Origin of the sequence: Streptomyces shenzhenensis (genome assembly GCF_003688995.1) — a bacterium.
GTDB classification, from domain to species: Bacteria; Actinomycetota; Actinomycetes; order Streptomycetales; family Streptomycetaceae; genus Streptomyces; species Streptomyces shenzhenensis_A.
In genome coordinates, this window is sequence record NZ_PENI01000037.1 from 1 (window position 1) to 55471 (window position 55471).

Here is a 55471-nt window from a genome sequence, read left to right on the forward strand (position 1 = left end):
GCAGCGCCTGCTCGACCGCGTACTCGTCCAACTCGGAGAGCAGACCGTCCACATCATCCCGGTCGACGGTCAGGTCATCGGCGAAGTGCCGGTCACCCGTGGCATCGGGCACATACTTCACAGTGACAACGATCCTCAAGCTCACGCCGGCTCTCCTACTGCATCGTCTGTTCTGGGCTGCCTCTTGCAGGCAGCATAGGCGCCTGAAGCGGCTGATCCCGGTCGGGGCGTCCGCGCGCTCCGAACGAAATATTACTCGTCAGTACACTCATGTCTTTCCCGCTGAGCAAGCGCTTTGAACTGTGACCTTCGCAACGCAGCGTAACCGGAACCCGACGGCTTCGCAGGAGGGGCGGAGCACGCTCAGTCCCTGAGCGCGCTGAAGCCGCCCTGGTGGTACAGCAGGGGGCGGCCGGCCCCGTCGGCGTCACCGAGTTCGACCTCGGCGAGCACGATGCGGTGATCGCCGGCGGGAACCCGGCCCACGACACGGCAGACGAGCCAGGCGAGCACACCGTCGAGCACCGGCACGCCCTGCGGACCGACGCGCCAGGCGGTGGGCGGGCCGAACCGGTCGGCGCCGCTGCGGGCGAAGGTCGCGGCCAGTTCGTGCTGGTGCTCGCCGAGTATGTGGACGCCGACATGGCCGGTCTCGGCTATCGCCGGCCAACTGGAGGCACCGGTGCCGATACCGAAGGAGAGCAGCGGGGGCTCGGCCGACACGGAGGTGAGGGAGGTGGCGGTGAAGCCGACCGGCCCGAGGGCGCCGCGGGCGGTGATCACCGCGACCCCCGCGGCATGCCGCCGGAAGGCGGAGCGCAGCAGGTCGGGGGAGGCGAACCGGGGAGTGCGGAGGTCGGGCGTGGCCGTCATGGAGTTGTCCTTCTCGGGGAGGTGACGAGCGGGCCGGTGGCTGGTCAACAGCCCGGACAGCGCGCGCTCGCGGTGCGCGCCAGGTCGACGTGCGCGCGCCCGTGGAGAAGGAGTTCCGTGCCCATGCGGTCAGAGTGACGATACGTGGTACGCACAGTCAAGAACGTCCCGGTATCTGGAAGATGTCGCACCGTCACCGGCATCGCCGTCACACCGCCTTCCCCAGCGCCGCGATGACGTCGGCCTTGCGCGGCTGCCCGGCGGCCCGTCGCACCACACGTCCGTCGGCGTCGAGGACCAGCACGGTGGGGGTCCTGAGGATGCCCAGTTCCCGTACGAGGTCCAGGCGGGACTCGGCGTCGATCTCCACATGGGCGACACCGGGCACCAGGCCGGCCACCTCGCCGAGGACGCGCCGGGTCGCCCGGCAGGGTGCGCAGAAGGCGCTGGAGAACTGCACGAGCGTGGCCCGTTCCCCGAGGTCGCCACCCAGGTCGGCGACCCCGAGCCGCTTCCCCTCGTCCCGTCCGCGCATCCGCACTCTCCCGCTCCGCCGCTGGTGCCGCACTCCGTACGGGCTCACCGCCCCGCACAGCACCACTCCGGTCCTCTTCTTCAGTAGCGCGCTCGAGGCCGCGGAGATTCCCGCTTTCCCGCACCTGTGCGCTGCGGAAGCCCAGCAGGGGCGCGAAACGCCGAGGTGACCGCTCCGCCGACGTGACGAGAATCTCGCCGCGTCAGGGCACCAGGGCTGGCTCACCGTTCGTTCTTCGGGCACGATCTGCGAGACGCCGTAAACCTACGGCTGCGTAACTTATCCGCCGGGAACGCCTTTCCCTGGCAGAGCAGGAAGGGTCCGTCCCGCCCATGGCAGAGCTGGTCTACCGTCCCGTCATCGGTTTCGCGAGGACGCTGTTCAAGGTCTGGGACCTCAAGATCGACTGCAAGGGCTCGGAGAACATCCCGCGCTCGGGCGGCGCCGTGCTGGTGAGCAATCACATCAGCTATCTGGACTTCGTCTTCAACGGTCTTGCGGCCCTGCCGCAGAAGCGGCTCGTGCGCTTCATGGCGAAGGAGTCGGTCTTCCGCCACAAGGTCTCCGGTCCGCTGATGCGCGGGATGAAGCACATTCCGGTGGACCGCGGCCAGGGCAACGCGGCCTACGCGCACGCGTTGGACTCCCTCCGGTCCGGCGAGATCGTCGGGGTGTTCCCGGAGGCCACGATCTCGCAGTCCTTCACGCTGAAGAGCTTCAAGTCGGGCGCCGCGCGACTCGCCCAGGAGGCGGGCGTCCCGCTGGTGCCGATGGCCGTGTGGGGCACGCAGCGGCTGTGGACCAAGGGCCATCCGCGCAACTTCAGGCGCAGCCACCTCCCGGTCACCGTCCGGGTAGGCGAGATGATCGAGGCGTCCCGCGACCAGTACGCGGGCGCCATCACCCGCCGGCTGCGCGAGCGGGTCCAGGATCTGCTGGACGCCGCACAGCGCGCCTACCCGGGACACCCGAAGGGCACCGACGACAGCTGGTGGCTGCCGGCCCATCTGGGCGGCACGGCCCCGACGCAGGAGGAGCTGCGCGCCGCCGAGGCCGGCTGACCCCCGCCCGCGACGCCGCACTCACTCCCCCGGCTCTTCGCCCGCCCCTGGAGCGAGCGACGGCGATCTACTGAGGGGCCGGGGCGCCGATGGCGATCCGGGCGCCGGGGCTGAACTTCTCCAGGAGCTCGGCGAGTTCGGCCGCGGCCCGCTCGATCTCGGCGACCGGCATCGGGGCGAGGCCCTCCAGCAGGAAGACGCCGGAGGCCGTCCGCTCGGTGAGCCGGGTGCGCGGGCCCTGGCGCCAGTTCCAGCGGCGGCAGGTCACACCCGCGTCGTCACGCCACACCGCCTCGCCCGCGTCCGGGTGTTCCACGGCCTCTTCACCGCCGGCGACGGTCACGAAGTCCTCGTCGCCCGTGGCGCGCACGAGCCGCATGGCGCCCTCGATGCGGTCGGCGTCCTCGCCGCCCACGGGGATCAGATGGGCGACGCTGACGGCGTTGTAGAGGTCGACGAGCAGATTGATCCGGGGCAGTCCGGACTCGGACAGAGCCCTCCTCGCCAGTGCCTCCGCCGAGTTGCGGGTGCGGGACGGCTTGGCGCCGAACGCCGTGTACACCTCGCGCCAGGCCGCCATGTGCGGGTCCTCGTGCGGGGCGCGTCCGGCCAGGCGGGCGGCAAGCCTGCGGGCCGCGTCGTCGAGCAGGGCCGCACTCGCCTCGGTGCTGGGCCCGCCCACGAGGTCGTGCGCCTCGATCACGACGTGGGTGAAACCGGGCACGAGGGCGCGCACCTCGTCGGACACGGTGAGCGTGAGAGTCATCTGCCTCGCCTCAGAGTGCGGTGGGGAGCGTTTTCCAGAGGTGGGGCCGGTCGGGCGCGGTCTTCAGGGCGCGCAGGACGGCCGGGTGAGGTTCAGCATACAGGACCGGATAGTCCAACTCATTGGACTCCGGATCGGGCGTCCAGGCCAGCTGTTCGCCGTCGAGGGAGAACTGCGCGTCGACGCCGGGCTTGTTGCCGCGCGGGTCCTGCCGGTGCCACGCCCCGCGGAACCGGACGGCCACCAGTCCGTGCACCACGTCGAGCTTCTGGTAGCACAGCGCCGTGGGGATGTCCTCGGCCCGCAGCAGCGCGGCCAGCGCGTGCGCCTTCGCGAAGCAGATGCCGGTGCGCAGCGTGAGGACGTCGGAGGCGCGCCAGGTGACCCGCGGATCGCCGGCGTCCTGGGAGTGCGGAACGGTGTCGCGCACGAACTCGAAGGCGGCTCGCGCATAGGCATACGAGTCCGGGACGTCCGCGGCCAGCCGGGCGGCCGTCTCGCGCACCATCGGATGGTCATGGTCGATGGCCTCGTCCGCGGCCAGATATGCGGACAGGTCGGGCGTGTTCTGGATCAGCTCCATACCCGCAGAGCATAGGAATGCGATCACCCGGCCGTCAATGTTTTTCCAGGTGACCGCATATCTATGCATGCTGATCTAGCGGTGCGCGGGGGCCATCTCCTCCTTGAGCGCCGCCACGAACGCGTCCACGTCCTCCTCGGTGGTGTCGAAGGCGCACATCCAGCGCACGACGCCGGCCGCCTCGTCCCAGAAGTAGAACCGGAACCGCTTCTGCAGCCGCTCGCCCACCTCGTGCGGCAGCCTGGCGAAGACACCGTTGGCCTGCACCGGGTGACAGATCTCCACCCCGTGCACCGCGCGCACGCCCTCGGCCAGCCGCTGCGCCATCTCGTTGGCGTGCCGCGCGTTGCGCAGCCACAGGTCCTTGGCGAACAGTGCCTCCAACTGCACCGAGACGAAACGCATCTTGGAGGCGAGCTGCATGGACATCTTGCGTATGTGCTTCATGTGGCGCACGGCGTCCTGGTTGATGACGACGACCGCCTCGCCGTACACGGCGCCGTTCTTCGTCCCGCCCAGGGAGAGGATGTCGACGCCGACGGCGTTGGTCAGCGCACGCATGGGCACGTCCAGGGAGGCCGCCGCGTTGGCCAGCCGGGAGCCGTCCAGGTGCACCGTCATGCCGTGCGCGTGGGCGTGCTCGCAGATCGCGCGGATCTCGCCGGGGGTGTAGACGGTGCCCAGTTCCGTGCTCTGGGTGATCGAGACGGCCTGCGGCATCGCCCGGTGCTCGTCCTCCCAGCCGTACGCCTGCCGGTCGATCAGCTCCGGCGTGAGCTTGCCGTCCGGCGTGGGCACGGTGAGCAGCTTGAGCCCGGCCATCCGCTCGGGTGCGCCGCCCTCGTCGACGTTGATGTGCGCGCTCTCGGCGCAGATCACCGCGCCCCAGCGGTCGGTGACCGCCTGGAGCGCGACGACGTTCGCGCCGGTGCCGTTGAAGACCGGGAAGGCCTCCGCCGTGGGCCCGAAGTGGCTGCGGACGATCTGCTGGAGGTTCTGGGTGTAGGCGTCCGCGCCGTAGGCGACCTGATGGCCGCCGTTGGCCAGCGCCAGGGCCGCGAGCACCTCGGGGTGCGCCCCCGCGTAGTTGTCACTGGCGAAACCGCGGACCTGCGGGTCGTGATGGCGACGGGCGTCGGTCCTGGGAGGGTTCACGGCTTCTCGGTCAGCCACAGACGGTGTCCGTTCACTTCGGTTGCGGGCTTGGTCCAGATCCCGGTGATGGCCTCGGCCAGGTCATCGACGTCCGTGAAGCCCGCGAACTTCGCGTTGGGGCGTTCGGCGCGCATCGCCGCGTGCACCAACGCCTTCACCACCAGGATGACAGCCGCCGAGGTCGGCCCCTCGGCGCCCCCGGCCTTGCGGAAGTAGTCGGCCATGGCCAGCGTCCAGGCCTCGGCCGCGGCCTTGGCGGCGGCGTACGCCGCGTTGCCCGCGGTGGGCCTGCTGGCGCCCGCGGCACTGATCAGCACGTAGCGGCCGCGCTCGCTGCGCTGGAGCGCCTCGTGGAAGGCGAGCGAGGTGTGCTGCACGGTGCGGATGAGCAGCAGTTCCAGGAAGTCCCAGTCGTCGAGGCTGGTCTTGGTGAAGGTCTCGCTGCCGCGCCAGCCGCCGACGAGGTGCACGAGTCCGTCGACCCGGCCGAAGTCCTTCTCGATGTGGGTGGCCCAGTCGCGGGTGGACTGCAGGTCGAGCAGGTCCACCGTGTCCCCGGTGACGGTGGCGCCGCCGGAGGCGTAGCGGGCCGCGTCGACGGCCTCGGAGAGCCGCTCCGGGTCGTTGTCCGCCCCGACGACCGTCGCCCCCGCCTCGGCGAGCCTGCGCAGCGCGGCCCGGCCGGCGGGTCCGCCCGCGCCCGCCACCGCGATGACCGCACCGCTCAGTTGCCCGTTCCCGTTCCCCATCTTCTCCTCCTGAGCCTGCCGAGCGTCTACGGTGCGGTCGCTCACGCGGCGACCGGCTCGGCGCCGTCCGCGGTGATGCCCCGGGTGGCGGCGATCACGTTCTTCAGTTTCTTGGACAGCGCCTCATAGAACATGCTCAGCGGAAACTCGTCCGGAAGCACGTCATCCACGAGTTTGCGCGGCGGCAGGGTCAGGTCGAGGGCGTCCGGGCCCTTGGCCCACTTGGAGCCCGGGTGCGGGGCCAGGTAGGCGGAGACGAGTTCGTAGCCGGCGAACCAGTGGACGAGCTTGGGGCGGTCGATGCCGTCGCGGTAGAGCTTCTCGATCTCGGCGCACAGCTGGTTGGTGACCTGCGGGGCGCGCTCCCAGTCGATGGAGAGCCTGTTGTCGGTCCAGCGGACGACGTCGTGCCGGTGCAGGTAGGCGAAGAGGAGCTGGCCGCCGAGGCCGTCGTAGTTGCGCACGCGCTCGCCGGTCACCGGGAAGCGGAACATGCGGTCGAAGAGCACCGCGTACTGCACGTCCCGGGCCTGCGGAACGCCGTCGGCCGCGAGCTTCACGGCCTCCTTGAAGGCGGTGAGGTCGCAGCGCAGCTCTTCGAGGCCGTACATCCAGAACGGCTGCCGCTGCTTGATCATGAACGGGTCGAACGGCAGGTCGCCGTGGCTGTGGGTGCGGTCGTGCACCATGTCCCACAGCACGAAGGCCTCCTCGCAGCGCTTCTGGTCGTGCACCAGCGCGGCGATGTCCTCGGGCAGCTCAAGGCCCAGCAGGTCGACGGCCGCGGCGGTCACGCGGCGGAAGCGGGCGGCCTCGCGGTCGCAGAAGATGCCACCCCAGGAGAATCGTTCCGGCGCCTCGCGCACGGCGATGGTCTCGGGGAACAGGACGGCCGAGTTGGTGTCGTAGCCCGCCGTGAAGTCCTCGAAGGTGATGCCGCAGAACAGCGGGTTGTCGTAGCGGGTGCGCTCCAGTTCGGCCAGCCAGTCGGGCCAGACCATGCGCAGCACGACCGCCTCCAGGTTGCGGTCCGGGTTGCCGTTCTGCGTGTACATCGGGAAGACCACCAGGTGCTGGAGGCCGTCGGCACGGTGCGCCGCGGGCTGGAAGGCCAGCAGCGAGTCGAGGAAGTCGGGCACCCGGAAGCCGTCGTCGGCCCAGCGGCGCAGGTCCCGGACGAGCGCCTGGTGATAGGCGGCGTCGTACGGCACCAGTGGGGACAGCTGCTCGACGGCGCGGATGACGCGGCGCACGGCCTCCTCGGCGTCGGCCCGGTCCGGGGCGCCCGCCGCGTCGAAGTCGATCGCCCCGTCCTTGGACTGCCACGGCCGGATCCGCTCCACGGCATCCTTGAGCACGGGCCACGCCGGGTGCTCGATCACCCTGGCCGTCGAAGAAACCTGCTCCCCCGCACCCGCCTGCACAAGAATTTCCGTCATGTCCCATCCTCCACGGGAGAACCTCGCGTAAGGACACCGTATGCATCCAAGGTTTCTCCTAGCAAGGGGAGCCTCGGGAAATTATCCTGTGACACCGCATCGTCACCGCTCTTTTTCCTGCGATAAACCGTGACGACGCTCACTTCCGCTCCGCGCAGCGATTCGACGCACGGCCCGCGCCGCGCCGGGGCAGGACCGGGGCGCGGAGGCGCGGGACAAGGATCCTGCCGGTCAACTCCGTGCCCGGACTCGCCCACGCCAGGGTGACGGCCACCCGGACGTACGGGCCGAGAACCGCCCCGCCCGTCACCCCGATCCCCCGTGTACGCGCGGTTTCAACGGCGGACCCGGCGGTTAGGCTGCGATTCCGCCGCGCGGACAACGACGTCCGTCCGGTCCGCGCGCGTGCCGAGCCGCCGTCGACGGAAGCGAGTCGAACCTTGAACCTCCTTACCATCGGTCACCGCGGAGTCATGGGCGTCGAGCCCGAGAACACCCTCCGTTCCTTCGTCGCCGCCCAGCAGGCCGGCCTCGACGCCATCGAACTCGATCTGCACCTGAGCAAGGACGGTGCCCTCGTCGTCATGCACGACGCGGAGGTGGACCGCACGACCGACGGCACCGGCCCGATCGCCGAGAAGACCCTCGCCGAGCTGCGCACGCTCGACGCGGGCCGCGGCGAGCGCGTCCCGGTGTTCGAGGAGGTCCTGGACGCCGTCAGGACGCCCCTGCAGGCCGAGATCAAGGATGTGGCGGCGGCCCGCGCGCTGGCCGAGGTGATGCTCCGCCGGGACCTGGTCTCCCGGGTGGAGGTCTCCTCGTTCCACAACGAGGCGATCACCGAGATCGCCCGGCTCGTGCCGGGCGTGCGCACCGCGCTGATCGCCGGCCGCTACGGCACGGACGTCGTGGAGCGCGCCGTCGAGGCCCGGGCCGCGACCGTCTGCCTCGAGATCCGGCGGCTGACCCTGGAGGTCGTGGAGCGCGCCCGCAAGGCGGACCTGAGGATCATCGGCTGGGTGGTGAACACGCAGGAGCAGCTGCGGCTGGTGCGGGCCCTGGAGCTGGACGGCGCGACGACCGACTACCCGCAGATCAAGCGGACCGGCCGGTTCACGGCGTGAGGGTCAGCCGAGTTCCTTGACCAGCAGCTCGAACCGCAGGCCGGCGCGGCGCGGGATACCGAAGCGCTCGTCGCCGTACGGGAACGGGGTCATCCGTCCCGTACGGCGGTAGCCGCGGCGCTCGTACCAGGCGATGAGGTCCTCGCGCACGGAGATCACCGTCATGTGCATCTCGGTGACGGCCCAGTTCTCGCGGGCCTGCCGCTCCGCCTCCGCGAGCACCAGCTTGCCGAGACCCGCGCCCTGCTGGGTGGGGCTGACCGCGAACATGCCGAAGTAGGCGTGGCCGCCGCGGTGTTCGAGCTGGCAGCAGGCGACCACCGCGTCCTGCCGCCGCACCGTCAGCAGCCTGCTGTCGGGCGACTTGATCACTTCCAGCACGCCCTCGGGATCGGTGCGCTGCCCGTCCAGGATGTCCGCCTCACTGGTCCACCCGGCCCGGCTGGCGTCGCCGCGGTACGCCGATTCGACCAGCGCGACCAACGTGTCCACGTCGGCGTCGGTGGCGTCACGGAAGGTGAGTCCGGTGGCGGTGGTGTCCATGGGCAGAGCTCTCCGATCTGGGGCGCGGCACGGCACGGATGAGGGTAACCCTGCTACTAGGGTGCGGGCGCATGGTGCATGTACTCAGCAGTCGGACACTTCTGCGGCCCGCCGATCCCGAGCGTTCCCGGGTCTTCTACGGCGAGCAGCTCGGGCTCGCCGTGTACCGCGAGTTCGGCACGGGTCCCGAGCGCGGGACGGTCTACTTCCTCGGCGGCGGCTTCCTGGAGATCTCCGGGCGCTCCGAGACCCCGCCGTCACCGGCGCTGCAGCTGTGGCTCCAGGTCGAGGACGTGGCGGCGGCGCACACGGAGCTGCGCGCGAAGGGCGTGCGGATCGTCCGCCCGCCGGTGCGGGAGCCGTGGGGCCTGATCGAGACGTGGATCGCCGACCCGGACGGCGTCCGGATCGTCCTGGTCCAGGTGCCGGCGGACCATCCCCTGCGGTATCGGCCGGGGGTCCAGAACCCGCTGCCGTGACCGGTTTCAGGCGCGCAGCGCGGCCGTTCGGCCCTCCAGGCGGCTGAGCAACCCGGCCAGCAGCCCGGCCAGTTCGCCCTGGCCCTCGGGGGCGAGGACGGACAGGACGGCCGTCTCGTGGGCGAGCTGCTCGGGCAGGAGGCCGTCGACCAGGGCCCGTCCGGCGTCGGTGAGGCGGACGTGGGCGACGCGGCGGTCACGGGTGTCGCCGCGCCGCTCGGCCAGGCCGCGTCCGGTCAGCTGCTTGAGGCGTTTGGTGACAGCGGCGCCCGAGGAGAAGGTCTCCCGGGCCAGTTCGCTCGGGGTCAGCTCGTGCCCGGTGCGGCGCAGCGCGCCGAGCAGGTCGAACTCGGCGCGGCTGAGGCCGGCCCGGCGCAGCGGCGCGTCCTCGGCCTGCTGGAGCAGGGCGGCGCAGCGGTTGATGCGGCCGATCACCTCCATGGGGCCGGTGTCCAGGTCGGGGTGGACGGCCCGCCACTGCCGGACGACCGCGGCGACGGTGTCGCCGCCCGCCGCGTCCGTCCCGCCCGCCTTGTCGTTGCCGGCCGCGGGTCGTGCGTTGGTCGCCGTCATGGCCGTACGTCCTCCGTTGTCGCTGTGGTCCGGGCCGGTGGCACCGCCCGTGGCTGCTGCGCCGGCCGTTCGGCGCTCGGGCCGGCCCCGGCGTGCAGCTCCTGGTGCCGCACCGTCGCGGCGAGCGTACGGTGTCCGCCCGGTTCGGCGAGCACGACCCGCTCCCGGGGCAGGGCCGTTGCCGCCGCTCGCCGGACGCGGCGTCCACCGTGGCCCGCGGGCCGGCCAGGGCTCCGGCGAGCGCGCCGGGCGGTCGCCAGGTCGCGGGGTGCCGTCCGTGGCTCGGCGAGCAGCCCCGCGGCGCGCTCCCGGGCCCGCTCGCGCAGGGCACCTCTCCTCACCTGTCGCGCGCTGCCGAATGCTCCCCATGTACACCCTTGCGCTTGCGTACGCGCCTCGGGCCCTGGGCATCGCACCCTCGACGGTGCGGCGAGCGCCGGGCGGGGAACGGGAACGGGGAGGCGCGCGTGCACGGACCGGCTTCACCCGGCTGGCTGCTGGTCGCGCTGTGCGCGGTCACCGGCGCCTACTGCCTGCTGCGGATGCGCAGCGTCGTGGTGGAACAGCGGCGCTCCGCGGGCGGCGAGGCGCTCATGGGCTTCGGCATGGCGGCGATGGCCGTGCCCGCCACGGTCTTCACCCCGCCGTCGTGGACCTGGCCGGTGTACGCGGCCCTGTTCGGCGCGGCCGGGCTGCGCGCCCTGTGGGCCGCGCGCACCGGACCGCACCATCTGCACCATGTGGTGGGCACCGCGGCGATGGTCTACATGGCGGCCGTGATGGCCGCCTCCCCCGGCGCCGCCCACCACGCGCACAGCGGCGGCGGAGTCCCCCTGGTGACCGGGGCGCTGCTCCTCTACTTCACCGGCTATGTGCTGCTGTCGGGCGTCCGCCTCGTCCCGGGCGCCGCGGCGGCGGGCGGCGGCGCCGGCTGGGGCGACCGCCCCGAACTGGCGCTGGCCTGCCGGTTGTCGATGGGCATCGGCATGGTGGCGATGCTCCTGACGCTCTGACCGCCGGAGCCCCCGGGCGCGCACCGCCCCGGGCACAAACGTTGCCTGCGTCACACTGCCGCGACGGACCGTACCCCTGAGCGGTCCGCCGCTCATAGGCTGCTGACCATGATGGTCCCCGCGGCACTGCTGCTGCTCGGCGTCCTGACCGCCGTCGTCGCCCCCCGGCTCCTCGCGCGGGCCGACTGGCCGGACCGGGAACCGGTGGTCGCCCTGTGGGCGTGGCAGTGTGTCGTGGCGGCCGTACTGCTGTGCTGCGCCCTGTCGATGACGCTGAGCGCGGCCGCCGCCTGGCAGGCGGTGCGCGGGCATGTCTTCGCCCCGGCGCCGCGCGCGGTCGTCGACGCGTACGCGCTCGGCACGGCCGGCCCCTGGGCGGCGGCGACCGCGGTGGCGCTGGCCTCCGCGGGCCTGTGGAGCGGCGCGATGCTGGTCCGCGAGGTGCTGCGGGCGCGGTCGCGCCGGCGCCGGCGGCGCACCGAACTCCTCGTACGCGCCCCGCTGTTGCCCGGTGAGGAACCGGCGGGCGGCCGGCTCGTCGTGCTGGAGGGCGAGCGGCCCGGCGCCTGGTGGCTGCCCGGCGCGGCACCGCAACTCATCGTCACCACGGCCGCGTTGCGCCGTCTGACGGGGCGGCAGCTGGATGCCGTGCTCGCCCACGAGCAGGGACACGCCCAGGCCAGGCACGACTGGCTGCTGCACTGCTCGGGCGCGCTGGCGGGCGGTTTCCCGCAGGTGCCGGTGTTCGCCGCGTTCCGCGACGAGATGCACCGGCTGGTCGAACTGGCCGCCGACGACATGGCCTCCCGCCGCTTCGGCCGGCTCACCACCGCGCTGGCCCTCGTCGAACTCAACGAGGACCGCGGGGTGTTCGGGCCCGGCCCGGCTCCGCAGGCCCATGTCCCGCAGCGCGTGCACCGGTTGCTGGCGCCGCCGGACCGGCTGCCCGCGATGCGCCGGCTGCGCCTGACGGCCGCGGCGGCGCTGGTGCCGGTGGTCCCGGTGCTGGTGACGCTGGTGCCGGGACTGCGGGCGCTCGGCTGATCCGGTCCACCCATCCGCCCCTGGCATCCGCGAAGATCACCCCATGCACCGAGCATCCACCGTCTCACCGCCCCGTCCGCCGGACCACCGCGCCGCCGGCCGCACCACGCGTGTCGCCCTGGCCCTGGCGGCCTGCTCCGCCCTGCTCCTCGCCCTGGTAGCGGCCGAGTGGCGCCCCCTGGTCGCGCTGGACGGCGACATCGCCCGCAGCACGCACCGCTGGGCGGTCACACAGCACGGCCTCACCCGCACCTTCCGGATCCTGACGGACTGGGTCTGGGACCCGCTGACCATGCGGCTGGTGTGCGCGGCGGCGGCCGGGTGGCTGGTGTGGCGCCGCCGGGCCTGGTGGACGGCGCTGTGGCTGGCGGCGGTCTGCGCGCTGGGCACGGCGCTGCAGCAGTCCCTGAAGGCCGCCGTGGGCCGCCCCCGGCCGGTCTGGCCCGACCCCGTCGACTCCGCGCACTACGCGGCCTTCCCGTCCGGGCACGCCATGACCGCGACGGTGGTCTGCGGGCTCCTGCTGTGGCTGCTGCGCCACCTGGGCGCCGGGCGGGCCCTGTGGCGCACGGCCGTCGCCGTGGCCGCGGTCTGTGTGCTCGGCGCGGGACTGACCCGGGTGTGGCTCGGCGTGCACTGGCCCTCGGACGTACTGGGCGGCTGGCTGCTCGGCGCGCTCGTCGTCACGCTCGCGGCACTGGTGTACACAAGGGGCCTGGCACGGGCCGGCGAGCCGCGCGAGGCGCACCGGTAGGATCACCGCATGCCTGCCGTGCTCTTCGACTTCTCCGGGACCCTCTTCCGCGTCGAGTCCACCGAGTCGTGGCTGCGGGCCGTCCTCGCCGAGGCCGCCGTGTCACTTCCCGAACCGGAACTGACCGCGACGGCGCAGGCACTGGAGACGGCAGGGGCGCTGCCGGGCGGCGCGGACCCGGCGCGGCTGCCCGAGGACCTGGCCGGGGTGTGGGCCGTCCGCGACGAGAGCGCCGAGCTGCACCGGGCGGCCTACACGGGCCTGTCCCGTCGTGTGCCGCTGCCCGACCCCGGCCTGCACGACGCGCTGTACGAGCGGCACATGTCCCCGGCCGCGTGGTCCCCGTACCCGGACACCGCCGAGGTGCTGCGCACGCTCCGGGAGCGCGGTGTCGCGGTAGGCGTGGTCAGCAACATCGGCTGGGACCTACGCCCGGTGTTCCGCGCGCACGGCCTGGACGCGTACGTGGACGCGTACGTCCTGTCGTACGAGCACGGCGTCCAGAAGCCCGATCCGCGGCTGTTCTCCGTGGCCTGCGAGGCGCTCGGCGCCGCGCCGCGGGAGGTGCTGATGGTCGGCGACAGCCGGCCGGCGGACGGTGGCGCGGCGGCGCTGGGCTGCCGGGTGCACTTCGTCGACCATCTGCCGGTCGCCGAGCGGCCGGACGCGCTGCTCCCGGTGCTCGACCTGGTGGGACAGCCCGGCCGGCCGGTTCAGCCCCGGTAGTCCTCCACCTGGGACGACGGGCGCACCCGCGCCTCGTCCGGGTTCTCGCCGAACTCGGACCTGGCCCGGCGCTGCCGCAGCAGGTCCCAGCACTGGTCGAGTTCGCGCTCCAGTTCGCCGAGCCGCCGCCGCTCCGTGGTGCCGTCGGTCTCGCCCGCCGCGAGCGATTCCCGCAGCGTGCGCTCGTCCTCGACCATCTCGGTGATCCTGGCCAGGATCTGCCGGTCCTGTTCCATCTCCACCCGCCTCCTCGGCTCGTCACCCGTGCCCACTGTAGGTACGGGTGGGCCGGTGTGCGACAGAAGTGCGGTGGACCGCGTGGGCACCCGCCGGAGGCACCGGACGGCGTCCGCCGCCCGCCGAGGCGATCCCCCGCGTCGCCCCGGCCGGACGGCAGCCCTGGACAGATCCGCGCATCGGCCGGACCTGCTGCGCTGAGTATAGTTGGCTGGCAACCAGTCAACGCAGGAGTTACAGCATGTCCCCGCGCAGCGCCTCGGTCAATGAAGAGTTGCGACGGCGTTCGCGCGAGCGGCTTCTACAAGCCGCGGTCGAGGTCGTGGGCGAGCACGGATTCGAGGCCACGACCCTGGGCGCCATCGCGGACCGGGCGGGCTCGGCCCGCGGACTGGTGTCGTACTACTTCCCCGGCAAGCGCCAGCTCGTGCAGTCCGCCGTGCACCGGCTGATGCACCGCACGCTGGAGGAGGCGCTGGAGCGCGAGCCGCACACCGAGGACGGCCGGGAGCGGCTGGCGCGGGCCATCGACGCGATCCTGGGTCTGGCGCGCGACCGGCCCGTCCTGATGCGCCAGCACATGGCCGGGCTGCTGCAGGCCGAGGGTTTCGTGCAGTGCCCCGAGCAGCGGCGCCTGTCCGAGCTGCTGAGCGACACGGTGACCCGGTACGGCGCGCAGGACGTCAGCGCCGACTACCCCATGCTGCGCGCGCTGCTCATGGGCGCGGTGTACGCGGCGCTGGTGCCGGGGGTGCCGATGCCGGTGCCGGTGCTGCGGGCCGAGCTGTTCGCGCGCTACCGGCTCGACTGGGAGATGGGTGTCCCGCCGGACACCGCGGCGGCGGCCGGCGGGACGTGTGCCTCGGATCTGTCGCGGTTCTTCGCGACCGGCGAGAAACCGGCAGACCGGTCCGGCGACTCGGGCCGGTCCGGTCCACCGGATCCGGCTCATCGGCCGAAGTAGTCCGGCTGCGTCTGGACGTTGAGCTCGTCCACGCGGATCCGGGCCGCCGGGTCCGTGCGCCGGTCGCTGAGCTTCAGGACGTCGAAGCCCTTGGCGATGTCGTTCGAGTAGATGTAGCCGTTGTAGTAGTACGCCGACCATGAGCCGCCGACCACAAGCCCGTCGGTGGCGAGCGGGCCGCGCTCGAAGTAGCCGATCTCCTTCGGCTTCGACGAGTCGGTGAAGTCCCAGACGGAGACGCCGCCCTGGTACCAGGCCTGGACCATGATGTCCTTGCCCTTGACCGGGATCAGCGAGCCGTTGTGGGCGACGCAGTTCTCGGTGTCCGCCTGGTGGCGCGGGATCTTGTAGTAGCTGCGGAAGACCAGCTTGCGGTGGTCGCCCCTGCCCACGATGTCGTAGATGCCGTCCGCACCGCGGTTCGGGCCGATGGCCGCGTTGCAGGTGGCCGCGCCGCCACCGCCCAGTTCGTCGGTGAACACCACCTTGTCGGCCTTCTGGTTGAAGGTCGCCGAGTGCCAGAACGCGAAGTTCACGTTGTCCTGGACCTGGTCGATGACCTTCGGGTGCTCCGGGTCCTTGATCGACAGCAGGATGCCGTCGCCCATGCAGGCGCCGGCCGCCAGGTCCTGCGAGGGCAGGACCGTGATGTCGTGGCAGCCGGTGGTCTTGGAGACGCCCGGGTTGGTGGGCCCGCCCGGGTTGCCGCCGCCGTCGGGGCCGTCACCGGGGAAGAGCACCGGGAAGCCGACGACCGCCGCCTTCTCCGGGTGGCTGCGCGGCACCTTGATGACGGAGATGCCGTCGTGCGGCGGCTGGCAGTCGGGGTAGGTGGCGCTCGGCGAGTACGAGGAGACGTAGATGTAGACGTTCTTGCGCTCGGGCACCAGCGAGTGGGTGTGCGAGCCGCAGGCGGTCTCGACGGCGGCGACGTACTTCGGGTTCTTCTTGTCGCTGATGTCGAAGACCTTCATGCCCTCCCAGGAGGACTTCTCGGTCGCGGGCTGGGTGGTGCTGTTGCAACTGCTGTCGCTGCGCGAGGAGTCGGTGGACAGGAAGAGCAGGTTGCCGGAGACCGAGATGTCGTTCTGCGAGCCCGGGCACAGCACCTGGGCGACCGTCTTCGGCGCCTTCGGGTTGCTGATGTCGAAGATCCGGAAGCCGTCGTAGTTGCCGGCGAAGGCGTACCTGCCCTGGAAGGCGAGGTCCGAGTTCGTCCCCGGGAGCGCGTCCTTGGGGATGTTGGTCAGGTGCTTGATGTTGGCTGAGTGGACGACCTCGTCCTGGCCGGGTATCTCACCGCTCGCGATGGCGTCCCGCACCTCGGCCCTGGCGCTCGCGGACACGTCGTCCCGCGCGGCCGTGCCGTCCCCCGGGTCGGGGGTCGCGACGGCCGGATGGGCCGTCAGAAGTGCCGCGAGCAGCCCCACGGCCGCAGCGGCAACACCCAAGTGTCTGCGCCGCGTTCGGGCATCGTTCAACAGGATCACTGTTTCCTCCCTGGTTCCGTTCGCGTCGGAACGGGTCACGCACCCACGAAGTATCGTCTTCATCATGCACATATCAACAGAGGGCAACGAACTCGTAATGAAGGTTTTTGATCAGTCACCCGCGGAAGCGTGCTAGGACGTTCATCGGCACTCACGAGGTGTCGGCCAGCAGTCACCCACCACGCCTGCCACAGGAGGTCGTCGTGACCCACCGCCGAGCGTCCCTCGCCATGGCCGCGCTTGTCGCGCTCGCCGTGCTCGGGCTCACCGGCTGCGACTCCGGTTCGGACACCAAGTCGCCCGCGGCGGGCGGGCCTTCGGTGATCGTGCCGGGCGAGCCGGGCGAGCAGAACCGCACCCTGTCCGCCGCGGAGGCCGCCGAGCAACGCGCCGAGGACGACTCCCCCAACTCCGCGGACGTCGCCTACGCGCGGATGATGATCCAGCACCACTCCCAGGCCCTGGAGATGACCGGACTCGCCCCGGACCACGCCGAGTCGTCGAAGCTCAAGCGGCTGGCCGAGCGGATCGCCGCGGCCCAGGGCCCGGAGATCGCCGCCATGCGGGACTGGCTGACCTCGTACGGCAAGGACGAGCGGCCCGAGGGGCACGACCACGCCACGATGCCCGGGATGGCGACCGAGGCACAGCTGAAGAAGCTGGGCACGGCGCGGGGCAAGGCGTTCGACGAGCTGTTCCTGACGCTGATGATCACCCATCACGAGGGCGCGATCACCATGGCCACCGACGTGAAGGGGCAGGGCAACAACATCCGGATCGAGGAGATGGCCGACGACGTGGTCGCCCAACAGACCAGCGAGATCGCACGGATGCGGAACATGCACTGACGGCCCGCACCGCGCCTGGGGGTGCGACAGCGCGCGACGCCTGACGGCGCGGGCACGGCGGGCCCGCGGCGCGCGGCTGGTCCCGCCGACCGTGGCCGCGCACCCGCAACTCGGCCGCAGTCAACGGCGATCCGTACCCACGACCCACCGACGGCGCGGGCCCGCACGCCATGCGACGCACAGTCGGCCCCGCCCGCGCACCCGCAACCGAGCCGCAGTCAACGCCGCGCGCGACGTGGGCGACGCACAGTGGATCCCACCCGCCGCGCGCCTGCGCGATCAGTACGAGCGACTTGCGCCGCCCGCACCCGGTCGCGGACATCACTGCGAGGACGGGCCGGGCCGGGCCGGCTACTTCCCGATGCTGATCCTGTCGCTGTCGAGAAGCGCCGTGTGCGTCGCCGCCGTGATGATCAGCAGAACCATCAGGAACCCCGCGAACGGCGCCCCCGCGTCGTCCTCCTTCGGACTGATGGCGAGCGCCACCAGGAAGACCGCGATCTCGCCCGCGATGTACGTGCCGGCCAGCCACGGCTTGATGACGCCCTTGACCGCCGCGACGACGAACGGCACCGCGGAAGCGAGCCCGAGAGTGACGACCGGGACGCAGATCCACAGGACCTTCGCGGTCGTCGACGCGAACATGCGCGGCCGGGCGGGGGTGATCGGGGCGTTGAAGTACGGGTTGGTGGCCATGGCTTCCCTCGGCATTCGGGTGAGCGGTGTGTGGGAAGTGTGGTGGCTTCGGCGGCGGCGCGCAGTGGTTTCGGTGGGATTGCCCCCTACGAGTGAGACGAGGCGGACCGGAGACTCGTGAGGGCCGCCACCCGTGGTGACGGCCCTCCTCGCTGTCTCACCGGCCGGCAGCCCGGCGCCTCTGCGCTGCCGTCACCTGTAGGTGATGTCGGACGACGCGTACTTGCAGTACGTGCCGTCGGCGCCGGAGCCGTTCGTGGACGGCTCGGCACCCGTGTTGTTCCCGATGTACTTCTGGCACGGGACGATCTTCTTGCTGGAGTCTCCGACGATGGTGATCCTCTTCAGGGTCGCGCTGTCGCCGTAGTTGGTGTTGATGCCGACGAGCCGGCTCCCCTTGTAGGTGGCCTCGATGGCGTCGATGTTGATCGTCCGCTTGTACTGCGTCCGGCAGTTGCCGCAGGAGCGCACGAAGGTGCCGAAGGTCTGCACCGCGAAGCCCGAGACGTTCAGCGTGCCGGCGCCGTTGAACTGGAACACCTTGTCGCTGGCCTCCTTCGCGCCGCCGCCGGAGACCGTGTACACGTTGGACGACGAGGAGCCGAGGAACGTGGCCGCGTCCTCGCCGACGTCCTCCCACCAGACGTTCTGCAGCGTGCAGCTGCCCAGGCAGTGGATGCCGTCCGCGGCGGGGGCGCCGATGACGACGTTCTTCAGGACGGTGCCGGGGGCCAGTTCCAGGATCGGGTCCTGGTCCTCGTTCTGGCCGCCGGTGCCCAGGTCGCCGCTGCCGTACAGGCGCAGCATCCCGTAGTCCTTGGTGCCGGAGACCGAGATGGTGGCGGAGACCGCCTGGCTGCCGCTGGGCGTCGGCCAGGTGGCCGCGCTCGCCGCCGCGCCGTCGGTCATGATCATGCCAAGCGAGAGCCCGAGGGCGGCGAGACCACCCGTCAGGGCGCGCCCGGTGGCCGCGCGTGACCTTGCTCGTGAGGTCATGTCCCGTATGCCTTCTTCCGTGTGGGGGAGCGGTGAGCGTTCCGCGTATGTGAACGTCGTGCGCCATGTGGAACGCTCTTTGCGGGCAGCTGACCGTATGGGCCCAATGCCGGTCTGCCCGGTCACACTGCTGAACGGAACGTAGGATGCAAGCGCTTTCTAGTCAACGCCTCGCGTGGAATCCTTCAGGCCATGTCGGCGGTCGCACGGGAGCACTTTGATGCATGGCGCAGATGTGGGCCGAGCCGCGGGGAGCGTGTCTCGGCACCCCGGACGGGATCCTGGACTCCGGTCCGATCGCGGAGGCCGGGCCGCGCGTCGAGCGGCTGCTCGCGGAGGCCCGTGCCCGCAAGGACTGGATCATGGACACGTATCTGCTGCGCCTCGGCCCGCGGGGATACGGAACCCTGGCCGAGGCGGGGCTGTTCGGGCGGTCCGGCGCCCCGCCGGGATCAGACGGAGCGGTGGTACTGGTCCGGCACCCGCACCGTGTCGCCCAGTTCCCGCGCGGCGTGCCGCGCCCAGGAGGGGTTGCGCAGCAGTTCGCGGCCCAGCAGCACCGCGTCCGCCTCGTCGTTGGCCACGATCTTCGTCGCCTGCTCGGCGCCGGTGATCAGGCCGACCGCGGCCGTCCGCAGCGGCGTCTCGGCCTTCACGCGCGCCGCGAAGGGCACCTGGTAGCCGGGGCCGGTGGGGATGCGGACCCCGGACGCGTTGCCGCCGGTGGACACGTCGAGCAGGTCGACGCCGTGGGCGTGCAGTTCGCCGGCGAAGCGGACCGTGTCGTCCGCGGTCCAGCCGGCGTCCTCCAGCCAGTCCGTCGCGGAGATGCGGAAGAACAGCGGCTTGTCGTCGGGCCACACCGCGCGCACGGCGTCGACGACTTCGAGGGCGAAGCGGATCCGGTTCTCGTACGAGCCGCCGTACGCGTCGGTGCGGTGATTCGAGTGCGGCGACAGGAACTCGTTGATCAGATAGCCGTGGGCGCCGTGGATCTCCGCGACCTCGAAGCCCGCGGCGAGCGCGCGCCGGGCCGCCGCCACGAACTGGTCCACGATCTAGGTGATCTGATCGACCGTCAGCTCATCGGGAACCGGGTGGCCGTCGGCGAAGGCGACCGGGCTCGGGCCGAGCGGCTGCCAGCCGTGCGCATCGGGCCCGACCGGCGCGCCGCCCTTCCACGGCCGGTCCGTCGAGGCCTTCCGGCCGCTGTGTGCGAGCTGGATCCCGGGCACCGTGCCCTGGCCGGCGAGGAAACGGGTGATCCGGCGGAACGCCGCCACCTGGGTGTCGTTCCAGATGCCGAGGTCGTACGGCGAGATCCGGCCCTCGGGCGAGACCGCGGTGGCCTCGGTGAGGATGAGGCCGGTGCCGCCGGTCGCCCGCGCCGCGTAGTGCGCGAAGTGCCAGTCCTGCGGCGCGCCCTGCGCGGGGCCCTCCGGCTCGGCCGAGTACTGGCACATCGGCGCCATCCAGACCCGGTTGGGGATGGTCGTTTCGCGCAGGGTGATGGGCTCGAAGAGCGCACTCACGGCTGACTCCAATCGTCGTCACGAGGCCGGTCGTCGACTCATACGATAGACATCGTAGTACGGGAGATCTCAAACTACGACGCGTCTCGTATTATGGGGGCACCAGGACGAAGGTGAGCCGCCGTGACCAGTACCGCCGTGACCAGCCGCGAGCTTCCGCACCCCGCGCGCGACGAGATCCGCCTGGAGGGCGTGCTGCACGCGCTCTCGGATCCGCTGCGGCTCCAGATCGTGCGCGAGCTCGCCGCCGACGGCGGCGAGCTGTCCTGCTCGCGTTTCGACCTGCCGGTCACCAAGTCGACCACCACGCACCACTTCCGGGTGCTGCGCGAGTGCGGGGTGATCCGGCAGGCCTACCGGGGCACGGCCAAGATGAACGGCCTGCGCGAGGGCGACCTGGACGATCTCTTCCCGGGACTGCTGGACAGCCTGCTCGCCGCGGCCGCCCGGCAGGCCGCCCGGATCGCCGCCGACGGCTGAACCGGCCTTCGCGGGAAGGTGGTTGAACAGCAGGTTGAGCACGATCGCGGTCAGACAGCCCGCGCTGATGCCGCTGTTCATCACGGTCTGGAACCAGTCGGGGAACTTCTCGTAGACGGTCGGCACCCCGACCGGCAGCACGGTGTGGTCGAGGGCGGCGAGCAGGTGGATCTTGCGGCCCTTCGCCTTGGCCGAGCCACGTGGGCTCTTGCCGTCCACGGCCAGGCCGCGCAGCGCAGGAGTCCCGGGTTGCCTGGGGCGGCGGTCGGTGAGCCGGCGGCCCACAGCACGATCCAGCGCGTCGCTGTCGACGCGGGCCAGGAGGCGGCGTACTGCCGATTCCGAGGGAGTCAGCCTCTCGGGCAGGAGCGGATCCGGACAGGCACCGAGGTGTTCCGGCAAGTGCTCCGGGGCATCCGCGATCCACTCGCCGACCGCAAGGAGTGACGTGGCTCCGGCCGGCACGGCGCACGCTGCGAGCGCGAGTACGACGGCGAGAGCGTGACGTATTCCGCGTGGATCACGGGGATCTGGAATCTCCGCCAGGCGCTCCAGCAGGCCGGGGATCTCCTCGGGCTCGGCATCGGGGAGCTCACGGAGCTGGTCAAGGGCAGGCGGGAGCAGTGCTGCTGAGCCGGTAGAACGTCACGAAGCGGACGCCACGCGACTACGCCGAAACCTTGAGGCCGCCCGGCTCGATACCCGCGAGCCTGCGTGAGTTGTTTGCTTTTTCTCGAAAAGTGTGGGCAATTTTCGGGCGTCCCGAATTCCCCTTGTCACGGTCAAGGAGAGTTTGGCAAGGGCGATATCGGTAACACTGGAAAGGGAGTTGCAGCGTCACAAGTGGCAGCGAATCGCTGCTATGGTGAGCACTCGTCCCGAGGCCGAGCGATGTGCCGTGTCGGCACCCCGACCTCGGATTGCACAGCGAGTGTTCCGCTTCTCACCAGATTCCGTTCACTCTCACCTTTCCCTGTTCGCAGCGCTCCCTGGAGTTCTTGAACCATGTCTGCTGAGAGCGTGGCCACCGCCACCTCCACGGCACCGGAGCATTCCGGTGCCGCCCGCAGAGACCGGCATCACGGTCTCGCTCTATTCGTCATCGCGGCGGCCCAGTTGATGGTCATCCTCGATGCCACCATCACGAATATCGCGCTGCCCGCCATCCAGACCGACCTCGGCGTCACCGACGCGAACCTGGCGTGGATCGTCAACTCGTACGCGCTGTCCTTCGGCGGTCTGCTGCTCCTCGGCGGAAAGGCCGGCGACCTGTTCGGCCGCCGCCGGACGTTTCAGGTGGGCATCACCGTCTTCACCCTGGCGTCCCTGCTCGGTGGACTGGCCCCGAACGAGGGTCTGTTGATCGGCGGGCGCATCCTCCAGGGCGTCGGCGCGGCACTCTCCGCGCCCAGCGCGCTGGCGCTGATCACCACGACGTTTCCGGCGGGGAAGCCCCGGAACCAGGCCATGGGCGTGTACGCCGCGATGGGCGGTCTCGGTGCCACGGTCGGCCTGCTGCTCGGTGGCCTGCTCACCGATGTGCTGGACTGGCGTTGGGTGTTCTTCGTCAACATCCCCATCGGCCTCGCCGTCCTCGCCGGCACCCGCAGCCTCGTCGAGGCGGAGCGCCACCATGGCCGCCTGGACGTCCCCGGTGCCGTCACCGGGACCGGTGGTCTGATCTCCCTCGTCTACGGCATCACGCGCGGCGGCGAGCACGGCTGGACCAACGGCCTTACGCTGGGCTGCTTCGCGGTCGCGGCTGTGCTGTTGGTGGCGTTCCTGTTCCTGCAGGCCCGTACGCCGGACCCGATGATGCCGTTGCGCCTGTTCAAGGACCGTAATCGGTGGGGTAGTTACGCCACCATGCTGTTCATCGGCTCCGGCATGTTCGCCTTCTTCTACTTCCTGACCCTCTATATGCAGCTGATCCTCGGCTACAGCCCCGTCAAGACCGGCTTCGCCTATCTGCCGTTCAGTTTTGGTATGGCCGCGGCGGCGGGCATCAGTTCCAAACTCGTCGCCCACATCGCTCCCCGGCTCATCGCCGCACCGGGCCTGCTGGTCGCGGCAGTCGGCATGTTCTGGTTCGCCACTCTGGAGCCGGACTCCTCCTACGCCGGGCATCTCATTCCGGCGATGTTCGTCACCGCTCTCGGTCTGGGCATGAGTTTCGTCCCGATGACGCTCGGAGCGGTGAGCGGTGTCGCCCACCAGGACACCGGTATCGCCTCGGCCCTGCTCAACACCGCCCAGCAGATCGGCGGCGCCCTGGGCCTCGCCGTCCTGTCGACGATCTCGAACTCGGCGGCCGACGACAAGCTGCCCCAGGCAGCCGGCGCCCTCTATCGGGGCCTGGCCACCAAGGACCTGGGCCTCGTGTCGAAGGCGGGTGACGCCCTGACGCACGGCTACACCATGGCCTTCGCCGCCGCCGGGGCCGTGTTCGTGGCCGGTGCCGCCGTGACCGCGTTCGCCATCAACGCGGGCAGGCAGCAGCACACCGAAGGCGCCGCCCCGGTCCACATGGGCTGAGCACACACATCCAGGCACCACCACGTCGAACCGGCGCGAAGATCGTGCCCGCGGTGCCCCGCACCCCTGTGCGGCGGGGCACCGCATGCGCGTACGATCGCCGCACCGCTGGAGCCTCACAAGGGCGCAAACAGCGTCAACCGGGAGCGCTTTGAGATCAGACAGGAGCGACTCGACTCAAACGGGCAGAGATATGGAGTCTCCTGTCGCACAGGCCGCATGGTCACTCTCACCTCAGCAGTCACAGACCCGTTCGCGGGTCCGGCCGTGCGGATGCGGAACGATGTAAAGGCGGAGTTGGGCAGGTGCGGGGAAACCGGACCTCCGCAGACGCCCGTAATCTTCCCAGCCGCCACGGTTCTCGGGGATCAGGCGGGCGGCGTGGCCACCATTCCTGGCAGGCGGGTTGATCGCATTCTCAGGCAAGTGGTACTCAAGCCCCCGACTACGCGGCATTGCATCACGCAGACGCCGTAGGCGCCCTTGGCGGTACGACACGGCCCTGACGCTCGACAAGCGGGCGGCCCCGGCCCCTCGTTACGACCTTGCCACCGACAACTCAGACGTCGATCGTGTCCACCGCGAGGACGAAGGCCGCCAGTGCCAGGTTCTTCGGCGCCCCGAAGTCCTGCGCGCCGGCCCCGCCCGCGGCCCAGTTGCCCGCGACCGGCAGCAGGGACACCCCGGTGATCAGGATGACCGTTCCCGTGACCAGCGGCGGGAAGAAGCGCAGCAGCCTGCCGAAGACCGGCGCGAGCAGCATGATCGCGAGCCCCGCGATGATCACGGAACCGTAGACGGCGGGCAGTCCGCCGCCGGTCGCGCCGATCAGCACCATCGGTGACACGGCCGCGAACGTGCAGCCCTGCATGATCGGCAGCCGCACGCCGAACCGCCAGAGGCCGACGCACTGGATGAGCGTCGCGACACCGCACACCAGCAGGTCGGCGGTGATCAGATACGCCATGTCCGCGGCCGACAGCTTCATGGCGTCGCCCACGATCAGCGGGACCGCGACGGCGCCCGCGTACATCGCGAGCCGTACGAGACCGTAAGGGGCGTGAACATTTTGTTGATTTCCGGCCCGTTGCCGCTGTGTGTTCTGCCCGCCCGCGGCCGGTCTACGAACCCGCCGTGCGCGCCGCCGCCAGCAGTGAGCGCCAGTCGGCCAGCTTGACCACGTGCCGGCCGAGCCGCGCCCCCAGCTCCGCCTCGGCCCGCTCGATCGCCTGCCAGCCCGCCCACTCGACCGGCTCGATCCCCTCGGCCCGCAGCGCCTGCGCGGGATCCCGCGGCAGCTCCCGGCGCAGCAGCGTCGGCGCGTCGGCGAGCAGCGCGGCGACCGTCTCCTTGGCGCACGGCCGGTTGGTGCCGATGACCCCGGTCGGGCCGCGCTTGATCCACCCGGCCACGTACTCCCCCGGCCGCGCCACGCCGTCGCGCAGCACGCGGCCCCGCTCGTTCGGCACCGTGCCGCCGGCCGGGTCGAACGGCAGCCCCGCCAGCGGCACCCCGCGATAGCCCACCGACCGCAGCACCAACTGCGCCTCGACGGTCTCGAACCGGCCGGTTCCCGTCACCCCGCCACGGCCGTCCGGCGCCGTCCGTTCGAAGCGGACCGCGGCCACCCGCCCGCCGTCGCCCAGCAGTTCCACGGGGCGCAGGAAGAAACGCAGCCCGATCCGGCGCGCCGCGTTCCCGGGCTCGCGCGCCGCCCAGCCGCGCAGCACCTCCAGGTTGCGGCGCTGCGGCGCGGGCAGCCCGGACGGGTCGGTGTACGCCGGATCCATCGCCAGCTCGGCGGGGTCCACGCCGACGTCGGTGCCGGGCAGCCCGCCCAGTTCGCGCAGCTCCTTCGTGGTGAAACGGGCCTGCGAGGGGCCGCGCCGGCCCACCATCAGGACCTCGGACACCCGGCTCGCCGTCAACGTGGTCAGCGCGTCCTGCGGCATGTCGGTCGGGCTCAGCTCCGCCGCGCCACGCGCCAGCATCCGCGTGACGTCCACCGCGACGTTGCCCACGCCGATGACCACGGCCGACCGGGCGTCGCGCAGGAAGCCGGCGTCGGCGGCGTCCGGATGCGCGCTGTACCAGGCGACGAACTCGGTCGCCGACCAGCTGCCGGGCAGGCCCTCGCCCGGAATGCCGAGGTGCCGGTCGGTGGCGGCCCCCACGCAGTACACGACCGCGTGGTACAGCTCGCGCAGCCGCGCCACGTCCGGCCCGGCGGGGCCGCCGACCAGGACACCGCCCAGGAACCGCACCCGGTCGTCCTCCAGGACCGCCCGCAGGTTCCCCTGCAGGGACTTGATCTTCTCGTGGTCCGGGGCCACTCCGTAGCGCACCAGGCCGTACGGGCACGGCAACCGGTCCAGGACGTCCACGAGCACGTCGGGATCCTGCTGGACCAGGCTCTGGGCGGTGTAGCACCCGCTCGGCCCGGAACCGACGACGGCGACACGCAGCACGGTGGACTCCTAACCCCGGAAGGTGCGGGGGCGCTGGTGGCTCCAGCATCGCACCGCCGGGGGCACGCTGACAGGGTCCGGCGGGGTGACCGGTGTGCGTGTCTGTTGCCGCAGGTATGTGATCATGCGGTTACGTTGCGTGTGTGCTAGAAGCATCCTTTCTTAATCTTTCTGATCGCTGTCCGACGGACGGCACCGTGTCCGTGGGGCCCGCCTGGGAGGTGCGGGAGGACTCGGGCGCCGCGTCGTGGGTCACCGTCCGGCTGTCGTTCGCCGACGGTGCCCGGATCGACGTGCTCGCCGTGGTCTGCGCGGGATGCGTCTTCTTCGAGGAGGTCCGGGCCCGGCCCGCGCTGTCCCCTGACGACCTGACGGTGCTGGCCGACTGGATCGAGGAACCGCTGCTGGAGGCGTGCGGCCTCGGCGCGGGACCGGGCGCCGAGGGCGGGGCGACGGGGGCGCGGCGGGCCCGCCCGGTCTGGCCGTACGGCGCCGAGGGGCGCCGGCAGATCGCGCACGCGTACCGGGCCGCCCAGGAGGAGGGCGCGGACCCGGTCCTCGCAGTGATGTCCGCGACCGGGTACGGGCGGCGCAAGTCGCTCGTACTGATCGCGCAGGCGCGGGACGCGGGCCTGCTGCCCCCACGCCACGCGCGCCGCTGACCGCGTCCGAGCTGCGGGTGCGGATCGCCTCTGACCGTGGCCGAGTTGCGGGTTCGCGGCCGTGGCGTGTGAGGCCGGCTGTGCGTCGCCTGCCGCGCGGACCCCGGTCTTCGTGATGATGTCCGCGACCGGCGCGGCGCAAGTCGCTTGTGCTGAACGGGCAGGCGCGGGACGCGGGTCTGTTGCCTCCACGCCGCGCGCGGCGGGTGGGATCCACTGTGCGTCGCCCGCGCCGCGCGCCCGCGCCGTCGGTGGGTCGTCGGTGCGGGCCCGCGTACCGAAGCCACCGGTCACCTGGCCGGACCGGGCGGCCGGCCGGACCGGCCGCGCACCGTGCCGGTCAGTTCGCGCAGGTAGTCCGTGTACGCGGCGCGCAGCGCGGTGGCCGGCCAGTCGGCGGGTGCCAGGGCGGGCGGCAGCACGGGGTCGGTGAGGAGGTGGCGTACGACCGCGGCATAGCCGGTGAGGCGGTCGGCGGGCCGGTCCGCCCGGGCCGCGTGGGCGAGCAGGGCCCGGCCGGTGGCGGCCCAGGCGTCGAGCGGCCACAGGAGGGCGACCAGGTCGCGGGCGGGACGCTCCGGGCGCACGGTGTAGCGCTGGGCCACCCGCTCCAGGTCGTCCGGCAGCGGGCGGTCGAGGTTGGCGGGCCGCAGCCACACGCCCTCGCGGAGTTCCCCCAGCCGCAGATCGGCCAGCCGGGCCCGCAGATCGGCGCGTTCGGCGGGGCCGCGGCCGGTCGCCGTGATCACCACCATCTCCCAGTCACCGTCCCACGCGCGCGTGCCCGGATGCAGCGCGTCGTCCTGACGGCGCTGGCGGGCCAGCAGCCGGTCGCTGAGCCCGTAGACGGCGTCCGTGCGCCGCAGGTCGCCGGCGGCCACCATCCGGCTGAGCGCCGCCCGCAGGGTGGAGCCGCCGATCCCGAAGGGCTCCACCAGTCGCACCAGGTCCTTCACCGGAAGCCGCGGCGGATGGGCTCCGAGCAGCAGGCTCAGCACCACCGACCGCGCGGACAGCGACCGCAGGACCACCTCGCCGGGCTGCACCGGCATGTTCATCCGCATGGGCACGTACTGTACGGGCTTCTGTTGCATCATTGCCACGACCGCAGGGTGAGTGCAACATGGTGGTATGGCCTCGACACCCGCTCCCCCGCAGCCGCGGCACGCCACACACGACGTCACCAACCAGCCCCCTCCCCTGGCCCCGTACGACGCCGCCGAGGACCCGGCCCTGCTGGAGGGCCTGCGCAGGGAGGACGCGGGCTGGGCCGAGGAGGAGGTCCGGCGGCTCGGCCGGCGGGCCGGCGGCGCCGAGGCACAGGAGTGGGGCGAGCTGGCCAACCGGCACGAGCCCGAGCTGCGCACCCACGACCGGTACGGCAACCGGATCGACGAGGTCGAGTTCCACCCCGCCTGGCACCATCTGATGCGGGTCGCGGTCGGCGCGGGCCTCGCGGGCGCGCCCTGGGCCGACGCCCGGCCGGGCGCCCATGTCGCCCGTACCGCGGGCGGGTTGGTGTGGGGGCACACGGATGCCGGCCATGGCTGTCCGACGTCGATGACGTACGCGGCCGTCCCCGCGCTGCGCGCCCAGCCGGACCTCGCCGAGATCTACGAACCGCTGCTGACCGGCCGGGAGTACGACCCGGTGCTGCGCGTCCCCACCGAGAAGCCCGCGCTGCTGGCCGGGATGGGCATGACCGAGAAGCAGGGCGGCTCAGACGTCCGGACCAACACCACCGCGGCCACCCCCACCGCCGAGCCCGGCGTGTACACGCTGCGCGGGCACAAGTGGTTCACGTCGGCGCCGATGTGCGATCTCTTCCTGGTGCTGGCCCAGGCCGCGGGCGGCCTGTCCTGCTTCCTGGTACCGCGCGTGCTGCCGGACGGCAGCCGCAACACGTTCCGGATCCAGCGGCTGAAGGACAAGCTGGGCAACCGCTCCAACGCCTCCTCGGAGCCGGAGTTCGAGGAGACCGTGGCCTGGCTGGTCGGCCCGGAGGGGCGGGGCGTCAAGACGATCATCGAGATGGTCAACTGCACGCGCCTGGACTGCGTGATGTCGTCGGCCACCCTGATGCGCAAGACCCTCGTCGAGGCGGGGCACCATGTGCGCCATCGCAGCGCGTTCGGCGCACGGCTGCTCGACCAGCCGCTGATGCGCAACGTCCTCGCCGATCTCGCGCTGGAGTCGGAGGCCGCCACGGCGCTCACGCTGCGGCTGGCCGGTGCGGCGGACCGCGCGGTGCGCGGCGACGCCGGGGAGCGGGCGTTCCGGCGGATCGCGACCGCCGTCGGCAAGTACTGGGTCACCAAGCGGGGTCCGGCCTTCACGGCGGAGGCCCTGGAGTGCCTGGGCGGCAACGGCTATGTGGAGGAGTCGGGCATGCCGCGGCACTACCGGGAGGCGCCGCTGCTGTCGATCTGGGAGGGCTCGGGCAACGTCAACGCGCTCGACGTGCTGCGGGCGCTCGGCCGGGAGCCCGGCGCGGCGGACGCCCTGTTCGCCGAACTCGCCGTGGCGCGCGGGGCGGACGCCCGGCTGGACGCGGCCGTGGCCCGGCTCGGGGATCGATGGGCCGGGACCGGCCAGGTGGGCGCGCGCCGGCTGGTCGAGGCGATGGCCCTGGCGCTCCAGGCCTCCCTGCTGGTCCGGTACGCCCCGGCCGCGGTCGCCGACGCGTTCTGCGCGTCCCGGCTGGGCGGGGACTGGGGGCACGCGTTCGGCACGCTGCCCGCCGGGTCCGGACTGGACGCGATCCTGGAGCGCGCGCTGCCCGGCGGGGCATGACCGCCGGGCGGGTCCGGGCCGTCCGGGGACGGGAGCGCGTGACCGGCGCGCCCGTGGGACCGGCGGGCGCGTGGCGCCGGCGGGCGCGTGGCGCCGGCGGGCGCGTGGCGCCGGCGGGCGCGTGGCGCCGGTGCGTGCGGGTGACCGGTACGCGTGCGTGGCCCGGGGCTGCAGGAGCGGCGACGATGCAGCCGACGACGGGTGACCGGTGCGCGCGTGCGGCCCGGGGGCGGGTGCGGCGCCCGGCATGTGGCGCCGGTGCCCGTGCGTGGCCGATAACGGATGTGCGTGGCCGGTGACCGTCGACAGATCGCACACAGTCGGCGGCCGATTCCGCTTCGCTGTCAGTGGCGTGGTGCACACTCGCAAACAGGTGGGTATTCGCTCGGGGGAGGACAACGTGTTCACGGGGATCGACGAGATCGACTGGGCCGCGCTGCGGCATGCGTACGGCAGCGCGGCCGACGTGCCCGGATGGCTGAGAGGACTCGCGTCCCCCGACCCCGCCGAGCGGGAACGCGCACTGGACGGCATGTACGGCGCGGTGCATCACCAGGGCGATGTCTACGACTCGACGCTCGCCTCCATTCCGTTCCTGTTCGCGCTGGTGGCCCACGAGGAGGTGCCGGACCGGGGCGGCCTGGTCGAGCTGCTGACCAGCATCGGCGGGGTCAACGGCGGCGATGCGGGTGCGGACGCGTCCGCGGTGGTGCGCTCGGGCGCCGAGGCGTTCGTCGCGCTGGCCGGGGACCCGGATGCCGGGGTGCGGGCCGCCGCGGCCGGTGCGCTCGTCCGGTTCTCCGGGGAACCCGCGCGCGTGCTCGGTCTGTTGCGGCAGCGGATGGCCGTGGAGCGCGACGACGGGGTCCTGCTCGCCCTGATCGAGGCCCTCGGGCTGTTCGTCCGCCGGCACCGCGGGCAGCGGGGTGCGGCGCTCGGCCTGCTGGCCGCGCACAGCACGCCGCCCCACGGCCCCGGACTGCGCCTGGCCTCGCTCGGCCAGCTCGCGCTCGGCGCGCCCGACCGGCTTCCGGCCGATCTGGTCCCCACGGCGGTGGGGCTGCTGCGGGACCGGTCACGGCAGCGCTCCGGCACGCCCGGACCGGACCGCCCGGACACCGACACGCTCGTCGGCCGGTTGCGGCGGCTGCGCCCGTCCGACGAGGAGGGCTCGCACCTGCTGCGCACCCTCCACGCCGGGCTCGACGACCGGGTGGCCGACCGGACCGCGCTGCTCGCCGGGCAGTTGGCCAGCCCGGACCCGGTCGACCGGTGCAACGCCGTGTGGATGACGGCGGGACTGCTGCGTGAGTGGCGCGGCGACCACAGCCGGACCGTCGCCCTCGTCGGCGGCCAACTCGCCTCGGACGAAGGCCGGTTACGGGACGCCGCAGTCTGGGTCCTGACCGATCTGTTCGCACTGGCCGCGCCCGCCGCGGACGCCCTCGACGCACTGCTGGCCGCGCGGCCCGGACTGCGGCTGCACCGCTGGGAGGGTGCGGCACCGGCGCTCGGCGGTCCGCTCAAGGCCCTGGCCAGAAGCGGGGATCCGCGTGCGGTGCCGGTCCTGGCGGAGGTGCTGGCCGGACCGGACGTCCCCGACGATCTGGGACATGTCATCGTCCACCTGGGCCGGGCCGCGGCACCGCTCGCGCCCGCGCTCCGCCGCGGCCTGCGGTCGGTCGAGCCCGCCTCGCCCGATGCCGTCGACCGCGCCGCGCCGTTGCTGGCGGCACTGGGCGCGCTGGGCGACACGGAGTCCCTGCCCGAGGTGCTGCGCCTGCTGCGCGGCACGGCGGACGGCCCCGGACGTCAGGGGGCCGTCGTCGGGCACGCGTTGCGGGCCCTGGCCGCCTTCGGGCCCGCGGCGCGGGAGGCGGCGCCGGCCGTGCGGGATCTGCTGGGCACCCGGCACGCGCCCGCGGCGGCGGCCGCGCTGTGGTCGCTGGAGGGCGACGCCTCAGCCGTGCTTCCCGCGCTGCTCGGGGAGTTGGCCGGGGACGGACCGCGGCGCCGGCAGGCCGCCGACGGCCTGGCCAGGCTCGGCCCCGCCGCCCGTCCCGCCCTGCCGGGACTGCACCGGCTGACCGAGTCGGACCAGGTGTGGGAGCGGATGTCGGCCGCGTGCGCGCTGTGGCGGATCGACGGCGCCCCGGAACCGGTGGTGCCCGTCCTGCGGGCCGCCTGGGCGCAGCACCCGCACACCCGCGGCACGATCGCCGGCTGTGTGCGCGACCTGGGACCGGCGGGCGCGCCCCTGTGGGACCTGCTGGAGGCGGAACTCGCCGCGCCGCGCCGCCACACGGCGCGCAAGGGCGGATACGGCAGCCACGACATCCTGAAGGACGAGGCGCTGGTGCGGACGTGCAGGGAGGTGGTGGCGGAGCAGGAGGGATAGGCGGTCCGCCCGGGGCGGCGCCCGTCCCGGCACCCGAGCTGCCGCCGCCTTTCTCCCCCGGTCCCCCGGCGCGGGCCGCCCGGCTCAGCCCGCCGTCCGTCTCCACTGCGGGCCGAGCCGTGCCCACTCCGCGTCCCACTGCCGCATGCGGTACCGCTCCAGCCGGCCGTGCAGGGCGAGGCCCATGAGGCAGGGGACGCCGCCCGCGGCCACCCCGGCCAGGCCGCCGACGAGGCCGGCGCCGAGCCGGGCCTGGGCCGGGGAGGCCGGCCTGGTCACCAGGCGGCCCTGCGGGTCGGTCCAGACCGTGACGGGCGTGCCGGCCGGGGCGCCGGCCGCGACCCAGGCCTGTCCGGTGTGCGTGGATCCGTCCGGCGCGGTCCAGCGCACCGTCGCCCACCCGCGGTCGCCGGCCGACGTGCCGGAGGCCGAGGACCGCGGTCCCGGGACCTGCCCGGTGACCCGTGCCACGGCCGGACGCCGTTCGGCGCGCTCCCGGGCCAGGGCGTGCCCGACGGTCCCGGCCGCCGCGCATCCGGCGACCACCCCGGCCAGTACCGTGCCCAGGCAGGCGCCGAGCATCACCCAGGCCTCCACCGTGTCTGCACGGCGTTTGAGCGGGTTGCGCCGCCAGCGCCACAGCCACACCCTCGGACCACGGAACGCCTGCAACGGCATCCTCCTCACGCGCACGAACAGGCCGGACCGCCCTCCCGTCGCCGAGGGACCGGGCCGCCCTCCCATACGCAGGACGTCGCTTCCTCGCTCAGGGCCCGCGCCCGCCGCGCCGGCCGCCCGGCGTCCTTCGCCCCGGCGGCGCGTGGCCGAAATCCGCCCCCTGGCATGCCCCTGATCACCCGATGGCACCGTTCTGACCAGCGATGATGTCGAGCCGGGTACGACTGTCAGTGCCGGGGTGCACACTGGCCGGTGTCTGAGGACCAGCTGTGCGACGACACCCCGGAGGTGATCGGCATGACCGAGGTACTGCTCGCCGTGGGCACCCGCAAGGGCCTGTTCATCGGCCGACGGCGGGAGGACGCCTGGGAGTTCGACGAGAGTCCCTGTTTCAACGCGCAGGCGATCTACTCGGTCGCCATCGACACCCGCGGCGACCGCCCGCGCCTGCTCGTCGGCGGCGACAGCTCCCACTGGGGCCCGTCCGTGTTCCACTCCGACGACCTGGGCCGGACCTGGACCGAGCCCGCCAGCCCCGCCGTGAAGTTCCCCAAGGACACCGGGGCTTCGCTGGAGCGGGTGTGGCAGCTGCACCCGGCGGCCGCCGAACCGGACGTGGTGTACGCGGGCACGGAACCGGCGGCGCTGTACCGCTCCGAGGACCGCGGGGAGAGTTTCGCACTCGTCCGCCCGCTGTGGGAGCACCCCACACGGGACCGGTGGGTGCCGGGGGGCGGCGGGGAGGGACTGCACACCGTCGTCACCGACCAGCGCGATCCGAAGGCGGTGACCGTGGCGGTCTCCACGGCAGGCGTGTTCCGCACCACGGACGGCGGCGCGAGCTGGGCCCCGTCCAACTCCGGTGTGTCCGCGGTGTTCCTGCCGGAACCGGACCCGGAGTTCGGCCAGTGCGTCCACAAGATCGCACAGGACGCGGGCAGTCCTGACCGGCTGTATCTGCAGAACCACTGGGGGGTGTACCGCAGCGACGACGCCGGCGCGCACTGGACGGACATCGGCGAGGGGCTGCCGTCCACCTTCGGCTTCGCGGCGGCGGCCCACCCGCACCGGGGCGGCACCGCGTACGTCTTCCCGATCAACGCCGACGCCGACCGGGTCCCCGCCGACCGCCGCTGCCGGGTCTTCCGCACGGCGGACGCGGGCAAGAGCTGGGAGCCGTTGACGGCCGGTCTGCCGCCGGAGGACCACTACGGGACGGTGCTGCGGGACGCGCTGTGCACCGACGGCGGCGACCCGGCGGGCGTGTACTTCGGCAATCGCAACGGCGAGGTGTTCGCGTCGGCGGACGACGGCGACAGCTGGCGTCAGCTGGCGTCCCATCTGCCGGACGTGCTGTGCGTACGGGCCGCGGTTCTCGGCTGAGGCCGGGGCCCGGGAGGAAGGGGGCTTGCGCGAGCCGCCGGTCCGGTCGGCCTCGGTCGTCCTTGGGCCTCCCGGCGGGGCGCCGCCCGAACCGCACAGAACGGGAAGAGGGCGCGCCCACGGCCTCGTGGGCGCGCCCCGCCGCTGTGCGACTGCGGTGCGGAATGCGTCAGCTCAGCGGTTCCACCCGGAGGTTGCGGAACCGCACGGTGTTCCCGTGGTCCTGCAGCCGGATCGCCCCGGCCGACGGCCCCTCCGGCGCACCGCCGCCGGTCGGCCCGTCGATCGCGACGTCGTCGTGGACCTTCTTGCCGTTCCACACGACCGTCACCCGCGCGTCGGCGGTCTTACGGCCGCTGTCGTCGAACCGTGCCGCGCGGAACGTGATGTCGTACGTCTGCCAGGTCTCCGGCGCCGTCGCCGCGTTCACGTCGGGGGCCTTCTTCAGGTAGATCGCCCCGGCTTCGTTGGTGTCGAGCGTGGTGTCACCGTACGAGTCGAGGATCTGCAGCTCGTAGCGGTCCTGAAGGTAGACGCCGCTGTTGCCGCGGTTCTGGCCGGTGACGTCGTCCGGCAGCAGTGGAACCCGGAACTCCACGTGCAGCTTGAAGTCCTGGTAGGCCTCCTTGGTGCGGATGTCGCCGCAGCACGCCTCCATCGACTGTTCGGCGGCGAGCGGCCACGCCACGCGCCGCCCGTCCGGATGCTGCCACTGCGCCTGGGAGGCGGTGGTGCCGTCGAAGAGGGTGACCGTGGCGCCGTGCGGACGCACGGTGATCAGGTCGAGGTTGACATGACCGGTGTCACCGGCGTCGAAGCGGTACGCGAGGGTGTTGTGGCCCGCGCGCAGGCTGACGCGTTCGGTCCGGGTCGACCAGGCGTCCCACGTGCCCGTGGACGGGAGCATCGTCTGGCGTAGCTTCTCCCCATTGGCGTACAGGGAGAGGGACTTGGTGCCCTGGAATGGGTTGGGGCCGTTCGAGTAGCGCAGGTTCACGTCGTACTCGCCGGCCTTGGGGACCGTCACGTCGAACGTCGTGGCCACCTTGCCCTCGGTGGCGTAGCGGTCGACGAAGCCGCTGCCCGAGTACCCGGTGTGGTCGGTGTTGATGCCGGCCGTGCCGGTCAGACGCGCCTCCTCGGCCTCGTACAGCGTGGCGGGCGGCGGCTGCTTGCCCGGCAGCGCGTTGAGCGTGTACCAGGCTTCCGTGCTCCACAGCGTCTCGCCGGACGCAGAGGCGAAGGGGCGCGGCGAGCGCACGTGCACGACACGGCCGGGCTTGAGCCCGTCGAGGCGCAGCCGGACCGTGCGCCCGTCGTCGGCGAGCGTCGCCGAGCGGACGGTGAGCGACTCCTCGGCGATCTTCGGCCCGCCGTAGTTCGATGTCGGGGTGTAGCGCCACTGCTCGGCCTGGTAGCGGGAGGCCAGCTTCTCGGCGGTGGCCTCGGACACCGGCTGGGTGTACTCCAGGTCGAAGCCGCCGGGCACGGCCCGCATCTCCTTGATGTCGAAGGCGTTACCGCCGTTCGGCGTCAGTTTCTGCAGGCCGAACTTGAGCTTGCCTTCCTGACCCCAGTTGCCGTCGGCGCCCAGGCCGCCCGCGTAGATCGCGCCGTCGGGGCCCAGGGAGATCCGGTTGACGCCGGCTTCGAGCCCCTGCGTGTAGCGGAACACGGCTCCCTGGTACTGGCCCTTCACCTTCTCCAGATAGCCGCGCTGGAGCCCGCCGTAGGTGACGTCACCGAAGAGCATCTGCCCGGCGAACCGGCCCTTGGTCAAGTACAGCGGAGTGCTGGGGGAGTTGGCGATCTCGTTCTGCGGCAGCCACAGCACCGGCTGGGTGACGGGACGGTCGTCGAACGGGCCCGACGGCTCGGTGAAGTGGTTGAAGAAGCGGTCCTGCTTGATCTGGACGAGCTTGCTGGCCGGCAGCCAGCCCCCCTGGTTGTCGGTGGTGAAGATGTCGCCGCCCGGACCCCAGCCGATCCCGTTGGGCGTGCGCAGACCGCCCGCGATCGGATGGATCTTCCCCGTCTTCTTGCTGACCCGGTACGTGGTGCCGCGGCCCGGGGCCGGCTGCGGGGTGGTGGTCGCCCCGCCGTAGTTGATGGCGACGGACAGGTTCACGTAGAAGTAGCCGTCGCGGTAGAGCAGCCCGAAGGCGAACTCGTGGAAGTTCCCGCCGTAGGGCCAGGTGGCGACGGTGCGGTACTCGTCGGTGACGGAGTCGTTGTCGGTGTCGACGAGCCGGGTCAGCTCGTGCTTCTGCGACACGTAGAGGGAGCCGTCGACGTACTTGATGCCCATCGGCTCGCGCAGCCCGCTCGCGACCTTCTTGACGGTCACCTTGTCGCGGCTGGTGTTCCCGGTGACATGGTCGAGGAGGTACACCTCGCCCGCCGTGTTCTGCGACCCGCCCCACGTGCTGAGGGCGAGCCGGCCGTCGGGCAGCCAGTCCATGCCGGTGACCTGCGGCTCGAACCCGTCCGGGCGCAGGTCGGTGAGGGTGAGGTCGGGGCGCACGTCGGTGAGCGGCAGTCCGTCACCGGGGCTGTCCCCGCCGGCCTCGCACTCCTTGCGGCCCGGCGCCGTGACCCGTACGACCCCGGCGTCGGTGGTCAGCGACTCGCGCGGCACCACGGTGAAGCCGGTGGCGCCCGGCGGCTGCCAGGCGAGCGTGAGCTGCTGCTCGCCGGTGCGCTCGAAGTAGTCGATGCGGAACGGGTGGGAGCCCGCGGTGAGTTCGACGGCCCCGTCCTTGGGCTCGGCGGCGTGCAGCCCGTCGTGGTCGATGACCTCACGGTCGTCGATGGTGAGCCGTGACCCGTCGTCGCTGGTGAGACGGAAGGAGTACGTCCCGTTGGCGGGGATGACGAGGTAACCGGAGGCCTGCGCCGAGAAGTTGTCGGCGAATCCGCCGAAGTCGTCGGTCGAGGACCAGTCCACGGTCGGCATCAGCTTGTCGTGGTTGGGTGTCTGGCCCGGCTTGAGCGTGCACAGCTTGCTGAGCGGAACCTGGGTGTCGAAGACGCGCAGGGTGACACCGGGTTCCTGGGGCGGGATGTCGGCGGGTGCGGCGGCGGACGGGGGCGCGGCCGCTATCCCGCCCGCGAGGAAGCCGCCGACGAGCAGTGCGGTGAGCTGTCTTCGGGCGCGGCGGAACGGATGTGGATGCATCGGTCCTCCAGGACGGGACCGGAGGCCGCCGGATCGCACTCCGGTCGAGCTATACGGAAACGCGGGTGCTGATGCCGAAGAGTCGGTACGCCTACGGGTGCGCCGTCACGCTAGGGGACTTCTGCCGAGTACGTCCATACTTTGTCATCAGTGAGTTCAAAGTCCGGCCGCCGCAGCCCAGTTGGATGCCCTCGGGATTCGGTCGCAGGGGGTGCGGCCAACGCGGACACGCCGCCTCGTGCTCGGCTCGTCGAACGAGTCTCGGCACGGGGCGGCGTGCAACGCGGCATGAGCACGAAAGGCCGTGGAAGACATATCACCGCGGGTCGGCGCCCAAAAGACGCGGACGCGACGGGGGGCGTGGCCTACGGCAGGCGCCAGTCCACCGGCTGGGCGCCCTGGCCGGTCAGCAGGTCGTTGGCCCGGCTGAACGGACGGGAGCCGAAAAAGCCACGGTCGGCCGACATCGGAGACGGGTGCGCGGACTCGATCGCCGGCAGGTTCCCCAGCAGCGGCCGCAGATTACGCGCGTCACGGCCCCACAGGATCGACACCAGCGGCTTGCCGCGCCCGGCCAACGCGCGGATCGCCTGCTCGGTGACCTCCTCCCAGCCCTTGCCGCGATGCGCACCGGGCTTGCGCGGGGCCGTCGTGAGCGCCCTGTTGAGCAGCAGTACGCCCTGCTGGGTCCACGGCGTCAGATCACCGTTCGACGGCCTGGGCAGCCCGAGGTCGGAGTGCATCTCCCGGAAGATGTTCTCCAGGCTGCCCGGCAAAGAACGCACCTCCGGCGAGACCGCGAAACTCAGCCCGATCGCCATCCCCGGCGTGGGATAAGGGTCCTGACCGACGATCAGGACGCGGACGTCGTCGAAGGGCTGCTGGAAAGCCCGCAGGACATTCGCCCCGGACGGCAGATACGTCCGGCCCGCCGCTATCTCGGCCCGCAGGAAGTCCCCCATCGCGGCGATCCGTTCGGCCACCGGCTCGAGAGCCTTCGCCCAGCCTGCTTCCACAAGTTCATGCAAAGGTCGTGCTGCCACGGCGCGTCACTCTACTCGCACCCGCCGGTGCCGAGCACACGCGGGGAAGCCCCTGCACACGGGCCGTCCCGCAGGCGCTACTCTCCTCCTCGTCGAGGTCTCCGAGCCGGTCGAGCAGATCACGTCACGCGACCGGTCGCCTGGAAGGAGCGGAGCTTGTTCCACCCAGTGCTCAAGCCACTCCGCCATGGTCATCATCCTCGGCCCGCCCTTCGTCCCCGATACTCAGCTCCCGGAATTCCCGCCTGTTCCCGCCCGTCCAGCCGGGCCGACGACCTGCCGATCCAGCAGGGGGGACAGCCGGTGGACCGGCGCCTGCCATGAGCCGAACCGGGGCCGGGGCCGGATTCCTCGCCGTCGACTCGGGCGGTTCGGGGCTTCGCGTCACGGTCGGCGTGGCCGGACGGGGGCCGTCCGCCCAGCGGGAGTCCCGGGAGCCGATCAGAACCGGGGCGCGGGGCATCGATCCCGTACAGCTGATGGAGCAACTCCTGCCCCTGGTCCGCGCGTTGAGCGCCGAGACCGGAGTGACCGAGCCGGTCACGGCGGTCGTCGGCGCCGCCGGGTTCGCCACCCTGGGCGACGCCCTGCGCGCCGAACTGCCGGACGCCCTCATGCGGGAGTTCGGCGTGCGGTCCGTCGCGCTCGCCGCCGACGCGGTGACCGCCTATGTGGGCGCCCTCGGGCCGCATCCCGGTGCGGTGGTGGCCGGCGGCACGGGGCTGATCGCCGTCGGCACCGACCTGACGGCCTGGCGACGGGCGGACGGCTGGGGCCATCTGCTCGGCGACTGCGGCGGCGGTGCCTGGATCGGCCGGGCCGGCCTTGAGGCGGCGCTGCGCGCCCACGACGGGCGGGACGGCGGCTCCGCAGCGCTGCGGGCCTGCGCCGAGGAGCGGTTCGGCCCGCTGTCCGGGCTGCCCGGCCTGCTCTATCCGCGCTCCGACCGGCCGGCGGTCCTCGCCTCCTTCGCGCCCCAGGTGGCCGCCTGCGCGGCGCGGGACACGGTCGCGGCGGGCATCCTGCGCGCGGCGGCCCGGCACATCGCCGAGTCCGCTGCGGCGGTCTGCCCGGCGTCGGGCGAGCCCCGAGTGGCCCTCACCGGCGGCCTGTTCCGGATGGGCGACCCGCTTCTCGTCCCGCTGGCGGAGGAGTTGGCCGAGCGGCTGCCGCACGCGCCGCGGGTGCCCGCCCAGGGCGATCCGCTGTACGGCGCGGTGCGGATCGCCACGGACCTCGCGACCGGACGGCTCACCCTGCCGAGCGAGGAGAAGATGCTGTACGTGGTGACCCGCTGAGCGCTCCGCTGGACTTGCCGCGCTGTGCCGTCGGTCGTCCGCGGCACCATCGTGGCTGGTCGCGTAGTTCCCCGGGATCCTTCGGGGCGCTGTCGAACCGCAGCGCGGACAGGGCGCGCATCTGATCCGTACGTAACTCATCAGACAAAACCGGACGTATACCGCTCACCTGCACCCTCCCCGAACAGGGAAGCCCAGGAAGCCAGTAACATGCGGCGCCATGAGCTCCCCCACTGGACCCGTGTCCGGCCTGCCCGTACGAATGCCGCGACCCCGCCAGCCGGGACGGCACCGCCGCCCCGAACCGCTGGTGGCTCCCGAGGGCGCGCCCGCGCTCGTCCTCGCGGTGCCGGGCACGCCCAGCGCCACCACGCGCGGCCTCGCCGAGGAGGTCGTGAGCATCGCCCGCTCCGAGCTGCCCGGCCTGGACGCGCGGATCGGGTACGTGGACGGCGACGACTCGGAGTTCCCCACGCTCCAGTCCGTGCTGACGCGGTCCGCCGACGAGCGAACCGCCCGCCATGAGCAGGCCGTCGCCGCCGGTGCCGAGGTCAAGGAGCCCGAGGGCCCGGTGGCCGTCGTCGTCCCGCTGCTGGCAGGACCGGACAGCGCGCTGCTGCGCCAGGTCCGCCAGGCCGTGATGGAGAGCAAGGTCGCCGCCGAGCTGACGGACGTGCTCGGCCCGCACCCGCTGCTCGCCGAGGCGCTGCACGTGCGCCTGTCCGAGGCGGGTCTGGCCCGCGCCGACCGGGCGCGCCTGTTCACCGTGGCGACCGCGGCGGACGGCATCATCCTGGCCTCCGTGGGCGGTGACGAGGCCGTGCAGGCGGCCGGCATCACCGGCATGCTGCTCGCCGCGCGCCTGGCCGTGCCGGTGATGGCGGCGGCCCTTGACCAGGACGGCTCGATCAACTCCGTCGCCGAGCAGCTGCGTTCCTCGGGCTCGCAGCAGCTGGCGCTGGCGCCGTATCTGATCGGCCCCGAGATCGACCCGGGCCTGCTGACGGCGGCCGCCGCCGAGGCGGACTGCGCCACCGCGGAGGCGCTCGGCGCGTACCCGGCGATCGGCAAGCTCGCCCTGGCCCGGTACACGACGGCGCTGGGCATCACCCCGCAGCAGCCGCAGGGCACCCCGGCCCGCTGACCCGGCGCTCGCACCTCGCAGGGCCCGCTCCCGTTCCGGAGCGGGCCCTGCGCCGCATCGGGGCCCAGCCGGTCAGGTCGGAGCGGGCGCCGGTCAGGTCGGAGCGCGTGTCAGTCGAAGACCGCGCAGGAGGCGGCGGGCACGTCCACCGAGCCGTCGTAGCGGGGCAGTCCGCTCTCCTGGTCGACCGCGAACCAGGTGACGTTCCCGGAGCGCTCGTTGGCCGCGTACAGGAAGCCCCCGCTCTCGGCCAGCGCGCGCGGCCAGTGGCCGCCGCAGGGCACCGTGCCGGTCAGCCTCAGCCCCTCGCCCTCGACGGCGAACACGGACAGGACGTCCTCACCACGGGTCGCGGTCCACACGAACCGACCGTCGGGCGAGACGACGATGCCCGACGGATAGGCGTCACCGGCCGGCGCGCCCGGCAGGACCGGCGTCTCGGTCAGCGGCCGCAGAGCACCGGTCTCGGCGTCCCAGCGGCACACGGTGACGGTCGGGGTCAGCTCGTTGACGACGTAGGCGGACGCCCCGTCCGGGTGGAAGGCGAGGTGGCGGGGGCCGCAGCCGGGGCGCAGGGCGATCTCGCGGTGCAGCGCGGGCGTTCCCCCGTCCAGGGTGCACACCCGCACCGAGTCCGTGCCGAGGTCGACGCTGACGGCCCAGCGGCCGCTCGGGTCCGGCTGCACCTGATGGGCGTGCGGGCCGCGCTGGCGCCGCTCGTGCGGGCCCCCGCCGACATGCTGGAGCACCCCGGACCGGGCACCGGCCAGGGCGCCGTCGGCGCGCACGGGCACCGCGGTGACGCTCCCGGAGCCGTAGTTGGCGGTGAGCACGTGCCCGGCGTACAGGCTCAGATGGGTGGGTCCGCTGCCGCCGACCGGCACCGGGGGTCCGGCCAGCACCGGCTTGTCGCCCTTGACCCGGTACGCGGCGACCGCACCGTCGGCCGTCTCGCTGACGGCGTACAGCGTGTCCCCGTCGGGCGACAGGGCCAGGTACGACGGATCGGGGACGCCGTCGACGCTGCCGAGCACGGCGAGCGCGCCGGTGTCCGGGTGGACGGCGGCCGTCACCAGCCCGGGCCCGCCCGCCGCCGTGAACGACCCGATGAAGGCCCTGCGTCGCCTGTAGCCGTCTGCCACCGCTGTCCCCTCTCGTGCGTGCCGCGTCCGGGGCTGACGGTAGCAGTCGATCAATAACGGTCTAGACCAAGCCCGCCGGTCAGGCGCCTTCCGGACGACGTCCCGGCCGCTGTCCGAGACCACGAGCGGAAGCACTGCCCGGCCCGGCGCCTCATCCCCGCACCATCCGCGCGGCGGAGCCGAGGCGGGGTCGCCACCCGAGCGGAGCAGTACGGCTGTTCGGCTGTGGGACACGGCGCGGGCCCCGCCTCACGGACATGCGGGGCCGGTCGGCGGTCCGCTGCGGCGCGGGTCCGGCGCGCGGGGCGCGGCGGCTGTTCCTAGCGTGGTCGCAGGACAGCACAGGAAGGCGCTCGTATGCCCACCGACCCGCTCCCCCCGCACCGGCAGCCCGGGCTGTCCCACTGCGTCCCCACCGTCCCCGCCGTGCTCACCGGTCCCGGCGCCCGGCGGCCCGGCCCACTCGGGTCCCCATGACCACCGTCCAGGCGCGGGAGACCGAGCCCGTCGCGGACGAACGGCGCTGGAAGGCGCTGGCGGTCTGTCTGACGGCGGGCTTCATGACCCTGCTCGACACGTCGATCGTGAACGTCGCCCTGCCCTCGATGGAACGCGGGCTGCGCGCCGCCCAGGCCGATCTGTCCTGGGTGGCCTCCGGCTACGCCCTCACCTACGGCCTGTTCCTCGTGCCCGCCGGACGGCTAGGCGATCTGCGGGGCCGCCGCCAGGTCTTCCTCACCGGTGTCGGGTTGTTCACGCTGGCCTCGGCGGCCTGCGGGCTGGCCCCGACGGGCACCTGGCTGGTGGTGTTCCGGCTGCTGCAGGGCATGGCGGGCGGCCTGATCGCGCCCCAGACGTCGGGGCTGATCCAGCAGCTGTTCCAGGGCTCCGAACGGGCCCGCGCCTTCGCCGCGTTCGGCAGCGTCGTCGCCGTCTCGACGGCGGTCGGACCGCTGGCGGGCGGTCTGCTGATCGAGCTGTCCGGCAGTTGGCGCTGGGTGTTCTACGTCAACCTGCCGATCGGTGTGGCGGTGTTCGCGGCGGCGCTGCGGCTGCTGCCGAACACCGCGCCGCGGGGGAACGCCGGTGAGGGGTTCGACGTACCGGGGGTGCTGCTGCTCGGCTTCGGCGCGCTCGCGCTGATGCTGCCGCTGGTGCAGGAACAGGCGTGGCCCGGCCGCGGCAAGTGGGCCCTGGTCCCGGTGGCCGTGCTGCTGCTGGTGCTGTTCTGTGCGTGGGAGCGGCGGCAGGGCGGGCTCGGCCGGGGCCCGCTCGTGGATCTGCGGCTGTTCGCACTGCGGTCGTTCTCGCTGGGCGCGCTGCTGAGCCTCATGTACTTCGCCGGCTTCACCTCGGTGTTCTTCGTCTACACCCTGTTCCTGCAGAACAGCCTGGGCTACAGCGCGCTGGCCGCGGGGATGGCCGCGATGCCGTTCGCGGTCGGCTCGGCGGTGGCGGCGCTGGCCGGCGGCCGGCTGGTGGTACGCCACGGCCGCAGGCTGGTGGTGCTGGGGCTGGCCGGGGTGGCACTGGGGCTGGTGGGCACCATGGTGGCCGTGCAGCGGGTGCCGGGCGTGGGGTGGGCGGCGGCGCTGCCGCTGCTCGTCGCCGGGGTCGGCTCCGGTCTGACCGTCTCCCCCAACACCACGCTGACGCTCGCCCGGGTGCCGGTGCGCCGGGCCGGGGCGGCCGGCGGGGTGCTGCAGACCGGACAGCGGATCGGATCCGCGGCCGGCATCGCTGCCGTGGGAGCGGTCTACTTCGCACACCTCGCCAACCACGGGCGAGCCGTGGACGCACTCCGGCTGAGCCTCGCCGCCTCACTCGTGTTCGTCCTGGCCGGACTGACCCTCGCCCTCGCCGACCTACGCGACCCCGCACCGCACGACTGACCGGCCGCCACGCGCCGGTAGCCGCCGGCAGCTGCGAACCGGACAGCGGATCGGCTCTGCCGCCAGCATCGCCGCCGTGGGAGCGGTCTACTTCGCACACCTCGCCAACCACGGGCGAGCCGTGGACGCACTCCGACTGGGCCTCGCCGCCTCACTCGTGTTCGTCCTGGCCGGACTGACCCTCGCCCTCGCCGACCTACGCGACCCCGCACCGCACGACTGACCGATCGCCACGCGCCGGTAGCCGCCGACAGCTGCGAACCGGACAGCGGATCGGCTCTGCCGCCAGCATCGCCGCCGTGGGAGCGGTCTACTTCGCACACCTCGCCAACCACGGGCGAGCCGTGGACGCACTCCGACTGGGCCTCACCGCCTCACTCGTGTTCGTCCTGGCCGGACTGACCCTCGCCCTCGCCGACCTACGCGACCCCGGGCAGCGGATCGGCTAGGAGCCGCGTCGGGGCCGGCCCTTCCTGGTCCCCTTGGGCGCGGCGGACCGGCCCTGCCGGGTGCGGCCGCCGACGCCACCGGCCGTGGGCTGCCGCCGGCCGGCGGCCTCGGGGCGCTTCCGCTTCGGCGGGGTCGGCTCGGGCTGTCCCGGCTGCAGGGTGCCCCTGCCCCGGGTGCTGTTGGCGGTGCGTCCCCGCACGATCCCGATGAGGTCCTCGACCAGGTCGGTGGTGGCGTCCTCGGGCCAGCACAGGGCGACGGCCGACTGCGGGGCGTCGACGACCGTGCGGTAGGTCAGGTCCCTGCGGTGGTGCAGCCGGGCCAGTGACTGGGGGACGACGAGGAGGCCGACGCCGGCCGCGACGAGTTCGACGGCGTCGGCGGTGGTGGCGGGCCGCTCGAAGGCCGGCTCGCCGGGCGGGGTGTCCCAGCCGAGGACGTCGTCGAGGGGGTGACAGACGGTCTCGTCGGCGAGGTCCGCGAGGGTCACCTCGTCCGCGGCCGTGATCAGATGGTCCTTGGGGACCATCACGACCGTGCTCTCGGTGTACAGCGGGATCGCGCTGAAGTACGTCCGGTCGACCGGAAGCCGGACGAGCCCCGCGTCGGCCGCGCCGGCACGCAGCGTCCCGGCCGCCTCGGCGGCCGGGACCTGGACGAGGTCGAGCGGGACGCCGGGCAGGCGCTCGTGCCAGATCCGCGCCCACTTGGCGGGCGTCGCTCCGGGGACGTACGCGAGCCGGAAAGACGGTGTTTCCTCCGGGTCTGTCACCGGGCCAAGCCTACCGGCCGCGGTCGGCGCCCCCGCACCCGGCCGATACCCTTGACCGCATGAAGTCGCAGCAGAGCACCCAGACGATGAAGCCCGCGACCGCGGCGAAGAAGCTGGGTGTGTACCTCCCCGCCACCCCCGCAGAGTTCCAGGAGGGTGCCGTCACGCGCGCCGAGCTGAACCGGCTCCAGTCCGAGCCGCCCGAGTGGCTGCGCGCGCTGCGACAGGACGGCCCGCACCCGCGCCCGGTGGTCGCGGAGAAGCTGGGCGTGTCCATCGCGGGCCTCGCCCGCGGCGGGGTGACCGAAGCGCTCACCACCGAGCAGATCGAGGCGCTGAAGCGGGAGCGGCCCGAGTGGCTGGAGCGGGAGCGCGCCACCCAGGCCGGGGTCCGCAAGGAGGCGGCACGCCTGAAGGACCTGCGGAAGGAGAACGCCGGGCAGGGCTGAGTGCCCCGCCCGGCGGGCCGGTTCAGCCGTCCGACGGCACCTTCAGCCTGTCCCAGCTGGCCTTGCCGGGGATGCCGTCCGCGTCCTTGCCCTTGAAGCCCAGCTTGCGCTGCCAGGCCGCGTACGACGTGCGGTCGGCCTCGGTCCACTCCGGGCCCGGTCCCCGCTCGTAGTGGCTGCACCCCTCGGCGACGAGTCGGCGGCCCATCGCCGTGATCACCGCAGCCTTCTGCCCGATGTGGAAGAAGCCGCTGCCCGGGAAGGGTGCGTACGACGGCTTGGGCTTCTGCGGCTGCCCGGAGTCCTTCCCGCCCCCGCCGCCCTTTCCGGCCAGCCGGTCGGCGATGCGCCCGCGCATCCCGTCCATGGTGAAGCCGCGCGGGTCCTGCTTGCCCGGCTGCCACTCCTTGTGGCCGATCACCGACCGCTCGCTCCAGCCGTGGTGCCGGCAGATGGCGGCGGCGACCCGCGCGATGGCGTCCTTCTGAGCCTCCGGCCACGGGTCCTTGCCGTCGCCGAGATTGACGCACTCGAAGCCGTAGAAGTGCCGGTTGCCGTCGGTGTCGGCCTCGTTGTCGGGCGGCAGCTTCGTCTCGTTCACGACGGCCCGCAGCACGTCGCTGTCGCCGAGCCCGGCGTGGTTGGCGCGGCCGTTGCCGACGAGGTGGACATGGCCCTTCTTGTCGATGACGCCGTGGCACAGCGGGCCGGGCAGGCCGGAGTAGCCGCTGTAGCAGATGTCGACCGAGTTCTGGGTGCCCGAGGTGACGGTGTGGTGGATCATCACGCCGTTGATCGGGCCCCAGGGTCCCTTGGTGTTGCGGTTGTGGGCGCGCCAGTTGCGCACCTCGTGGACGGTCACACCCTCCGCCCGCAGGATCTCCACCAACTTGGACGCGCTCATCGGCTGGGCCATCACTCGTCTCCTTCCACGGCCGCCTCCGCCGCCGCTGTGGTCTGTGACCGGCCGCCGGAGAGGTCGGCCTCCGCCGTCCGTTCCTCCCGGGCGGCGGACGCCTCCGCCGCGAGGGTCGCCTCGTCCGCCGCCGGGATGCTGCTGGCGAGCGGTCCGAAGGCGAGCCGCAGATCGACGGCGCTCTCCTCGCCCTTGACCAGGGCGAGCGGCGCGTAGTGCCGGTCGATGCCGGCCGGTGCCCGCAGCAGGGGGCGGCGCGCCGGGTCGACGGGCCAGTCGACGCCGCCGGTGGCGGTGCGCGCGGGGATCAGCCAGTGGTCGCCGGTGCGGTAGCCGCCGTCCGCGGCGAAGTACACCTCGACGCCGTCCTCCAGGGGCAGCCACTCCCCCTCGGTCACCGGGATCGCACCGCCGTCGAGCGCCGCGGTGCGGCCCTTGCGGCGGGGTCCCCCGCGGTGGTCCCAGCGGCGCAGGAACGGGTGCAGATGGGGCAGCCGGCCGACTCGCGGGTCGGGTTCGGCGGACAGCCGGACCCGGCGGCCGGGCAGGTCCAGTTCCTCGACCCGCAGCAGGGGCAGGGCGTCGAGCCGGGAGGAGTACGCGGTGTCCGTGAACTCGACCAGGTCGCCGACGTCGAGGTCCAGCTTGCCGTCGAGGCCGAGGGACGCCAGCTCCACCCAGGTGCCGTCGAGCCCGTCGACCGGGAAGACCACCGAGCCGTTCTCCCGGGACCACTTGAAGGTGGCGTCCTGCGCCGTGCCGCCCGCGTGGACCTCGACCCGGTACAGCTGGTTCTCCTGGCCGCGGTAGCGCGCGTCGGGCCGGACCAGGCAGGGGTCCTCGTCGGCGTGCTCGGGGCGTTCGGCGCGGGCGGCGAGCCGGGCCGTGGGGGCGGCCCGGCGCTGCGCCCAGCGGTCGAAGGCAGCCCTGACGACCTCCTTGGACGGGTCGGCGTCCTCGATCTCCAGCTCTCCCAGGGACAGCGGCAGCACCTGCCAGACGACCTTGGCGCGGACGGCGGTGTCGGGCAGCGCGGCGCCGAGCGCGACCTCGCGCAGCGCGGGGTCCTCTGCGGCGCTGACGGTCCGCTCCCACACCGTGAGGTAGACCACGAACGGCGACCGGCCGGGCGAGGGCAGCCGGTCGCCGGGCCGCTCCGGGTCGCGGAAGCCGTCCGGTTGGTTCCAGTAGTCCCAGTACGGCTGCGCGGACGCGGGCTGCCGGTCCGCCGCGGTGTCGTCCTCGGGCACGGGCACCTGCGGCGCCGGCCGGTCCGCGTCGCACAGGATGCCGTCGACGTAGTAGCGGCCGCCGTGGATGTGCAGGGTGTCGATGTCGTGTTTGCCGCCCACGTACTCGATGCGGAAGCCGGTGGCGTCGCGCGGCCCGCCGTGCCGGCCGATCAGGTCGGCGGTGCGGGTGCGGACCTGACGGAGCTGGATCGCGGCCTGCTCGTTCAGGTCGGCGTCGAGCTGCACACGGCCCTGCTGGGCGACGACCGCGGAGTAGTGCCGCTCGGGGCGGAAGGTGGAGCGGGAGAGATCGGCGTGCATGAAGGGGGTCCCCCTGGTTCAGGATGAGGTCACGAGGGCGGCGGGCGGGCGGCTCACGTCACGAAGAAGATCCCGGCGTCGGTGCCGGCGGGCGTGTACTCGGCGAGCCGGGCCCTGAGGCCGTCCTCGCGCTGCGGCCGGTACAGGTCGTGGAAGGCGCCGAGTTCGGCGCCGTCGTCCGCGCCGCGCCGGATCTCCTCGGCGCAGCGGTCCGCGAGCAGCCCGTACCACGGGGTTCCGTAGCGTTCGCCGGCGAACAACGGCCGTACCCGGGCGGCCTGCTGCGGACCGGCCAGGTCCGGTTGGCAGCGGTGGCGGCGCGGCGTGCGCGAGCCGGGCGGGACGTAGCAGAACCGCAGACAGCCGATGCCGCGCCGGGCCACGTGCAGCTTGCCGGTGAGGATCGAGTTCTCGGCGATGCGCACCGCGTGGGTGCGCACCTCGCCGATGACGGTGGTGCGGTGCAGATGCAGCACGGCGTGGGCGTGGCGGCAGTCCGGGGCGGACAGGGCCGTGCGGTCGTGGCCGGTGGCGTCCAGGATGCTGTCGCGCAGATGGATGTCGAGCGGGTCCTCGCTCACCTCGTCGCCGATGACCTCGATGGTGCCGAGGATGCTGTGCTCGATCCGCAGGCAGGCGGTGGTGCGGTCGAGGACGATGCTGGGCTCGTCGGGCGAGTGCGGTGCGCACTCGGGCTCCAGGGACCAGCCGGGCACCAGTGTGCTGTGCCGGACGACGACGGCGCCCATCGGGCCGGTCACGTTGATGCCGCGCCCGGCGACCAGCAGGCCGTCGAGGGTGATGCGGGGCCGTTCGTGGGGTGCGCAGTCGTCGGTGACGGCGCGGATGTTGAGGGCGTCGGGCCGGTTGCTGTACCAGTCGAGCAGCCGGATCACCGGCCGGGTGCCCTCGGCCGCGCGCAGTTCGAGGCGGTCGCCGGGGTCGAGGTCGAAGTCCAGCTGCTCCTGGTGGGCGCCGCTGTGCGTGATCTCGATGATCCCGGTGCGGCCGGGGCCGCGGTCCTGCTGCCAGGCACGGTAGGCGTCCATGATCCGCTGGAAGGGCTGGCCGGGTCCGACCCTGAGCACGGTGGCGTCCGGGCGGGCCGCGCGGTCGCGGTCGTACTCGCCGCCGCCCAGGTCGGCGCCGGCGGCGTGGTGGTAGTCGACCTGGACGCCCTGGCGGGGTGCGGACCGGGACCCGAAGGCGATACGGCCCAGCTCCGGGTCGACGGCGACCTGGCCGCGCCGCGGGCGGTAGCGCCAGTCCGACAGGTCGGCGACCAGCACGTCGGCGAGGGGTACGGGCCGGTCCTCGCCGTCGCGCCGGATGACGAGGCTCTTGCCGGGGCCGTAGTAGTCGGCGAGCCGGTCGTGCAGCAGTCTGCGGGTGATGAACGCCGGGACGTTGTCGACGGCGGCGATGTGCGCGGGCGACGGCTCCGGGACCGGCCTGGTGACCAGCGGGGTGTCGTTGCCGAGGAGGGAGAAGGTGTAGAGGTTGCGGGCGCGGTCGATGCAGTAGGCCGGTGCCGAGGTCAGCGCCTGCGCCCGGAGCCGCCACACGAACAGCGCGACCCCGGCCGGCGTCCGGCCGCCCTGCCTGCGGCGGGAGTCGGCGCGGCGCACGTCGACGGTGCGGGCCGTCTGTTCGAACGGGCCGCCCGCGACGGCGAGCGCCGCGCCGTCCCGCAGGTCGACGAGGCGCCCGCGCTCCCCGCGCGGGCCGCTGCCGTACAGCTTCACGGGCTGGGTGTGGGCCACCAGCCGGGACAGCTCGACGGCCCGCGAGGGCCAGTCGGCCACCTGCTCGGCCAGTTCCTCCAGGAGGTGGAGGGTGCCCTTGCGGCGGCGGTGGGCGACGGTGGCGGCCACATCGCGGCGCGGGGCGACGGCCTCGGCGAGCGCGTCCCGGCCGCCGCCGTACAGGCCGGTGTCCAGAACACTCCCCGGGCCTGCGGCCCGGGGAGTCCCCGCCTCGCTTCGCTCGTGGCCCGGCAGGGTGCGGTAGCCGACCAGGTCGCCGAGGTAGGGCAGCACCCAGGGGGCGGCGGTCTCCACGAACAGGTCCTCGTAGCTCTGGGCGACGCCGTCGCGGACCCGGTCGAACTGCTCGGCGATCACCGCGAGCAGGGCGCGCAGCGGTTCGCCCTCCTCGGCGTCGCGCAGCCGGTGCCATCGTGGCAGCAGCTCGGCGAGCCCGTCGGGATCCCGTGGCGCGACCGCGGCCGGCGTCTCCAACTCGACGTCGGGGCACATCACTTGACCTCCGTCAGGATCAGGGTGTCGGTGGCCCGCGCCGACAGCAGCGCGAGCTGGGCGGGGCGGATGCCACGGAAGACGAACACCGTCCGGCCCTCGGCCAGGCGCCGGGTGTCGGTGATGTCGGGGTTCAGGCGCAGCAGTTCGGCGAGCGGGATGCCGTACCGGGCGCAGACCGACGACAGGGTCTCGCCCCGCTCGTCGCGGACGGTGTGGGTGCGTTCCTCGTACGCGGCCGGGCGGGCCGGTACGAAGGGGCGGGGCGCGCCGGGGGCGGCGAGCAGCGCGGTGAGCTGCTCGGGGCCGGCCGAGGCGGGCACCCCGGTGAAGACGTCGACGTCCACGTGGTCGACGCCGGGCACCGTGTGGGCGGTGGCCAGCACCTCGGACAGCCGGGCGGGCCGCGCCAGTTCCCGTCCGGTGTGGCCGAGCCGGGCCAGCAGCGCCTGGCGCAGCCGGGGTTCGACCAGCTCCCAGGCGTGGTCGGGGGCCACCTTCACCTTGGCGGAGACGAGCAGCAGGACCAGTTCGCGCACGTCCACGCGGACGGGCAGGTTCGGGTCACCGTACTCGGTGAGGGCGCCGCGCAGGGCGCGCAGCACGTCCGCGTCGTCGGCGATGGGCACGTCGTCGGTCCCGGCCACCGTCACATGGAGCACCCGGCGGCGGCCGTCGAAGAGTTCACGGGCGGTCGCCCGGCCGATGCCCGCCCGGGAACGGGCGAAGTCCGCGTAGTCGGACGCGGAGACCAGCCGGTCCAGGGCGGAGACGGCGAGCGGGATCGTACGGCGGGTCAGGCCGGGCCCGTCGGCGTCCGCGCCGCCGGTCGCCGGGCGCGGATTGGTGACCGCGGTGATGCCGAGCGGCCGGGTGAGGGGCTGGGTGATCCGGTCGGCGGGTACGTTGGCGGCCTTGCCGGTGCCGAAGCGGTAGCGGGCGCGGACGTTCTCGTGGCCGCTGGGCAGCCGCGCGCCGTGCACGCCGTCGCCGAAGGTCACGGTCGTCCGGCCGCCCGCGGCGGTGCCGGTGATGTAGACCCGTTCGGCCGGGCCGCGCCCGGCGAGGCTGTCGACCTCGTGCCAGCGGACGCCGTCGACCCGGATCTCCAGGACGGGGGTGGCGCCGAGGGGGTTGTCGGCGGCGAGCCAGGTCAGCGGGGACTGCCAGAGCGCGAAGCTCTGGTTGGGGCGGTCCGAGTCGCCGCTGCCGACGGCTTCCTCCCGGCTCTCGCCGTGGGTGGCCTCGACGACGTTCCCGAGGATGCGGACGGTCGCCCGGCGGTAGCGGTGGACCAGGTCGGAGGTGAGGGTGAGCCGGGTGTGCACCCGGTCGCCGGGCAGGCGGGGGTCGACGGCCGGGTCGGCGGCGGCGAGGGTCACCACCTCGGTGGCGGTGACCCCGGCGGTGCCCGGGATGTCGGTGCGCTCGCCGGTCACGATCAGCGTGCGGCCGGGACGCAACCCGTCGTACAGCTCGGCGAGTTCGATCTCGTTGCCGTGCACCTCGTCGCCGAGCGGTTCGTCCGCGAGGCGCAGCGGTTCGCCCGCCGCGTCCACCGTGGTGTCGCGGATGTGGGAGAGGAGGACGTCGAACTCGTCCAGCCAGGGGTCGGCGAGGGTGACTTCGGTGCCGCGGCCCGTGATGCCGTAGCCGGAGTACGCGGCCGTGCGCGCGGCCACCACCTGGGTGGTGACGAAGGCCAGTTCCGGATCGCCCGGGATGCCGCCCTCGGCGCCCTTGGCCGGGCGCCGGATCGCCACCCAGCTGCCGACGGTGATGCCGTCGTGCACCGTGTCGAGTTGCAGCACGCGCCGGTTGACGGGCTCCGGCTTGCCGGCGATGACGATCTCGACGTTGGGTTCGGCGCTGCCGACGGTGTACTTGAGGGTCACCTCGTACTCGCCGTGGGTGAACTGCTCGGCGGCGCCGGGCCGCAGGGTGGTCTCGTGGGTGGTGCCGTTGTGGACGCCCACCTGGACCGGTCCGTCCTCGTCCGGGCGGGCCACGAACAGGGTGCGTTCGGGCAGCCCGGAGTGGAGGCGGGCGGTGACGCCGGGCTCCTGGGAGTCGGCGGGGCGGCGGCCCAGCCAGTTCAGGTCGCGGTCCTGGGCGGCCCGGGTCGACAGCTCCACCTGGCCGGGGCCGAGCGGGAAGCCGACGGGCTGGGCGGCGGGCAGGTTCTCGGCGCGCTGGTCGGAGCCGGCGCCCTCCACGTACTGGAACTCGGCCCGGACCGGGGCCCTGCCCGCGGTGTCGAACACCACGCGCATGCTCGTCAGCACGGCCCCGGTCAGCGGCCAGTCCGCGCTGCGGATGACCCGGCCCCGGTCGTCCTGGACCGGCTTGAGCGGGGCCGTGGCGCCGAACGGGGCGGCGGTGACGCGCAGCGCGAGCAGTTCGCGCAGCAGGTGCGGGGCGGCGGGCGCGGCGGTGCGCCAGGCCGGATAGAGGCTGCCGAGGCCGGGGTCCAGGGCGGTCAGGAGCCGCGCGGTGTCGGTGCCGGGGCGTGGGGCGCGGCGGCCGGCCCGGGGGGCGGGCGCGGAGCCGCGCAGGGCCGGGAGGACATCGGCGAGGGCCCGCAGGGCGGCCTGACGCGGGTCCGGTGTCCCGGCCGGGGCCACGGACCGGGGCGTGGCGGGCGCGGTCGCCGCCGTGGCGCGAGGCCCGGGGCCGTCGGTCCGGGTGGCGGCGGGCGCGCCGGTGCCCGCGGGAGCGGACGGCGGGCCGGTCCTGACCGGCCGGGCGGGCGCCAGGTCCAGGGCGCCCGCGGCCAGTCCGGCGAGGACCGCCTCCAGGCGCTCGAACCACGCGGCCACGTCCGGGTACCGCTCGGCCAGCACCTGTGCCTCGTTCAGCCGGGCGACCGGCTCGGCGAGGCGGGTCGCGAGGCCCTCCGGGGTCGTGGTGCCGTCCAGGTCGGACCGCAGCGGCGCGAGGACCTGGTCGTCGAACTCCTCGATGAGCCGGCTGACCGGCCGCGGGTCGGGGACCTCGGGCGTCGGCGGCTCGTCCCCCGGTTCGCCCGGCGCCGCGGGTTCGGCGACCCACCGCCGCACCTCGTCGGCCAGTTCCTTCAGCGTGGGCGGGGCCGACGTGGGCAGGGAGATCGCGGTGATCTCCTCCTCGCGGTCCACGCGGACGTTCGCCACGGGCAGCACCGTCCGTTCGCCGCCGGCCTGTTCGCCGAAGACGAAGAGGAGCCGGTCGCCGGTCCGCAGGGAGTTCGCGGTGCCCTCGACGAAGAGTTCGGAGCGGCGTTCGAGGTCCTCGGGGGTGACGAGGGAGGGGCGGCGGCGCCGCACCTTCAGCTCGTTCCAGTCCCAGCGGGCCGTCAGGTCGCGTCCGGTCTCGAAGGTCAGCGACTCCTCGCCGGCGGAGGCGGGCACGCTGTGGCTGCGCGCCCCGCGCGGGATCAGCACGGGCAGCGTCGCGGCCCGCGGATCGTGTTCGAGGGTGTACGCGAGATGCGTGCCGGCCGCGACGCCCGGCCGCGGGCGGTGCCCGACGAGCCGGCCGAGCAGGACCAGCGAGCGGTGCTCGTCCGCGGTGCGCAGAAAGGCCTCGTCCGCGATCCGCTCGGAGTGGAAGGTGAGCAGGTCGCCGAGGACGCCGGTGGCGTCGAGCAGGCCGATCACCGGGTCGTCCGGGGTGCGCACGGTCAGCCCGGCCAGGGCCGGGTAGGCCGGTGAGGCGAGCCGGTCGAGGAGCGCGGCGAGGAAGGAGCCGTACTCGCCGACGCGGTGGTCGAGAGCGGTGCGGCCGGGCGGGTTGTGCGGCGGGGCGGGGGCGAGGCGCTCGTCGTGGCCGCCGCATGCGCCGCCGCAGGAGCAGCTCCGGGTCATCGGGCGCCTCCCAGGGATATCGCCAGCCGGCCGTTCTCCGGCCGGTCCGGGTCGTTGTCGCAGGTGGCGATCTCCAGCGGGCCGAGCCGCAGCACGCCGTCCTCCTTCTCTCCTCGGTCCTCCTCGAACAGCCGGTGCAGCCGGGTCACCGTCACGCTCTCCACGCCGGGGACGGCCGCGGCCACGGCGACCAGCCGGCTGAGCCGGACCGGCTCGCCGAAGGTCAGCGCGTCCGGGTGGAAGAAGCCGAGGCGTCCGCCCGGGAGCCGGCCGCTGCCCAGCGCCCGGTACAGGTCGGCCAGGATCTGCCCGTGCTGGTGGCCGGGCCGGGCGCACACGGCCAGGGCGATGTCGAGCGGTACCCGGCGGGCGGGGCCGACGACCAGGTCGTGACCGATGCGCCGGTAGGTCTCCAACGCCTGGGCCACAAGGGCGAGCAGTTGCTCGCCGGGTTCGCCGGTGCCGAGGGCGTCGACGGCGACGTGCGCCTCCTGGAGGCTGCCCGTCCAGCGGATCTCGGCGGCGGCCCGCTGCACCCCCGGCAGGGCGGCGGCGAGCGTGGCGTAGTCCTCGGCGGTGACGGCCCGCAGCCGGCTGCGGCGCAGGTCGAGTGGGGCCGACTGGCGTACCTGCTCCAGTGGTTCGGGTTCGGTGCCGCCGGTGGCGGGCAGCGGGTTGCGGACGGCGGCGACCGGGAGTCCCGCGCGGTCGCCGCCGTCCGCCACCAGGTGGTTGATGGCTTCGGCGCCGACGTTCCCGGCGGTGCCGCCACCCAGCCGGTAGCGGACGCTCAGCCGGGCGCCCGGGGCCGGCCGGGCGCCGCGGTGGCCGTCGCCGAAGCGCAGGGCGAGCCGGCCGTCGTCCTCCAGCTCGCCGACGAAGTGCCGGTCGCGGCCCGCGCTGTCCAGGAGGTCGCGGCGCGGCTCCCAGACGGCACCGCTGCCGGTGTCGGTCTCGGTGCCGGTGCCGGCTTCGGCCTCGGCTTCGTGGAGCCGTACGGCGGGCAGGGCGCGGCGCGGGTCCTGGGCGAGGGCGGCGGACGCCGAGCCGCGCAGCACCGGCTCGTCGGGGTGCAGTCCGGCCGCGTACGCCGGGCCCCACGTGTGTGCCATCTCCCAGGCGATGTCGCCGTCCAGCACGGTGCCGGCGCGGGCGCGGGCCGTCAGGATCCGCACGCGGCGCAGCTTGGCGTCCAGCAACTCGTCACTGCGGTGCAGCAGTTCGCGCAGGGCGCGGGCCGGGTGGCGGCGCAGCTCCAGCCGTTCCAGGGCCTTCAGGCCGTAGATCACGGCGAGTTCGGCGATCTCCTCCTCGCCGAGGCCGTCCCGGTCGCGGGCGCTGCGCCACAGTTCGACGAGCCGACCGCGCACCCGCGCGGGGACGGCGCCGATCCGCTCGGCCTGTCCGGCGGCGACCGTGCCCGGGTCGGGGAACGGCACGGCCTGCGCGATGGGGGCGCGGCCGAGGACCGGCCGGAACCGGGGGGCTAGGCCCGGAAAGACCGACTGCGCGAGCAGCGTGCCCAGCGCGGCGGCCTGGGCGTACGCCGTGCCGGGCACGACCTGTTCACGGCGCTGGCCGGCGCGTTCCAGGCCGATCCCGGCACGGGTGGTGGCCCGTTCCCCGACGGCTTCGAAGAGCGTACGGACGTCGTCTGGGGTGAGCGCGTCACCGTGCTCGGCGCGCTCCGTCAGTGCGGTGATCAGCCGGGCGGGCGCATTGCCCTCGGTGGCGTCCCGGCAGCCGGGGCCGGACGGGCCGCAGGGGGCGGTGACCGCCGGTACGGGCGGCACGGTGACCGTCTCGCGCGGTCCGGAGCGGCCGTGGTCGACGAGGACCGCGTTGCCGCGGGCCAGCGTCACGTCCTCGACGGGCCGGCAGTCGCGTCCGCCGCGGGTGGTGAGGCACAGCGGGAAGCGCAGGGCGTCCTCGGCGGCCCAGGTGACCTCCAGGA

At 73.2% G+C, this 55471-nt stretch carries 47 protein-coding genes and 7 pseudogenes (1 of these 54 cut by a window edge); 23 read left to right on the plus strand and 31 right to left on the minus strand.

What is annotated here, in order from left to right:
• The 3 genes and pseudogenes from CTZ28_RS38070 to CTZ28_RS38080 form a co-directional block, all read right to left on the minus strand.
• Nucleotides 1-145: pseudogene (locus CTZ28_RS38070) on the minus strand (electron transfer flavoprotein subunit beta); the annotation flags it as partial.
• Nucleotides 146-363: 218 nt separating this feature from the next.
• Entirely contained in the window at nucleotides 364-873 is a 510-nt protein-coding gene (locus CTZ28_RS38075; protein ID WP_121894333.1) for a flavin reductase family protein, read from the minus strand.
• A 208-nt stretch (nucleotides 874-1081) separates the two neighbouring features.
• The gene (locus CTZ28_RS38080; RefSeq protein WP_259472002.1) at nucleotides 1082-1408 is read right to left on the minus strand and encodes a TlpA family protein disulfide reductase; all 327 of its coding nucleotides are present in this window, start codon (nucleotides 1406-1408) and stop codon (nucleotides 1082-1084) included.
• Between the two features lie 332 nt (nucleotides 1409-1740).
• Between CTZ28_RS38080 and CTZ28_RS38085 the strand changes: the two genes are divergently transcribed.
• On the plus strand, nucleotides 1741-2469 hold the full coding sequence (locus tag CTZ28_RS38085; protein ID WP_121894334.1) for a lysophospholipid acyltransferase family protein: 729 nt from the start codon (nucleotides 1741-1743) through the stop codon (nucleotides 2467-2469).
• 67 nt (nucleotides 2470-2536) lie between these two features.
• On the opposite strand, the gene CTZ28_RS38090 is transcribed toward CTZ28_RS38085, so the two are convergent.
• From CTZ28_RS38090 to CTZ28_RS38110, 5 genes are all read right to left on the minus strand, one after another.
• Nucleotides 2537-3235, minus strand: coding sequence for a B3/B4 domain-containing protein (locus CTZ28_RS38090; protein WP_121894335.1), 699 nt, complete (start codon nucleotides 3233-3235; stop codon nucleotides 2537-2539).
• A 10-nt stretch (nucleotides 3236-3245) separates the two neighbouring features.
• Entirely contained in the window at nucleotides 3246-3818 is a 573-nt protein-coding gene (locus CTZ28_RS38095; protein ID WP_121894336.1) for a transglutaminase domain-containing protein, read from the minus strand.
• Nucleotides 3819-3893: 75 nt separating this feature from the next.
• Nucleotides 3894-4973 carry a threonine aldolase family protein gene (locus tag CTZ28_RS38100; RefSeq protein WP_121894337.1) on the minus strand — a complete coding sequence of 360 codons (1080 nt, stop codon included), beginning with the start codon at nucleotides 4971-4973 and terminating at the stop codon, nucleotides 3894-3896.
• Nucleotides 4970-5722, minus strand: coding sequence for an SDR family NAD(P)-dependent oxidoreductase (locus CTZ28_RS38105; protein ID WP_183154797.1), 753 nt, complete (start codon nucleotides 5720-5722; stop codon nucleotides 4970-4972). The genes CTZ28_RS38100 and CTZ28_RS38105 overlap by 4 nt, the downstream gene beginning before the upstream one ends.
• A 41-nt stretch (nucleotides 5723-5763) precedes the next feature.
• Nucleotides 5764-7161, minus strand: a complete 1398-nt coding sequence (locus tag CTZ28_RS38110) for a DUF6421 family protein (protein WP_121894339.1) — start codon at nucleotides 7159-7161, stop codon at nucleotides 5764-5766.
• A gap of 440 nt (nucleotides 7162-7601) precedes the next feature.
• Here CTZ28_RS38110 and CTZ28_RS38115 point away from each other — a divergent pair, with 440 nt between their 5' ends.
• A complete protein-coding gene (locus CTZ28_RS38115; protein WP_121894340.1) occupies nucleotides 7602-8285 on the plus strand; it encodes a glycerophosphodiester phosphodiesterase in 684 nt (227 codons plus the stop codon).
• Between the two features lie 3 nt (nucleotides 8286-8288).
• On the opposite strand, the gene CTZ28_RS38120 is transcribed toward CTZ28_RS38115, so the two are convergent.
• Nucleotides 8289-8828 carry a GNAT family N-acetyltransferase gene (locus tag CTZ28_RS38120; RefSeq protein ID WP_121894341.1) on the minus strand — a complete coding sequence of 180 codons (540 nt, stop codon included), beginning with the start codon at nucleotides 8826-8828 and terminating at the stop codon, nucleotides 8289-8291.
• A 71-nt stretch (nucleotides 8829-8899) separates the two neighbouring features.
• On the opposite strand from CTZ28_RS38120, the gene CTZ28_RS38125 reads away from it, so the two are divergent.
• Nucleotides 8900-9307, plus strand: a complete 408-nt coding sequence (locus CTZ28_RS38125) for a VOC family protein (RefSeq protein WP_121894342.1) — start codon at nucleotides 8900-8902, stop codon at nucleotides 9305-9307.
• A 6-nt stretch (nucleotides 9308-9313) separates the two neighbouring features.
• Here CTZ28_RS38125 and CTZ28_RS38130 read toward each other — a convergent pair whose 3' ends face one another.
• Complete coding sequence (locus CTZ28_RS38130) at nucleotides 9314-9880, minus strand: MarR family winged helix-turn-helix transcriptional regulator (protein WP_121894343.1); 567 nt, start codon at nucleotides 9878-9880, stop codon at nucleotides 9314-9316.
• Between the two features lie 467 nt (nucleotides 9881-10347).
• On the opposite strand from CTZ28_RS38130, the gene CTZ28_RS38140 reads away from it, so the two are divergent.
• The 4 genes from CTZ28_RS38140 (at nucleotide 10348) to CTZ28_RS38155 (ending at nucleotide 13417) form a co-directional block, all read left to right on the plus strand.
• Nucleotides 10348-10893 carry a DUF5134 domain-containing protein gene (locus CTZ28_RS38140; RefSeq protein ID WP_121894344.1) on the plus strand — a complete coding sequence of 182 codons (546 nt, stop codon included), beginning with the start codon at nucleotides 10348-10350 and terminating at the stop codon, nucleotides 10891-10893.
• Between the two features lie 108 nt (nucleotides 10894-11001).
• On the plus strand, nucleotides 11002-11937 hold the full coding sequence (locus tag CTZ28_RS38145) for a M56 family metallopeptidase (RefSeq protein WP_121894345.1): 936 nt from the start codon (nucleotides 11002-11004) through the stop codon (nucleotides 11935-11937).
• Between the two features lie 43 nt (nucleotides 11938-11980).
• Nucleotides 11981-12691, plus strand: coding sequence for a phosphatase PAP2 family protein (locus CTZ28_RS38150; RefSeq protein ID WP_121894346.1), 711 nt, complete (start codon nucleotides 11981-11983; stop codon nucleotides 12689-12691).
• Between the two features lie 9 nt (nucleotides 12692-12700).
• Entirely contained in the window at nucleotides 12701-13417 is a 717-nt protein-coding gene (locus CTZ28_RS38155; protein WP_121894347.1) for an HAD family hydrolase, read from the plus strand.
• Here the strand turns inward: CTZ28_RS38155 and CTZ28_RS38160 are convergent.
• Nucleotides 13405-13653, minus strand: a complete 249-nt coding sequence (locus tag CTZ28_RS38160; protein ID WP_121894402.1) for a DUF2630 family protein — start codon at nucleotides 13651-13653, stop codon at nucleotides 13405-13407. The two genes, CTZ28_RS38155 and CTZ28_RS38160, sit on opposite strands and share 13 nt — an antisense overlap.
• Nucleotides 13654-13895: 242 nt before the next feature.
• Here CTZ28_RS38160 and CTZ28_RS38165 point away from each other — a divergent pair, with 242 nt between their 5' ends.
• Complete coding sequence (locus tag CTZ28_RS38165; RefSeq protein WP_121894348.1) at nucleotides 13896-14618, plus strand: TetR/AcrR family transcriptional regulator; 723 nt, start codon at nucleotides 13896-13898, stop codon at nucleotides 14616-14618.
• Here the strand turns inward: CTZ28_RS38165 and CTZ28_RS38170 are convergent.
• The gene (locus CTZ28_RS38170) at nucleotides 14603-16108 is read right to left on the minus strand and encodes an LVIVD repeat-containing protein (RefSeq protein WP_121894349.1); all 1506 of its coding nucleotides are present in this window, start codon (nucleotides 16106-16108) and stop codon (nucleotides 14603-14605) included. The two genes, CTZ28_RS38165 and CTZ28_RS38170, sit on opposite strands and share 16 nt — an antisense overlap.
• Before the next feature lie 230 nt (nucleotides 16109-16338).
• Here CTZ28_RS38170 and CTZ28_RS38175 point away from each other — a divergent pair, with 230 nt between their 5' ends.
• Nucleotides 16339-16956, plus strand: a complete 618-nt coding sequence (locus tag CTZ28_RS38175; protein ID WP_121894350.1) for a DUF305 domain-containing protein — start codon at nucleotides 16339-16341, stop codon at nucleotides 16954-16956.
• On the opposite strand, the pseudogene CTZ28_RS49775 reads toward CTZ28_RS38175, so the two are convergent.
• The 3 genes and pseudogenes from CTZ28_RS49775 to CTZ28_RS38185 all read right to left on the minus strand — a co-directional run.
• Nucleotides 16841-17287: pseudogene (locus CTZ28_RS49775) on the minus strand (hypothetical protein); the annotation flags it as partial. The gene CTZ28_RS38175 and the pseudogene CTZ28_RS49775 sit on opposite strands and share 116 nt — an antisense overlap.
• Nucleotides 17288-17307: 20 nt before the next feature.
• Nucleotides 17308-17652: a hypothetical protein gene (locus tag CTZ28_RS38180; RefSeq protein ID WP_121894351.1), complete on the minus strand. Its 345-nt coding sequence runs from the start codon at nucleotides 17650-17652 to the stop codon at nucleotides 17308-17310.
• Between the two features lie 192 nt (nucleotides 17653-17844).
• Nucleotides 17845-18648 carry a pectate lyase gene (locus CTZ28_RS38185; RefSeq protein WP_121894352.1) on the minus strand — a complete coding sequence of 268 codons (804 nt, stop codon included), beginning with the start codon at nucleotides 18646-18648 and terminating at the stop codon, nucleotides 17845-17847.
• Nucleotides 18649-18899: 251 nt separating this feature from the next.
• On the opposite strand from CTZ28_RS38185, the pseudogene CTZ28_RS48970 reads away from it, so the two are divergent.
• Nucleotides 18900-19043, plus strand: a pseudogene (locus CTZ28_RS48970) (precorrin-6A synthase (deacetylating)); the annotation flags it as partial.
• Between the two features lie 57 nt (nucleotides 19044-19100).
• On the opposite strand, the pseudogene CTZ28_RS38195 reads toward CTZ28_RS48970, so the two are convergent.
• Nucleotides 19101-20180 (minus strand): annotated as a pseudogene (locus CTZ28_RS38195) (NADH:flavin oxidoreductase/NADH oxidase).
• Between the two features lie 123 nt (nucleotides 20181-20303).
• Between CTZ28_RS38195 and CTZ28_RS38200 the strand changes: the two are divergent.
• Entirely contained in the window at nucleotides 20304-20660 is a 357-nt protein-coding gene (locus CTZ28_RS38200; RefSeq protein WP_121894353.1) for an ArsR/SmtB family transcription factor, read from the plus strand.
• Here CTZ28_RS38200 and CTZ28_RS48975 read toward each other — a convergent pair.
• Both CTZ28_RS48975 and CTZ28_RS48980 read right to left on the minus strand, forming a co-directional pair.
• Nucleotides 20580-20801, minus strand: a pseudogene (locus CTZ28_RS48975) (purine permease); the annotation flags it as partial. The gene CTZ28_RS38200 and the pseudogene CTZ28_RS48975 overlap by 81 nt on opposite strands.
• 198 nt (nucleotides 20802-20999) lie before the next feature.
• A pseudogene (locus CTZ28_RS48980) lies at nucleotides 21000-21218 on the minus strand (transposase family protein); the annotation flags it as partial.
• Here CTZ28_RS48980 and CTZ28_RS48985 point away from each other — a divergent pair.
• Both CTZ28_RS48985 and CTZ28_RS38215 read left to right on the plus strand, forming a co-directional pair.
• Nucleotides 21162-21293 carry a hypothetical protein gene (locus tag CTZ28_RS48985; protein WP_259472003.1) on the plus strand — a complete coding sequence of 44 codons (132 nt, stop codon included), beginning with the start codon at nucleotides 21162-21164 and terminating at the stop codon, nucleotides 21291-21293. The pseudogene CTZ28_RS48980 and the gene CTZ28_RS48985 overlap by 57 nt on opposite strands.
• Nucleotides 21294-21665: 372 nt before the next feature.
• The gene (locus CTZ28_RS38215) at nucleotides 21666-23195 is read left to right on the plus strand and encodes an MFS transporter (RefSeq protein ID WP_121894354.1); all 1530 of its coding nucleotides are present in this window, start codon (nucleotides 21666-21668) and stop codon (nucleotides 23193-23195) included.
• A gap of 577 nt (nucleotides 23196-23772) precedes the next feature.
• Here CTZ28_RS38215 and CTZ28_RS38220 read toward each other — a convergent pair.
• Nucleotides 23773-24228 (minus strand): annotated as a pseudogene (locus tag CTZ28_RS38220) (solute carrier family 23 protein); the annotation flags it as partial.
• A gap of 88 nt (nucleotides 24229-24316) precedes the next feature.
• On the minus strand, nucleotides 24317-25663 hold the full coding sequence (locus CTZ28_RS38225) for an FAD-dependent oxidoreductase (protein ID WP_121894355.1): 1347 nt from the start codon (nucleotides 25661-25663) through the stop codon (nucleotides 24317-24319).
• Between the two features lie 197 nt (nucleotides 25664-25860).
• On the opposite strand from CTZ28_RS38225, the gene CTZ28_RS38230 reads away from it, so the two are divergent.
• Entirely contained in the window at nucleotides 25861-26325 is a 465-nt protein-coding gene (locus CTZ28_RS38230; protein ID WP_121894356.1) for a DUF6214 family protein, read from the plus strand.
• 290 nt (nucleotides 26326-26615) lie between these two features.
• Here CTZ28_RS38230 and CTZ28_RS38235 read toward each other — a convergent pair whose 3' ends face one another.
• The gene (locus CTZ28_RS38235; RefSeq protein ID WP_121894357.1) at nucleotides 26616-27389 is read right to left on the minus strand and encodes a PaaX domain-containing protein, C- domain protein; all 774 of its coding nucleotides are present in this window, start codon (nucleotides 27387-27389) and stop codon (nucleotides 26616-26618) included.
• A 67-nt stretch (nucleotides 27390-27456) separates the two neighbouring features.
• Between CTZ28_RS38235 and CTZ28_RS38240 the strand changes: the two genes are divergently transcribed.
• Together CTZ28_RS38240 and CTZ28_RS38245 are read left to right on the plus strand one after the other, a co-directional pair.
• The gene (locus CTZ28_RS38240) at nucleotides 27457-29118 is read left to right on the plus strand and encodes an acyl-CoA dehydrogenase family protein (protein WP_121894358.1); all 1662 of its coding nucleotides are present in this window, start codon (nucleotides 27457-27459) and stop codon (nucleotides 29116-29118) included.
• A gap of 400 nt (nucleotides 29119-29518) precedes the next feature.
• A complete protein-coding gene (locus CTZ28_RS38245) occupies nucleotides 29519-31516 on the plus strand; it encodes a HEAT repeat domain-containing protein (protein ID WP_121894359.1) in 1998 nt (665 codons plus the stop codon).
• An 84-nt stretch (nucleotides 31517-31600) separates the two neighbouring features.
• Here the strand turns inward: CTZ28_RS38245 and CTZ28_RS38250 are convergent, their stop codons facing one another.
• Nucleotides 31601-32188, minus strand: coding sequence for an Rv1733c family protein (locus CTZ28_RS38250; protein ID WP_472926678.1), 588 nt, complete (start codon nucleotides 32186-32188; stop codon nucleotides 31601-31603).
• Nucleotides 32189-32491: 303 nt separating this feature from the next.
• On the opposite strand from CTZ28_RS38250, the gene CTZ28_RS38255 reads away from it, so the two are divergent.
• The gene (locus tag CTZ28_RS38255; RefSeq protein ID WP_121894403.1) at nucleotides 32492-33577 is read left to right on the plus strand and encodes a WD40/YVTN/BNR-like repeat-containing protein; all 1086 of its coding nucleotides are present in this window, start codon (nucleotides 32492-32494) and stop codon (nucleotides 33575-33577) included.
• A gap of 169 nt (nucleotides 33578-33746) precedes the next feature.
• Here the strand turns inward: CTZ28_RS38255 and CTZ28_RS38260 are convergent, their stop codons facing one another.
• Nucleotides 33747-36755 carry a 3-keto-alpha-glucoside-1,2-lyase-like domain-containing protein gene (locus CTZ28_RS38260; RefSeq protein WP_121894361.1) on the minus strand — a complete coding sequence of 1003 codons (3009 nt, stop codon included), beginning with the start codon at nucleotides 36753-36755 and terminating at the stop codon, nucleotides 33747-33749.
• A gap of 365 nt (nucleotides 36756-37120) precedes the next feature.
• Nucleotides 37121-37798 (minus strand): uracil-DNA glycosylase, encoded by a 678-nt coding sequence (locus CTZ28_RS38265; protein WP_121894362.1) that lies wholly within the window; start codon nucleotides 37796-37798, stop codon nucleotides 37121-37123.
• A gap of 320 nt (nucleotides 37799-38118) precedes the next feature.
• On the opposite strand from CTZ28_RS38265, the gene CTZ28_RS38270 reads away from it, so the two are divergent.
• On the plus strand, nucleotides 38119-39096 hold the full coding sequence (locus CTZ28_RS38270) for an N-acetylglucosamine kinase (protein WP_121894363.1): 978 nt from the start codon (nucleotides 38119-38121) through the stop codon (nucleotides 39094-39096).
• Between the two features lie 220 nt (nucleotides 39097-39316).
• Nucleotides 39317-40240 carry a sirohydrochlorin chelatase gene (locus CTZ28_RS38275; RefSeq protein WP_121894364.1) on the plus strand — a complete coding sequence of 308 codons (924 nt, stop codon included), beginning with the start codon at nucleotides 39317-39319 and terminating at the stop codon, nucleotides 40238-40240.
• A gap of 110 nt (nucleotides 40241-40350) precedes the next feature.
• Here CTZ28_RS38275 and CTZ28_RS38280 read toward each other — a convergent pair whose 3' ends face one another.
• Complete coding sequence (locus CTZ28_RS38280) at nucleotides 40351-41382, minus strand: lactonase family protein (RefSeq protein WP_121894365.1); 1032 nt, start codon at nucleotides 41380-41382, stop codon at nucleotides 40351-40353.
• Nucleotides 41383-41855: 473 nt separating this feature from the next.
• Here CTZ28_RS38280 and CTZ28_RS38285 point away from each other — a divergent pair, with 473 nt between their 5' ends.
• The 3 genes from CTZ28_RS38285 to CTZ28_RS47440 all read left to right on the plus strand — a co-directional run bounded on the left by CTZ28_RS38285 (nucleotide 41856) and on the right by CTZ28_RS47440 (nucleotide 43723).
• Nucleotides 41856-43274, plus strand: coding sequence for an MFS transporter (locus CTZ28_RS38285; protein WP_121894366.1), 1419 nt, complete (start codon nucleotides 41856-41858; stop codon nucleotides 43272-43274).
• A 76-nt stretch (nucleotides 43275-43350) separates the two neighbouring features.
• Nucleotides 43351-43497, plus strand: a complete 147-nt coding sequence (locus CTZ28_RS47435; RefSeq protein ID WP_183154798.1) for a hypothetical protein — start codon at nucleotides 43351-43353, stop codon at nucleotides 43495-43497.
• Between the two features lie 76 nt (nucleotides 43498-43573).
• On the plus strand, nucleotides 43574-43723 hold the full coding sequence (locus CTZ28_RS47440) for a hypothetical protein (protein ID WP_183154799.1): 150 nt from the start codon (nucleotides 43574-43576) through the stop codon (nucleotides 43721-43723).
• Here the strand turns inward: CTZ28_RS47440 and CTZ28_RS38290 are convergent.
• Nucleotides 43720-44496 (minus strand): LysR family substrate-binding domain-containing protein, encoded by a 777-nt coding sequence (locus tag CTZ28_RS38290; RefSeq protein WP_121894367.1) that lies wholly within the window; start codon nucleotides 44494-44496, stop codon nucleotides 43720-43722. The genes CTZ28_RS47440 and CTZ28_RS38290 overlap by 4 nt on opposite strands.
• Before the next feature lie 59 nt (nucleotides 44497-44555).
• Here CTZ28_RS38290 and CTZ28_RS38295 point away from each other — a divergent pair, with 59 nt between their 5' ends.
• Entirely contained in the window at nucleotides 44556-44945 is a 390-nt protein-coding gene (locus CTZ28_RS38295) for a DUF5997 family protein (protein ID WP_121894368.1), read from the plus strand.
• Between the two features lie 22 nt (nucleotides 44946-44967).
• On the opposite strand, the gene CTZ28_RS38300 is transcribed toward CTZ28_RS38295, so the two are convergent.
• The 5 genes in view from CTZ28_RS38300 to CTZ28_RS38320 are tightly spaced (at most 53 nt apart) and all read right to left on the minus strand, a layout consistent with a single transcriptional unit that may run on beyond the window.
• Entirely contained in the window at nucleotides 44968-45861 is an 894-nt protein-coding gene (locus CTZ28_RS38300; RefSeq protein WP_121894369.1) for a peptidoglycan-binding protein, read from the minus strand.
• Nucleotides 45861-47414: a DUF6519 domain-containing protein gene (locus CTZ28_RS38305; RefSeq protein WP_121894370.1), complete on the minus strand. Its 1554-nt coding sequence runs from the start codon at nucleotides 47412-47414 to the stop codon at nucleotides 45861-45863. The genes CTZ28_RS38300 and CTZ28_RS38305 overlap by 1 nt, the downstream gene beginning before the upstream one ends.
• Nucleotides 47415-47467: 53 nt before the next feature.
• Complete coding sequence (locus tag CTZ28_RS38310) at nucleotides 47468-49672, minus strand: hypothetical protein (protein ID WP_121894371.1); 2205 nt, start codon at nucleotides 49670-49672, stop codon at nucleotides 47468-47470.
• On the minus strand, nucleotides 49672-53517 hold the full coding sequence (locus CTZ28_RS38315) for a putative baseplate assembly protein (RefSeq protein WP_121894372.1): 3846 nt from the start codon (nucleotides 53515-53517) through the stop codon (nucleotides 49672-49674). The genes CTZ28_RS38310 and CTZ28_RS38315 overlap by 1 nt, the downstream gene beginning before the upstream one ends.
• Nucleotides 53514-55471, minus strand: partial view of a putative baseplate assembly protein gene (locus tag CTZ28_RS38320; protein ID WP_121894373.1) — the 3' portion only. Its footprint extends 1189 nt past the window's final position; 1958 of the gene's 3147 nt are visible here — the last part of the coding sequence; its start codon lies beyond the right edge, outside the window; it ends in the stop codon at nucleotides 53514-53516. The genes CTZ28_RS38315 and CTZ28_RS38320 overlap by 4 nt, the downstream gene beginning before the upstream one ends.

Excerpts from the sequence above, each read along its gene's own strand:
- CTZ28_RS38075 (WP_121894333.1), bottom strand. The coding sequence starts at position 873 with ATGACGGCCACGCCCGACCTCCGCACTCCCCGGTTCGCCTCCCCCGAC.
- CTZ28_RS38080 (WP_259472002.1), bottom strand. The coding sequence starts at position 1,408 with ATGCGCGGACGGGACGAGGGGAAGCGGCTCGGGGTCGCCGACCTGGGT.
- CTZ28_RS38085 (WP_121894334.1), top strand. The coding sequence starts at position 1,741 with ATGGCAGAGCTGGTCTACCGTCCCGTCATCGGTTTCGCGAGGACGCTG.
- CTZ28_RS38090 (WP_121894335.1), bottom strand. The coding sequence starts at position 3,235 with ATGACTCTCACGCTCACCGTGTCCGACGAGGTGCGCGCCCTCGTGCCC.
- CTZ28_RS38095 (WP_121894336.1), bottom strand. The coding sequence starts at position 3,818 with ATGGAGCTGATCCAGAACACGCCCGACCTGTCCGCATATCTGGCCGCG.
- CTZ28_RS38105 (WP_183154797.1), bottom strand. The coding sequence starts at position 5,722 with ATGGGGAACGGGAACGGGCAACTGAGCGGTGCGGTCATCGCGGTGGCG.
- CTZ28_RS38110 (WP_121894339.1), bottom strand. The coding sequence starts at position 7,161 with ATGACGGAAATTCTTGTGCAGGCGGGTGCGGGGGAGCAGGTTTCTTCG.
- CTZ28_RS38120 (WP_121894341.1), bottom strand. The coding sequence starts at position 8,828 with ATGGACACCACCGCCACCGGACTCACCTTCCGTGACGCCACCGACGCC.
- CTZ28_RS38125 (WP_121894342.1), top strand. The coding sequence starts at position 8,900 with ATGGTGCATGTACTCAGCAGTCGGACACTTCTGCGGCCCGCCGATCCC.
- CTZ28_RS38130 (WP_121894343.1), bottom strand. The coding sequence starts at position 9,880 with ATGACGGCGACCAACGCACGACCCGCGGCCGGCAACGACAAGGCGGGC.
- CTZ28_RS38145 (WP_121894345.1), top strand. The coding sequence starts at position 11,002 with ATGATGGTCCCCGCGGCACTGCTGCTGCTCGGCGTCCTGACCGCCGTC.
- CTZ28_RS38150 (WP_121894346.1), top strand. The coding sequence starts at position 11,981 with ATGCACCGAGCATCCACCGTCTCACCGCCCCGTCCGCCGGACCACCGC.
- CTZ28_RS38155 (WP_121894347.1), top strand. The coding sequence starts at position 12,701 with ATGCCTGCCGTGCTCTTCGACTTCTCCGGGACCCTCTTCCGCGTCGAG.
- CTZ28_RS38160 (WP_121894402.1), bottom strand. The coding sequence starts at position 13,653 with ATGGAACAGGACCGGCAGATCCTGGCCAGGATCACCGAGATGGTCGAG.
- CTZ28_RS38165 (WP_121894348.1), top strand. The coding sequence starts at position 13,896 with ATGTCCCCGCGCAGCGCCTCGGTCAATGAAGAGTTGCGACGGCGTTCG.
- CTZ28_RS38175 (WP_121894350.1), top strand. The coding sequence starts at position 16,339 with ATGGCCGCGCTTGTCGCGCTCGCCGTGCTCGGGCTCACCGGCTGCGAC.
- CTZ28_RS38180 (WP_121894351.1), bottom strand. The coding sequence starts at position 17,652 with ATGGCCACCAACCCGTACTTCAACGCCCCGATCACCCCCGCCCGGCCG.
- CTZ28_RS38185 (WP_121894352.1), bottom strand. The coding sequence starts at position 18,648 with ATGACCTCACGAGCAAGGTCACGCGCGGCCACCGGGCGCGCCCTGACG.
- CTZ28_RS38215 (WP_121894354.1), top strand. The coding sequence starts at position 21,666 with ATGTCTGCTGAGAGCGTGGCCACCGCCACCTCCACGGCACCGGAGCAT.
- CTZ28_RS38235 (WP_121894357.1), bottom strand. The coding sequence starts at position 27,389 with ATGCGGATGAACATGCCGGTGCAGCCCGGCGAGGTGGTCCTGCGGTCG.
- CTZ28_RS38240 (WP_121894358.1), top strand. The coding sequence starts at position 27,457 with ATGGCCTCGACACCCGCTCCCCCGCAGCCGCGGCACGCCACACACGAC.
- CTZ28_RS38255 (WP_121894403.1), top strand. The coding sequence starts at position 32,492 with ATGACCGAGGTACTGCTCGCCGTGGGCACCCGCAAGGGCCTGTTCATC.
- CTZ28_RS38260 (WP_121894361.1), bottom strand. The coding sequence starts at position 36,755 with ATGCATCCACATCCGTTCCGCCGCGCCCGAAGACAGCTCACCGCACTG.
- CTZ28_RS38270 (WP_121894363.1), top strand. The coding sequence starts at position 38,119 with ATGAGCCGAACCGGGGCCGGGGCCGGATTCCTCGCCGTCGACTCGGGC.
- CTZ28_RS38275 (WP_121894364.1), top strand. The coding sequence starts at position 39,317 with ATGAGCTCCCCCACTGGACCCGTGTCCGGCCTGCCCGTACGAATGCCG.
- CTZ28_RS38285 (WP_121894366.1), top strand. The coding sequence starts at position 41,856 with ATGACCACCGTCCAGGCGCGGGAGACCGAGCCCGTCGCGGACGAACGG.
- CTZ28_RS38295 (WP_121894368.1), top strand. The coding sequence starts at position 44,556 with ATGAAGTCGCAGCAGAGCACCCAGACGATGAAGCCCGCGACCGCGGCG.
- CTZ28_RS38300 (WP_121894369.1), bottom strand. The coding sequence starts at position 45,861 with ATGGCCCAGCCGATGAGCGCGTCCAAGTTGGTGGAGATCCTGCGGGCG.
- CTZ28_RS38305 (WP_121894370.1), bottom strand. The coding sequence starts at position 47,414 with ATGCACGCCGATCTCTCCCGCTCCACCTTCCGCCCCGAGCGGCACTAC.
- CTZ28_RS38310 (WP_121894371.1), bottom strand. The coding sequence starts at position 49,672 with ATGTGCCCCGACGTCGAGTTGGAGACGCCGGCCGCGGTCGCGCCACGG.
- CTZ28_RS38315 (WP_121894372.1), bottom strand. The coding sequence starts at position 53,517 with ATGACCCGGAGCTGCTCCTGCGGCGGCGCATGCGGCGGCCACGACGAG.